This window comes from Aeromonas enterica, assembly GCF_054052465.1.
The window spans coordinates 1-53396 of record NZ_JBSTYL010000014.1 but is presented as its reverse complement, the minus strand read 5'-3'; the positions used below and the strand labels follow the sequence as shown (position 1 = coordinate 53396).

The 53396-nt window shown below is 56.9% G+C and carries 67 protein-coding genes (1 of these 67 running past the window's edge); 52 read left to right on the top strand and 15 right to left on the bottom strand.

The window, feature by feature from the left end; translation table 11 throughout:
- The 4 genes from ACW5XD_RS14995 to gntU all read right to left on the bottom strand — a co-directional run.
- Nucleotides 1-809: the 5' portion of a membrane assembly protein AsmA gene (locus ACW5XD_RS14995; RefSeq protein ID WP_456495531.1), read on the bottom strand. Its footprint begins 1249 nt before the window's first position; the window shows 809 of its 2058 coding nt (coding positions 1-809); its start codon is at nt 807-809; its stop codon lies beyond the left edge, outside the window.
- Nucleotides 810-842: 33 nt separating this feature from the next.
- Entirely contained in the window at nt 843-2912 is a 2070-nt protein-coding gene (gene recG / locus ACW5XD_RS14990; RefSeq protein WP_456495530.1) for an ATP-dependent DNA helicase RecG, read from the bottom strand.
- Between the two features lie 201 nt (nt 2913-3113).
- The gene (gene pssA / locus ACW5XD_RS14985) at nt 3114-4463 is read right to left on the bottom strand and encodes a CDP-diacylglycerol--serine O-phosphatidyltransferase (protein WP_456495529.1); all 1350 of its coding nucleotides are present in this window, start codon (nt 4461-4463) and stop codon (nt 3114-3116) included.
- Nucleotides 4464-4609: 146 nt separating this feature from the next.
- Complete coding sequence (gntU, locus tag ACW5XD_RS14980) at nt 4610-5950, bottom strand: gluconate transporter (protein WP_456495528.1); 1341 nt, start codon at nt 5948-5950, stop codon at nt 4610-4612.
- Between the two features lie 245 nt (nt 5951-6195).
- On the opposite strand from gntU, the gene ACW5XD_RS14975 reads away from it, so the two are divergent.
- From ACW5XD_RS14975 to ACW5XD_RS14965, 3 genes are read left to right on the top strand one after another with little or no spacing between them, the layout of a single operon-like run.
- Nucleotides 6196-6705: a gluconokinase gene (locus ACW5XD_RS14975; protein ID WP_456495527.1), complete on the top strand. Its 510-nt coding sequence runs from the start codon at nt 6196-6198 to the stop codon at nt 6703-6705.
- Nucleotides 6702-8498, top strand: a complete 1797-nt coding sequence (gene edd, locus ACW5XD_RS14970; RefSeq protein WP_456495526.1) for a phosphogluconate dehydratase — start codon at nt 6702-6704, stop codon at nt 8496-8498. The genes ACW5XD_RS14975 and edd overlap by 4 nt, the downstream gene beginning before the upstream one ends.
- A 9-nt stretch (nt 8499-8507) precedes the next feature.
- Entirely contained in the window at nt 8508-9149 is a 642-nt protein-coding gene (locus ACW5XD_RS14965) for a bifunctional 4-hydroxy-2-oxoglutarate aldolase/2-dehydro-3-deoxy-phosphogluconate aldolase (protein ID WP_456495525.1), read from the top strand.
- Between the two features lie 177 nt (nt 9150-9326).
- Here the strand turns inward: ACW5XD_RS14965 and ACW5XD_RS14960 are convergent, their stop codons facing one another.
- On the bottom strand, nt 9327-10334 hold the full coding sequence (locus ACW5XD_RS14960) for a substrate-binding domain-containing protein (RefSeq protein ID WP_456495524.1): 1008 nt from the start codon (nt 10332-10334) through the stop codon (nt 9327-9329).
- 89 nt (nt 10335-10423) lie between these two features.
- Between ACW5XD_RS14960 and ACW5XD_RS14955 the strand changes: the two genes are divergently transcribed.
- The gene (locus ACW5XD_RS14955; RefSeq protein ID WP_456495523.1) at nt 10424-11074 is read left to right on the top strand and encodes a Qnr family pentapeptide repeat protein; all 651 of its coding nucleotides are present in this window, start codon (nt 10424-10426) and stop codon (nt 11072-11074) included.
- 162 nt (nt 11075-11236) lie between these two features.
- Here ACW5XD_RS14955 and ACW5XD_RS14950 read toward each other — a convergent pair whose 3' ends face one another.
- Together ACW5XD_RS14950 and gpmM are read right to left on the bottom strand one after the other, a co-directional pair.
- On the bottom strand, nt 11237-12637 hold the full coding sequence (locus ACW5XD_RS14950; RefSeq protein ID WP_456495522.1) for a peptidoglycan DD-metalloendopeptidase family protein: 1401 nt from the start codon (nt 12635-12637) through the stop codon (nt 11237-11239).
- Between the two features lie 9 nt (nt 12638-12646).
- The gene (gene gpmM, locus ACW5XD_RS14945; protein WP_456495521.1) at nt 12647-14176 is read right to left on the bottom strand and encodes a 2,3-bisphosphoglycerate-independent phosphoglycerate mutase; all 1530 of its coding nucleotides are present in this window, start codon (nt 14174-14176) and stop codon (nt 12647-12649) included.
- Nucleotides 14177-14501: 325 nt separating this feature from the next.
- Here gpmM and ACW5XD_RS14940 point away from each other — a divergent pair, with 325 nt between their 5' ends.
- The 3 genes from ACW5XD_RS14940 to gpsA are packed head-to-tail and all read left to right on the top strand — an operon-like array spanning nt 14502 to nt 16458.
- The gene (locus ACW5XD_RS14940; protein ID WP_456495520.1) at nt 14502-14933 is read left to right on the top strand and encodes a rhodanese-like domain-containing protein; all 432 of its coding nucleotides are present in this window, start codon (nt 14502-14504) and stop codon (nt 14931-14933) included.
- A 47-nt stretch (nt 14934-14980) separates the two neighbouring features.
- Nucleotides 14981-15451 (top strand): protein-export chaperone SecB, encoded by a 471-nt coding sequence (gene secB / locus ACW5XD_RS14935; RefSeq protein WP_005319808.1) that lies wholly within the window; start codon nt 14981-14983, stop codon nt 15449-15451.
- Nucleotides 15452-15453: 2 nt separating this feature from the next.
- Nucleotides 15454-16458, top strand: coding sequence for an NAD(P)H-dependent glycerol-3-phosphate dehydrogenase (gene gpsA, locus ACW5XD_RS14930; RefSeq protein WP_456495519.1), 1005 nt, complete (start codon nt 15454-15456; stop codon nt 16456-16458).
- Nucleotides 16459-16564: 106 nt separating this feature from the next.
- Here the strand turns inward: gpsA and nfuA are convergent, their stop codons facing one another.
- Together nfuA and ACW5XD_RS14920 are read right to left on the bottom strand one after the other, a co-directional pair.
- Nucleotides 16565-17143 (bottom strand): Fe-S biogenesis protein NfuA, encoded by a 579-nt coding sequence (nfuA, locus tag ACW5XD_RS14925; protein ID WP_011704302.1) that lies wholly within the window; start codon nt 17141-17143, stop codon nt 16565-16567.
- 149 nt (nt 17144-17292) lie between these two features.
- Nucleotides 17293-18021: a ComF family protein gene (locus ACW5XD_RS14920; RefSeq protein ID WP_456495518.1), complete on the bottom strand. Its 729-nt coding sequence runs from the start codon at nt 18019-18021 to the stop codon at nt 17293-17295.
- Between the two features lie 38 nt (nt 18022-18059).
- On the opposite strand from ACW5XD_RS14920, the gene bioH reads away from it, so the two are divergent.
- From bioH to ACW5XD_RS14900, 4 genes are all read left to right on the top strand, one after another.
- Nucleotides 18060-18824: a pimeloyl-ACP methyl ester esterase BioH gene (bioH, locus tag ACW5XD_RS14915; RefSeq protein ID WP_456495517.1), complete on the top strand. Its 765-nt coding sequence runs from the start codon at nt 18060-18062 to the stop codon at nt 18822-18824.
- 71 nt (nt 18825-18895) lie between these two features.
- Nucleotides 18896-19129, top strand: a complete 234-nt coding sequence (locus ACW5XD_RS14910) for a hypothetical protein (protein WP_042866965.1) — start codon at nt 18896-18898, stop codon at nt 19127-19129.
- A 1-nt stretch (nt 19130) separates the two neighbouring features.
- Nucleotides 19131-19931, top strand: coding sequence for a putative metalloprotease CJM1_0395 family protein (locus ACW5XD_RS14905; protein ID WP_456495516.1), 801 nt, complete (start codon nt 19131-19133; stop codon nt 19929-19931).
- Between the two features lie 97 nt (nt 19932-20028).
- Nucleotides 20029-20307 carry a hypothetical protein gene (locus ACW5XD_RS14900; RefSeq protein ID WP_456495515.1) on the top strand — a complete coding sequence of 93 codons (279 nt, stop codon included), beginning with the start codon at nt 20029-20031 and terminating at the stop codon, nt 20305-20307.
- 143 nt (nt 20308-20450) lie between these two features.
- Here ACW5XD_RS14900 and ACW5XD_RS14895 read toward each other — a convergent pair whose 3' ends face one another.
- Nucleotides 20451-21437 carry a phage integrase gene (locus tag ACW5XD_RS14895; protein WP_456495514.1) on the bottom strand — a complete coding sequence of 329 codons (987 nt, stop codon included), beginning with the start codon at nt 21435-21437 and terminating at the stop codon, nt 20451-20453.
- Between the two features lie 66 nt (nt 21438-21503).
- The gene (locus ACW5XD_RS14890; RefSeq protein WP_456495513.1) at nt 21504-21803 is read right to left on the bottom strand and encodes a helix-turn-helix domain-containing protein; all 300 of its coding nucleotides are present in this window, start codon (nt 21801-21803) and stop codon (nt 21504-21506) included.
- Between the two features lie 104 nt (nt 21804-21907).
- Between ACW5XD_RS14890 and ACW5XD_RS14885 the strand changes: the two genes are divergently transcribed.
- From ACW5XD_RS14885 to ACW5XD_RS14835, 11 genes are all read left to right on the top strand, one after another.
- On the top strand, nt 21908-22237 hold the full coding sequence (locus tag ACW5XD_RS14885; RefSeq protein WP_456493934.1) for a Cox family DNA-binding protein: 330 nt from the start codon (nt 21908-21910) through the stop codon (nt 22235-22237).
- Nucleotides 22234-22473, top strand: coding sequence for a hypothetical protein (locus ACW5XD_RS14880; protein WP_456495512.1), 240 nt, complete (start codon nt 22234-22236; stop codon nt 22471-22473). Before ACW5XD_RS14885 ends, ACW5XD_RS14880 begins: the two co-directional genes overlap by 4 nt.
- Nucleotides 22473-22685 carry a hypothetical protein gene (locus ACW5XD_RS14875; RefSeq protein ID WP_456495511.1) on the top strand — a complete coding sequence of 71 codons (213 nt, stop codon included), beginning with the start codon at nt 22473-22475 and terminating at the stop codon, nt 22683-22685. Before ACW5XD_RS14880 ends, ACW5XD_RS14875 begins: the two co-directional genes overlap by 1 nt.
- Nucleotides 22667-22996: an ogr/Delta-like zinc finger family protein gene (locus ACW5XD_RS14870; RefSeq protein WP_456495510.1), complete on the top strand. Its 330-nt coding sequence runs from the start codon at nt 22667-22669 to the stop codon at nt 22994-22996. The genes ACW5XD_RS14875 and ACW5XD_RS14870 overlap by 19 nt, the downstream gene beginning before the upstream one ends.
- Nucleotides 22993-23553, top strand: coding sequence for a GPO family capsid scaffolding protein (locus tag ACW5XD_RS14865; RefSeq protein WP_456495509.1), 561 nt, complete (start codon nt 22993-22995; stop codon nt 23551-23553). Before ACW5XD_RS14870 ends, ACW5XD_RS14865 begins: the two co-directional genes overlap by 4 nt.
- 11 nt (nt 23554-23564) lie before the next feature.
- Complete coding sequence (locus ACW5XD_RS14860; protein WP_456495508.1) at nt 23565-24530, top strand: P2 family phage major capsid protein; 966 nt, start codon at nt 23565-23567, stop codon at nt 24528-24530.
- 5 nt (nt 24531-24535) lie between these two features.
- Nucleotides 24536-25252 (top strand): hypothetical protein, encoded by a 717-nt coding sequence (locus ACW5XD_RS14855; protein ID WP_456495507.1) that lies wholly within the window; start codon nt 24536-24538, stop codon nt 25250-25252.
- A 236-nt stretch (nt 25253-25488) separates the two neighbouring features.
- Nucleotides 25489-25770: a hypothetical protein gene (locus ACW5XD_RS14850; protein ID WP_456495506.1), complete on the top strand. Its 282-nt coding sequence runs from the start codon at nt 25489-25491 to the stop codon at nt 25768-25770.
- Nucleotides 25767-27863, top strand: a complete 2097-nt coding sequence (locus ACW5XD_RS14845; RefSeq protein WP_456495505.1) for a replication endonuclease — start codon at nt 25767-25769, stop codon at nt 27861-27863. Before ACW5XD_RS14850 ends, ACW5XD_RS14845 begins: the two co-directional genes overlap by 4 nt.
- Nucleotides 27864-27956: 93 nt before the next feature.
- Nucleotides 27957-28646: a hypothetical protein gene (locus tag ACW5XD_RS14840; protein WP_456495504.1), complete on the top strand. Its 690-nt coding sequence runs from the start codon at nt 27957-27959 to the stop codon at nt 28644-28646.
- A complete protein-coding gene (locus ACW5XD_RS14835; RefSeq protein WP_456495503.1) occupies nt 28643-30967 on the top strand; it encodes a DEAD/DEAH box helicase in 2325 nt (774 codons plus the stop codon). The genes ACW5XD_RS14840 and ACW5XD_RS14835 overlap by 4 nt, the downstream gene beginning before the upstream one ends.
- Nucleotides 30968-31983: 1016 nt before the next feature.
- Here ACW5XD_RS14835 and ACW5XD_RS14830 read toward each other — a convergent pair.
- The 3 genes from ACW5XD_RS14830 to greB all read right to left on the bottom strand — a co-directional run bounded on the left by ACW5XD_RS14830 (nt 31984) and on the right by greB (nt 35871).
- Nucleotides 31984-32394, bottom strand: coding sequence for an H-NS family histone-like protein (locus ACW5XD_RS14830; protein ID WP_456495502.1), 411 nt, complete (start codon nt 32392-32394; stop codon nt 31984-31986).
- 343 nt (nt 32395-32737) lie between these two features.
- Nucleotides 32738-35050, bottom strand: coding sequence for a Tex family protein (locus tag ACW5XD_RS14825; protein WP_456495501.1), 2313 nt, complete (start codon nt 35048-35050; stop codon nt 32738-32740).
- A 347-nt stretch (nt 35051-35397) separates the two neighbouring features.
- Nucleotides 35398-35871, bottom strand: a complete 474-nt coding sequence (greB, locus tag ACW5XD_RS14820; protein ID WP_043136397.1) for a transcription elongation factor GreB — start codon at nt 35869-35871, stop codon at nt 35398-35400.
- Nucleotides 35872-36108: 237 nt separating this feature from the next.
- Here greB and ompR point away from each other — a divergent pair, with 237 nt between their 5' ends.
- On the top strand, nt 36109-36828 hold the full coding sequence (gene ompR / locus ACW5XD_RS14815) for an osmolarity response regulator transcription factor OmpR (RefSeq protein ID WP_456495500.1): 720 nt from the start codon (nt 36109-36111) through the stop codon (nt 36826-36828).
- Nucleotides 36825-38135 carry a two-component system sensor histidine kinase EnvZ gene (gene envZ / locus ACW5XD_RS14810; protein WP_456495499.1) on the top strand — a complete coding sequence of 437 codons (1311 nt, stop codon included), beginning with the start codon at nt 36825-36827 and terminating at the stop codon, nt 38133-38135. Before ompR ends, envZ begins: the two co-directional genes overlap by 4 nt.
- Before the next feature lie 37 nt (nt 38136-38172).
- On the opposite strand, the gene ACW5XD_RS14805 is transcribed toward envZ, so the two are convergent.
- Complete coding sequence (locus ACW5XD_RS14805; protein ID WP_456495498.1) at nt 38173-39087, bottom strand: DMT family transporter; 915 nt, start codon at nt 39085-39087, stop codon at nt 38173-38175.
- A gap of 356 nt (nt 39088-39443) precedes the next feature.
- Between ACW5XD_RS14805 and rpsJ the strand changes: the two genes are divergently transcribed.
- The 28 genes from rpsJ (at nt 39444) to rplQ (ending at nt 53064) form a co-directional block, all read left to right on the top strand.
- Nucleotides 39444-39755: a 30S ribosomal protein S10 gene (gene rpsJ / locus ACW5XD_RS14800; protein WP_005307944.1), complete on the top strand. Its 312-nt coding sequence runs from the start codon at nt 39444-39446 to the stop codon at nt 39753-39755.
- Nucleotides 39756-39777: 22 nt separating this feature from the next.
- On the top strand, nt 39778-40410 hold the full coding sequence (gene rplC / locus ACW5XD_RS14795) for a 50S ribosomal protein L3 (protein WP_005319753.1): 633 nt from the start codon (nt 39778-39780) through the stop codon (nt 40408-40410).
- 17 nt (nt 40411-40427) lie between these two features.
- Nucleotides 40428-41033 carry a 50S ribosomal protein L4 gene (gene rplD, locus ACW5XD_RS14790; RefSeq protein ID WP_005340616.1) on the top strand — a complete coding sequence of 202 codons (606 nt, stop codon included), beginning with the start codon at nt 40428-40430 and terminating at the stop codon, nt 41031-41033.
- Entirely contained in the window at nt 41030-41332 is a 303-nt protein-coding gene (gene rplW / locus ACW5XD_RS14785) for a 50S ribosomal protein L23 (RefSeq protein WP_042019359.1), read from the top strand. Before rplD ends, rplW begins: the two co-directional genes overlap by 4 nt.
- A 15-nt stretch (nt 41333-41347) precedes the next feature.
- Nucleotides 41348-42169, top strand: coding sequence for a 50S ribosomal protein L2 (gene rplB, locus ACW5XD_RS14780; RefSeq protein ID WP_005340614.1), 822 nt, complete (start codon nt 41348-41350; stop codon nt 42167-42169).
- Nucleotides 42170-42191: 22 nt separating this feature from the next.
- On the top strand, nt 42192-42470 hold the full coding sequence (rpsS, locus tag ACW5XD_RS14775) for a 30S ribosomal protein S19 (RefSeq protein ID WP_005307960.1): 279 nt from the start codon (nt 42192-42194) through the stop codon (nt 42468-42470).
- Nucleotides 42471-42480: 10 nt separating this feature from the next.
- On the top strand, nt 42481-42825 hold the full coding sequence (gene rplV, locus ACW5XD_RS14770; protein WP_033130007.1) for a 50S ribosomal protein L22: 345 nt from the start codon (nt 42481-42483) through the stop codon (nt 42823-42825).
- 3 nt (nt 42826-42828) lie between these two features.
- The gene (rpsC, locus tag ACW5XD_RS14765) at nt 42829-43542 is read left to right on the top strand and encodes a 30S ribosomal protein S3 (protein ID WP_033130008.1); all 714 of its coding nucleotides are present in this window, start codon (nt 42829-42831) and stop codon (nt 43540-43542) included.
- A 12-nt stretch (nt 43543-43554) separates the two neighbouring features.
- Nucleotides 43555-43968 carry a 50S ribosomal protein L16 gene (gene rplP, locus ACW5XD_RS14760; RefSeq protein ID WP_005340612.1) on the top strand — a complete coding sequence of 138 codons (414 nt, stop codon included), beginning with the start codon at nt 43555-43557 and terminating at the stop codon, nt 43966-43968.
- Nucleotides 43968-44159 (top strand): 50S ribosomal protein L29, encoded by a 192-nt coding sequence (gene rpmC, locus ACW5XD_RS14755; protein WP_005319733.1) that lies wholly within the window; start codon nt 43968-43970, stop codon nt 44157-44159. Before rplP ends, rpmC begins: the two co-directional genes overlap by 1 nt.
- Complete coding sequence (gene rpsQ / locus ACW5XD_RS14750) at nt 44159-44407, top strand: 30S ribosomal protein S17 (RefSeq protein WP_005319730.1); 249 nt, start codon at nt 44159-44161, stop codon at nt 44405-44407. The genes rpmC and rpsQ overlap by 1 nt, the downstream gene beginning before the upstream one ends.
- A 147-nt stretch (nt 44408-44554) precedes the next feature.
- Nucleotides 44555-44923 (top strand): 50S ribosomal protein L14, encoded by a 369-nt coding sequence (gene rplN, locus ACW5XD_RS14745; protein WP_005307975.1) that lies wholly within the window; start codon nt 44555-44557, stop codon nt 44921-44923.
- 11 nt (nt 44924-44934) lie between these two features.
- Nucleotides 44935-45252 (top strand): 50S ribosomal protein L24, encoded by a 318-nt coding sequence (rplX, locus tag ACW5XD_RS14740; protein ID WP_042033862.1) that lies wholly within the window; start codon nt 44935-44937, stop codon nt 45250-45252.
- A 13-nt stretch (nt 45253-45265) separates the two neighbouring features.
- Nucleotides 45266-45805 carry a 50S ribosomal protein L5 gene (gene rplE / locus ACW5XD_RS14735; protein ID WP_005319725.1) on the top strand — a complete coding sequence of 180 codons (540 nt, stop codon included), beginning with the start codon at nt 45266-45268 and terminating at the stop codon, nt 45803-45805.
- A 10-nt stretch (nt 45806-45815) separates the two neighbouring features.
- Entirely contained in the window at nt 45816-46121 is a 306-nt protein-coding gene (gene rpsN / locus ACW5XD_RS14730) for a 30S ribosomal protein S14 (RefSeq protein ID WP_005319722.1), read from the top strand.
- A gap of 19 nt (nt 46122-46140) precedes the next feature.
- Nucleotides 46141-46533, top strand: a complete 393-nt coding sequence (gene rpsH / locus ACW5XD_RS14725) for a 30S ribosomal protein S8 (RefSeq protein ID WP_005307980.1) — start codon at nt 46141-46143, stop codon at nt 46531-46533.
- Nucleotides 46534-46546: 13 nt separating this feature from the next.
- Complete coding sequence (gene rplF, locus ACW5XD_RS14720) at nt 46547-47080, top strand: 50S ribosomal protein L6 (protein WP_005319720.1); 534 nt, start codon at nt 46547-46549, stop codon at nt 47078-47080.
- Between the two features lie 9 nt (nt 47081-47089).
- Entirely contained in the window at nt 47090-47443 is a 354-nt protein-coding gene (gene rplR, locus ACW5XD_RS14715) for a 50S ribosomal protein L18 (protein ID WP_005319717.1), read from the top strand.
- 14 nt (nt 47444-47457) lie between these two features.
- Nucleotides 47458-47958: a 30S ribosomal protein S5 gene (rpsE, locus tag ACW5XD_RS14710; RefSeq protein ID WP_042010196.1), complete on the top strand. Its 501-nt coding sequence runs from the start codon at nt 47458-47460 to the stop codon at nt 47956-47958.
- Nucleotides 47959-47964: 6 nt separating this feature from the next.
- The gene (rpmD, locus tag ACW5XD_RS14705; protein ID WP_005307985.1) at nt 47965-48144 is read left to right on the top strand and encodes a 50S ribosomal protein L30; all 180 of its coding nucleotides are present in this window, start codon (nt 47965-47967) and stop codon (nt 48142-48144) included.
- Nucleotides 48145-48146: 2 nt separating this feature from the next.
- Complete coding sequence (gene rplO, locus ACW5XD_RS14700) at nt 48147-48584, top strand: 50S ribosomal protein L15 (protein ID WP_005319708.1); 438 nt, start codon at nt 48147-48149, stop codon at nt 48582-48584.
- 8 nt (nt 48585-48592) lie between these two features.
- Nucleotides 48593-49921 carry a preprotein translocase subunit SecY gene (secY, locus tag ACW5XD_RS14695; protein ID WP_010672567.1) on the top strand — a complete coding sequence of 443 codons (1329 nt, stop codon included), beginning with the start codon at nt 48593-48595 and terminating at the stop codon, nt 49919-49921.
- Between the two features lie 27 nt (nt 49922-49948).
- Nucleotides 49949-50062 (top strand): 50S ribosomal protein L36, encoded by a 114-nt coding sequence (gene rpmJ, locus ACW5XD_RS14690; protein ID WP_005319705.1) that lies wholly within the window; start codon nt 49949-49951, stop codon nt 50060-50062.
- 139 nt (nt 50063-50201) lie between these two features.
- Nucleotides 50202-50558 (top strand): 30S ribosomal protein S13, encoded by a 357-nt coding sequence (rpsM, locus tag ACW5XD_RS14685; protein WP_005307991.1) that lies wholly within the window; start codon nt 50202-50204, stop codon nt 50556-50558.
- Nucleotides 50559-50572: 14 nt separating this feature from the next.
- Nucleotides 50573-50962 carry a 30S ribosomal protein S11 gene (gene rpsK, locus ACW5XD_RS14680; protein ID WP_005319702.1) on the top strand — a complete coding sequence of 130 codons (390 nt, stop codon included), beginning with the start codon at nt 50573-50575 and terminating at the stop codon, nt 50960-50962.
- Nucleotides 50963-51001: 39 nt separating this feature from the next.
- Nucleotides 51002-51622, top strand: a complete 621-nt coding sequence (gene rpsD / locus ACW5XD_RS14675) for a 30S ribosomal protein S4 (RefSeq protein WP_005340600.1) — start codon at nt 51002-51004, stop codon at nt 51620-51622.
- 25 nt (nt 51623-51647) lie between these two features.
- A complete protein-coding gene (locus ACW5XD_RS14670) occupies nt 51648-52637 on the top strand; it encodes a DNA-directed RNA polymerase subunit alpha (RefSeq protein ID WP_005307997.1) in 990 nt (329 codons plus the stop codon).
- A gap of 43 nt (nt 52638-52680) precedes the next feature.
- Complete coding sequence (gene rplQ, locus ACW5XD_RS14665; protein ID WP_005307999.1) at nt 52681-53064, top strand: 50S ribosomal protein L17; 384 nt, start codon at nt 52681-52683, stop codon at nt 53062-53064.
- Nucleotides 53065-53396: the final 332 nt, after the last annotated feature.

Sequence of the window (53396 nt, the reverse complement as noted above, 5' to 3'; positions counted from 1 at the left end):
CCGTTGAAGTTGTTGAGGGAGAGCTCCTGCTCGATGTTGTTGAAGCTGAGATCCCGGATCTGGCCTAGATCCAGGCTGACCTGGCGTAGGGGGAGCTCGGTTTTGGCAAGGGGCCCCCACTCGATCCGCATGCCCTGGGTTTTCAGATTGTTCAACCGCAGGCTGCGGGCGGGCCAGTCCAGCACCATGCCGGTTTCGAGCAGGCCGTCGAACAGGTTGGCGGTCAGCTTGTCGGCGCTCAGTACCTGACCTTCCAGCCGCCCCTTGAGGCCGAGGCGAGAGAGGGCAAAGGCGGGGGTTGCCAGCTCATTGATGTTGAGGCTCAGGTTGGCTTGGGGCGGTCGCACCGGATTGAGCAACTGCCAGTCGCTCAGGGTGGCGTTGAGGCCGCGCAGGGTCAGCCCGTCGCTCTCCAGGCTGAGCCGGTCTATGGTGCTGTCGACGATGGTGAGGGAGTGCACCGGCAGGTTCGGCAGCTGGTTGGGCAGCGGCAGCTTGATGGCCGGGCGAATGAGATCGAGATGGGCGATGCGTACATCCCGATTCAGCCAGTCGATGCTTTCTATCTCGAGATAGAGCTTGTCGAGGGTCACGGCGTTGCCGTAACTCACCTGCTCGGCCAGCAGGGTATAGGGGTGCAGCGGGTTGAACACCAGCCGCCCTATGGTGACCGGCACCCCTGTCTGCTGACTGATCCAGCTGGCGATGGGTCCCTTGGCCCGCTCCGCATCGAACAGGCCGAGGCCGATCCAGACAAACAGCAGCAGGAAGGCAAATGTATAGAGCAGGCCGCGTAGCCAAGAATTCATGGGTGCTTTCCTCCTGTGTTCTAGGGATCGTTGTCAGGCGTTGGAGTAGTGGTCTCGCAGACCCAGCCAGCGGCGGATCAAGGGGTCGACATGAGCGGGATGCCGGTCCATCAGGAAGCGGGCCATTCTCTGTACTTGCGGGATGAGCGGTTGATCCCGCACCAGGTCGGCGATCTTGAGATCGGCAAGCCCGGTCTGGCGGGTGCCGAGCAGTTCTCCTGGTCCACGCAGCTCGAGATCGCGCTGGGCAATCAGGAAGCCGTCGTTGGTTTCCCGCAATACCCCAAGCCGGCTCTGGGCCGTCTTCGACAAGGGAGCATGATAAAGCAGCACACAGTGGGAGGCCACCGCCCCGCGACCGACCCGGCCGCGCAACTGGTGCAGCTGGGCAAGCCCGAGCCGCTCCGGGTTTTCGATGATCATCAGGCTGGCGTTGGGCACGTCCACCCCGACTTCAATGACTGTGGTGGCGACCAGCAGCTGCAAAATGCCCGCCTTGAACTCCTCCATCACCCCCTGCTTCTCGATGGGGCGCATCCGGCCATGCACCAGCCCGATATGCAGGCCGGGCAGCTGGTTTTGCAGCTCGGCGGCGGTATCCTCGGCAGCCTGGCACTCCAGTACCTCGGACTCCTCGATCAGTGTGCAGACCCAGTAGGCTTGTTTGCCCTCCTGACACGCGAGCTTGACCCGCTCGATCACGTCGCCGCGACGGCTGTCCGGCAGGGCGACCGTGGTGATGGGGGTACGACCCGGTGGCAGCTCGTCGATGACGGAGGTGTCGAGATCGGCATAGGCGGTCATCGCCAGGGTGCGGGGAATGGGGGTGGCGGTCATGATGAGCTGATGGGGATGCACACCCTCACGCTCGCCTTTTTCGCGCAGGGCGAGCCGCTGGTGCACCCCGAATCTGTGTTGTTCATCGATGATGACCAGCGCCAGACGCTGGAACACCACCTGCTCCTGGAAGATGGCGTGGGTGCCCACCACCATCTTGACGCTGCCGTCGGCGATGGCGGCAAGCTGAGCCTCCCGTGCCTTGCCCTTCTGTTTGCCCGCCAGCCAGCCGACTCCGATACCGAGCGGTGCCAGCCAGTTGCCGAAGTTGATGGCGTGTTGCTCGGCCAGCAGCTCGGTCGGGGCCATCAGCCCCACCTGGCAATCGTTGCCGATGGCTTGCAGCGCCGCCAATGCCGCGACCAGCGTCTTGCCTGAACCCACGTCCCCCTGCACCAGCCGCATCATGGGGTAACTGCGTTGCAGATCCTGGCCGATCTCGGCCACCACCCGGTTCTGGGCGCCGGTGGGGGTGAATGGCAAGGCGCCGAGCAGTTGGCCGACCAGCGTTGGCGCTGGCTTGAGGGCGCGGGCCAGCTGGGTTTGCGCCTGGGCTCGGACTTTCAGCACCGAGAGGTTGTGGGCCAACAGCTCTTCCAGCACCAGTCGCTGCTGGGCCGGGTGCTGGCCGCTTTCGAGCAGCGCCAGCGCCACCGAGGGGGGCGGGCGATGGAGCAGGCGCAGGGCGGCGGCCAGTTCGATCTGCTGGGGATAGAGGCCGGCGGGAAGCAGCTCCTCCACGCCGTAGAGATCGAGCTGAGCCAGCGCCTGATCGGTGAGGTTGCGCAGGGTGAGCTGGCGCAGCCCTTCAGTGGTCGGGTAGACGGGGGTGAGTGCCTCTTCGGTCTGGCCGGCTTGTTCTTCGCCGAGCAGCTTGTACTCGGGGTGGGCCATCTCGAGCCCGTATTTGCCGGGCCGTACCTCGCCGAAGCAGCGGATCAACCGGCCCTGGCCCAGGCTGTTTTTCTGGGCTGCGGTGAAGTTGAAGAAGCGCAGGGTCAGGGTGCCGGTGCCGTCGCTGATGCGACAGACCAGCATGCGGCGACGCCCCATCACCAGCTGAGTGTCCTGGATTTCGCCCTCGACGGCGCCGTGCAGGCCGGGCGGCAGATCGCCGATGGGCCACACCTGGGTACGGTCCTCGTAGCGCAAGGGGAGGTGGAACAGCAGATCCTGTACCGTCGCCAGCCCCAGCCGCTCGAGTTTCTCCTGCATCTTGCTGCCGACACCCTTGAGGCTGTCGAGGGAGATTTTATCCAATTTCATCAATTAGATGCCCGAAAACACTGTAAATATGTCCAGATGATAGGGGTTGTTGATGGCTCGATGCAAGCCGCGTTGCTGTGAGCCGGGCCGGTTGGGTGGCTGAAAAAAGGGGGTGGCCGCATGCGACAAAGGCCTGCCGAAAAACGGGAGGCCTTTGTTGCTGCTGCCTGAGGGCGGAAGCGGGCGCGATGCACCCGGGCGTCAGATGATGCGCTTGAGCAGTATATGGGCCTTGACCCTGTGGATCCGGGCCAGCAGCTTGCGCACCTGTTCCGGGTAGTCCTTGATCTGCTCAATCTGATCGAAGTGGCTGATCCGCTTGGTGTTGGCGAGTATGTTCTCCCGCTCCCCGTGGAACTGGGCACGCAGGTGATGGCGACGATCGTACACCAGCAGGCCGTTCTCCAGGTCCAGCGCCCAGGCGCGGGGGTTCAGGTTGTTGCCGGTGAGCAGCGCCCACTCGTCATCCACGAAGATACCCTTGAGGTGGTAGGAGTTGCGCTCGCAGCACCACAGCATCAGGTTGAGACGGCCGGCATCGATGTGATGCTGGTTGCGCTCGGCAAACTTGCGCAGATTGGTCTCGTACAGATAGGGCAGGCCGCCGATGGTGGAGAATTTCTCCTCCGGCGGGATGAAGAAGTCGTTAGCCGTCTTGTCGCCCACCACGATCGTCACCTTGCAGCCGCGCTTGAGCAGGGTCTCGATGTCCTTGTTCAACTCCTTGGGCGGGTTGAAATAGGGAGTGCAGATGAAGATCTCCCGTTCGGTGGCGCGCACCAGGGTACGGATCATCTTGTTGAGCTGATTACCCCGTTTGCCCAGCCCCGTCATCGGGGTGATGGCGATCTCCTGGCTGTTGACCGGCATGCTGTCGAAGCGGTACTGACCCAGGCGCAGGCTGTGCTTGAAGCGGCGGATAGGCCCCTTCAGCTGCTTGGCGCTGGGAATGTCGCTGCGATCCAGTCGTTGCACCGCCTCGCTCTTGAGGAAGAGATCGTCCACATAGTTGACCATGCAGCGTGTCAGCTCAGGGCTGGTGATCTGGTGGTAACGGTCGAAACGGTAGCGATCCTGCTGATGCAGGTAGATGTCGTTGAGGCTGGCACCCGAGTAGAGCAGGGTGTCATCAAAGATGAAGCCCTTGAGGTGCAGCACCCCGAGCAGCTCGCGCCCCTTCACCGGCACGCCGTAGATGGCGATCTGGTGCTCGTGGCGGGCGGCCATTTCCTGATACATCAGGTGGTTGCCCCCCTGCTTGCCTTTGCCGATCAGGCCGCGCTGGGCGCGGTGGAAGTCCACAAAGACCTTGATGTCGAGGGTCGGGTTGCGCTGCTTGGCGGCGTAGAGGGCGGACAGTATTTCCCGTCCCGCGTCGTCATCCTGCAGATATAGGGCTACCAGATAGATGCGGTGAGTCGCGCTGGCGATGAGCGAAAGGATCCGGCTCTTGAAGTCCCTGGCGCTGTTGAGCACCTGAAACTGATCTGCGGCGACGGCGATCTGGGGCAGACGAGCCAACAGCTGTCGATAATGTGCCGATGAATACATAGAGAAACCTGAAATCACTGCGTTAAGCGTTCCACTCGGAGCGATGGATAGGCGATTCTAGCAACCTCGACCTGTTAGCCAAAGAAAGAATCGTCATAAAGATGAAAAAGGCCTCACATCGGAGGCCTTTTTGACAGCAGTTATGTTCAAAGGAAGCTGTAGATGATCATCGCCATGACGCCGCCCGTGGTGCCAATGATGGTCTCCATCACAGTCCAGGTCTGCAGGGTCTGCTTCTCGGAGAGGCCGAGATAGCGGTTGGCCAGCCAGAAGCCGGAGTCGTTGACGTGGGAGAGGACGATGGCCCCGCCACCGATGGCGATGGTCACGGCGGCCAGCTGGGCACCGTTCAGCCCGAGCGGCTCCAGCATCGGCAGCACCAGGCCGCAGGCGGTCAGCATGGCGACGGTGGCAGAACCCTGAATGACTCGTACTGCAGCCGCCAGGATGAAGGCCAGCGCGACTATGGGCAGCCCGGAATCCGCCAGCATGTTGCCGAGGGCGGCACCCACCCCGGAATCCACCAGTACTTGCTTGAACACGCCACCGGCACCGGTCACCAGTATGATGACGCCGGCGGGCTGGATGGCGCTGTTGCAGACACTCATCACCTCGTCACGGGACATGCCGCGACGCACCCCCAGCAGGTAGAAGGCGGCCAGACAGGCGACCATGATGGCGGTGAAGGGGTGACCGATGAACTCCAGCCAGCCATGCAAGGTAGATCCCGCCTCGACGAAGCGGCCGACGATGGTCTTGAGCCCTATCATCAGCAGCGGCAGACCGATCAGGCCCATGGCCAACCCGAACGAGGGCAGGGTCTTGCAGTCGTCGTGGGCGCTGCTCTGGGCATCGGCAGGCAGCGGCACATCCACCACCTTGCTGATCAGCTCCCCAAACAGCGGGCCAGCCAGGATCAGGGCCGGCACGGCGGCGATCAGGCCGAACAGGATCATGTAGCCAAAATCGGCCCCCAGCTGGGATGCCACCAGAATCGGGCCCGGCGCCGGAATAAGGAACGCCTGGCAGGTGGCGATGCCCGCCAGCAGCGCTATGCCTATCTTCACCACGCTGCCGCCGCCGCGACGGACGATGGCAAAGGCCACCCCGATCAGCAGCACCACGGCCACGTCGAAGAAGAGCGGCAGAGCGCAGATGAAGCCGGTCAGTGACATGGCCCAGTTGGCGCGCTTGACGCCGAAGGTACCGAGCAGGGTATGAGCCACCCGGTCGAGGGCGCCGGTGACCTCCATCACCTTGCCGAACATGGCGCCCAGCGCCACCACCACGGCCACGAAGCCCAGGGTGCCGCCCATCCCTTTCTGGATGGTGGCGGCGATGTCGGCCGGGTTCATGCCGGCGGCGAGACCCGCCACCATGGAGACCAGGATGAGGGAGACGACCGCGTGCAGGCGGGCCTTCATCACCAGAAAGAGCAGCAGCACGATGGAGCCGGCGGCCGTCATGATCAGGGAGAGGTCAGACATTGTTGTGCGTTCCTTGTTCCAGATTCAGTATCGACACCCTGCCGATCCGTCGGCAGACCATATCTTTATGATTTATTTAGATTTATGGCCAGGGTTCAAACTCGATTGCCCAGGTGACTATGAGTGTGCTCAGTCTGTGGCAGACTTCACAATTCTTGTTGTTACCGGTAACATGTTACCGGTAACGTGCTAAGTTAGAACCCATCGGCAGCACGTTTTTTGAAAAATGAGATAGAGGTCAAACAATGGCGGGTAAGAGCATTATCGTGATGGGTGTATGTGGTAGCGGCAAGTCCAGCGTGGGCCTCAAAGTGGCCGACGTGCTGGGCGCCAAGTTCATCGACGGTGATGATCTGCACCCCAGGGCCAACATCCAGAAGATGGCCGGCGGCAACCCGCTCAACGACGAGGATCGCGCCCCCTGGCTGGAGCGGATCCGCGACGCGGCCTACAGCCTGGAACAGAAGAACGAGGTGGGCGTCATCGTCTGCTCGGCCCTCAAGAAGCAGTACCGCGACCAGATCCGCGAAGGCAACGAGTCGGTCAGCTTCCTCTTCCTCGACGGCAGCCAGTCGCTGATCCTCGAGCGGATGCGGGCCCGCAAGGGCCACTTCATGCGCGAAAGCATGGTACAAAGTCAATTCGATACCCTGGAGCGCCCGGACGGCGAAGCCGGTGTATTCCACATCGATATAGACGGCACCTTCGAACAGGTGGTTGATCGCGCCGTCACAGCATTGGAGCAAGCCCAATGATCCATCAGGTAATTTCCAGCGTCACTGCCCGCATTCGCGAGCGCAGTGCCGCCCGTCGCCAGGCCTTTCTGGCCCGCATCCAGCGTCAGGCCGATCAGGGCAAGACCCGCGCCGCGCTGGCCTGCGGCAACCTGGCCCATGCCGTGGCCGCCTCCAGCTGTGACGAGAAGGGGCGCATCCTCGACATGACCCGCGCCAACGTCGGCATCGTCACCGCCTACAACGACATGCTGAGCGCCCATCAGCCCTATCAGGGCTACCCGGACATCATCAAGGCCGCGCTGGCCGAGCTCGGCCACAGCGCCCAGGTGGCGGGCGGTGTACCGGCCATGTGCGACGGCGTGACTCAGGGTCAGCCTGGGATGGACATGTCCCTGTTCTCCCGCGACCTCATCGCCCAGGCGACCGCGCTGTCACTCTCCCACAACACCTTCGACGCCACCCTGCTGCTCGGCATCTGCGACAAGATAGCCCCGGGCCAGATCATGGGGGCACTCTCCCACGCGCACCTGCCCACCGCCTTCGTGCCGGCCGGCCCCATGGCCAGTGGCATCAGCAACGATGACAAGGTGAAGGTGCGCCAGCAGTACGCCGCCGGTGAACTGGGCCGCGATGCCCTGCTGGAGATGGAGTGCGGCGCCTATCATGCGCCGGGCACCTGCACCTTCTACGGCACAGCCAACACCAACCAGCTGGTGTTCGAGGTCATGGGCCTGATGCTGCCGGGTTCCGCCTTCGTACACCCGCACAGCGAGTTGCGCCACGCCCTCACCGAAGAGGCGGCCCGCCGCATCAGCGCCATGATCCCGGGCTCCCCGGCCTATCGCCCCTTGAGCGAGGTACTGGACGAGCGCGCCCTGGTCAACGGTCTGGTGGCCCTGCTTGCCTCCGGCGGCAGCACCAACCACAGCATCCACATGGTGGCGCTGGCCCGCGCCGCCGGCCTGCACCTGACCTGGGACGACATCAGCGATCTCTCGGACGTGGTGCCGCTCTTGGTGCGCATGTATCCGAACGGCCCGGCCGATGTGAACTCCTTCGAACAGGCGGGCGGGGTGCCCGGCCTGATGCGCCGTCTGGCGCAAGAGGGGCTGATCCACATGGATGCCACCCCGGTCTTTGGCGAGATGCAAGATTACCTCAGCCGCCCGGCGCTGGTGGATGGCCAGCTGGTATGGCAGCCGGTGGGTGAAAGTAGCGATGGGAGCGTGTTGTCGCCGACTGGTTCGGTGTTCCAGGCGACCGGCGGCACCAAGCTGCTGACAGGCAATCTGGGCCGCGCCGTGGTCAAGGTCTCCGCCGTGGCGCCCGAATATCGGGTGATTGAAGCCCCGGCCCGGGTCTTCTCCTCCCAGCATGCGGTGGAGGCGGCTTACAAGGCTGGCAGTCTCAATCAGGATGCCGTTATCGTGGTGCGCCACAATGGCCCGGCCGCCAACGGCATGCCGGAGTTGCACAAGCTGATGCCGGTGCTCGGCAACCTGCAAAAGGCGGGTCACAAGGTGGCGCTGGTCACCGATGGTCGTCTCTCCGGCGCCTCCGGCAAGATCCCGGCCGCCATCCACGTCACCCCGGAAGCGCTGCACGGCGGCGCCATCGGCCTGCTTGCCGATGGCGATCTGCTGCGGGTAGACGCGGTGAGTGGCCGTCTCGATTGCCTGACCGATTTGAGCGGCCGTACCCAGGCCGAGATCGACCTCACTCTGGAACAAGAGGGGTGGGGCCGTGAACTGTTCAGCGTGATGCGTCGCGCGGTATCGAGCGCCGAGTGCGGCGCCACCATCTTTGATTAAGGAAGCGTTATGCAAAACTGGAAAGTGACCCCTGCCGAGGTGTTCGCCGCCTCCCCGCTGGTACCCGTAATGGTCATCAACGACCTGGATCAGGCCCTGCCGATGGCCAAGGCGCTGCTGGACGGCGGCATCTCGGTGTTCGAGATCACCCTGCGCACCCCGGTGGCGCTGGACGCCATCGCCCTCATCGCCAAGGCGATGCCGGACGCCATGGTCGGCGCCGGTACAGTCCTCAACTGCGCGCAGTTTGATGCAGCCGTGGCCGCCGGTGCCCGCTTCGTCATCTCCCCGGGGATGACCCCGGCCCTGCTGGCCCACGCGGCCAACAGCACGGCGCCGCTGATACCGGGCGTTGCCACCGCTTCCGAGGTGATGCAGGCGCTGGAAGCGGGCTACGACCACCTGAAGTTCTTCCCGGCCGAAGCGAACGGCGGCACCAAGGCGCTGGCTGCCATCGCCGCGCCGCTTCCCCAGATCAAGTTTTGCCCCACCGGCGGTATCGGCCCGAAAAACGTGGCCGACTATCTGGCGCTGAAATGCGTCGCCACCGTCGGCGGTTCCTGGATGCTGCCGGCCGACGCGGTCAAGAGCGGCAACTGGGAAGAGGTGACCCGCCTCTCCTGCGAAGCGGTAGAGTTGGTGAAGCGCTAAGCTCGTATCGTAAAGAGAGTTGGGTTAATAGAAAAAAAAAGCAGGCCACCCCGGGGTGGCCTGCTTTTTTTTGCCTTTGAATAAGGGGGATAAATCGGCTAGCGTCTCGGATCAGACCGCTTCGTGGCCAATCCGGCCTGCGTGCCCTCAGGCTTTGACCCTCCCTTCGCGAAAGCGTCAGCCCAGGCTTTCCCCTTCATAGAGTGAGAATCCCATGTCCTTGCGGGTGTCGGGCACTGGCTGGCCGCTGAGTCGGGCCAGCAGCATGGTCGCCGCCTCATGGCCTATCTCCTTGCGCGGCGTGACGATACTGGCCAGCTTGGGGGTCATGGCATGGCCTATGTCGAGGGCGTTGCTGCCGGCGATGGCGATCTGCTGGGGCACCGGGATCCACTTGGCCTGACACTGCAGCAGGGCGCCCACCGCCAGATCATCGTTGGTGCAGAACAGGCCATCGAGGTCGGGGTAGCGCACCAGCGCCTGATCCAGCAGTTGACCACCCAGGGTGAAGCTGGAGGACTGCTCGGTCAGCAGGTGCTGGCCGCTCAGGCCGAAGTCGGCCATCGCCTGGTAGTAACCCTCCATCCGCAGCTGGGTGCGCACGTCGAGCCTCGCCCCCAGGTAGACCAGCTTGCGTCGGCCCCGGCGCAGCATCTCTGTTACCATGGCCCGGGCGGCGGCCCTGTGATCCATCCCCACCACCATGTCGATGGGGACTTGCGGCAGATCCATGGTTTCCACCACAGGAATGCCTGCGGTGGCGATCATCTTGCGGGTACGCTCCGTGTGCTGGCTGTCGGAGAGGATCAGACCGTCCACGTGATAGGAGAGCAGGGAGGCCACCTGTTCCTCTTCCCGCTCCGGGCTGTAGCCGTAGTGAGCGAGCAGAGTCTGGTAGCCGGCAGGCCGGGTCACCGACTCTATGCCGTGCACCACGGCGGAGAAGACCTGGTTGGAAAGAGAGGGGATCAGGATGCCGATCGCTTTGCTGGTGGCGTTGGAGAGAATGTCCGGTGCTCGGTTGGGGATGTAGCCCAGCGCCTCCACCGCGGCGGCAATCCGCTCACGCGTGCCCTCGGCCACGGCCTGCGGATCGCGCAGGTAGCGGCTGACGGTCATCTTGGTGACCCCGGTCAGGTCGGCTATGTCCTGCAGGGTGGGGCGGCGCTTTCGGGTGTCGTTCATCTCGGGATCCGGCAAAAATGTTACAGGTAACATTACCGTTTTTGTTTAACAAAGTCAGCATATGACGCCATTGGCAGAGGACTATTCGCATGATCAAGGGCAAGTGCTTCGAGGGGAAGCGTTTCGAACAGCAGGATGTGGCAGAGGAACAGTTTGATGGTTGCCGCTTTATCGACTGCAACTTCTCCTGGCTGGACTTGAGCGAGAGCCGCTTCGTCGACTGCACCTTCTATGAGCGGGAGCGCGAGCTGGGCTGCCAGCTACAGGGCTGCGATCTGCGGGAGGCCAGCTTTCTGCGCTGCGATCTGACCCTGGCGGATCTCAGCCGCAGCCAGTGCCTGGGGCTGGAGATGCGTGACTGTCAGGCCATGGGCATCAACTTCGCCCGCGCCAGCTTCGCCAACCAGATCACCGTCAAGAGCTACTTCTGCGAGGCCCATCTTACGGGCAACAACTTCAGCTACGCCAACTTCGACGGTTGTCTGCTGGAGCGCTGCGAGCTCAGCGGCAATCGCTGGCAGGGAGCCAGCCTGCTGGGGGCTTCACTGGCGGGTTCCGATCTGAGCGGCTCAGAGTTCGGCCAGATAGAGTGGACCAGCTTCAACCTGCAGGGCTGCGATCTGCGCCAGTGCGATCTGCCCGGGCTGGATCTGCGTCGGGTCAAGCTGGACGGGGTGCAGATCAATGAAGAGCAGCAGCAGGGGCTGCTCGAACAGCTCGGCCTCATCGTCTTCCCCTGATCTCTGCGGTCGAAAACGGGGTAAATTTTCGTCATTCGAAGCCACTGACAGGACCATCGGCGACGATCAAAAAAGCCTGCGTCATGCAGGCTTTTTGTCATTGAGTGTGCGGGATCTGCGTCTAACCAGCCGTAACTGACGGGGCGAGGTCATACCGCAGGATCAGCCCTTGGCCAGCCACTTGGTCGGGTTGATGGCTTCACCCTGATAGCGGATCTCGAAGTAGAGGCCGGGTCTGTCCTGGCCGCCACTGTCGCCGACCAGCGCCACGGGTTCACCCTGTTCCACGCTCTGACCTACCTGACGCAACAGCGACTGGTTGTGACCGTAGAGGCTCATGTAGCCACGGCCGTGGTCGATCACCAGCAGCATGCCGAAGCCATCCAGCCAGTCGGCGTACACCACCTGGCCCGGTGCGACCGCCTTGACCTGGGTGCCTTCGCTGGCACCTATCAGGGTGCCCTTCCACTTGAGCTCGGCGGTGCGGGGTGAGCCGTAGGATATGAGGATCGGACCCTGCACCGGCCAGCGCAGGCTGCCGTTGGTGCTGAGACCGCCGTAGCCGCCACTGCTTGGCTTGGTGCTGCGCGCGGCGGCTTGTTGCTCCGCCACCCGGTTCTGTTGCGCGGCGACTTTCTGCTGTTCGGCGGCGAGCCGTTGCTGCTCGCCGACCTTTTGCTGCTGCGCCGCGATCCGCTGCTGTTCTGCAATCCGCTTCTGCTCGGCGGCCAGGCGTTGGGCCTCCAGACGGCGCTGGCGCTCCTGCTCGGCTTTCAGTTTGGCCAGCCGCTCCCGCTCGGCCCGCTCACGGCGCTCCTGCTCTTCCCGCTGGCGACGCAATTCTTCCAGCCGGGCCTTCAGGGCTTTCTCCGCCTTGATCAGCTTGGTCAGCTTCTGTTCGTCATCTTCTACCGACTGTTGCAACTGGTTGCGCACCTTGGCGCGACTCTGCTGGCTGGCCAGCAGGGCCTGATGATGTTCCTGCTGCTCGCTTAGCAGGGCTTGCAGCTTGCTTTCGGTCTCTTTGGTGGCCTGCTGGTTTTTGGCCAGCTTGGTGCGGGTCGCGCGCAGTGCGTCGATGGCCTCGATACGGGCCTTGTTGAGGTAGTCGTAGTAATCGAGAGAGCGGCTCAGTTTGGCCGGATCCTGCTGATTGAGCAGCAGTTTGAGGTAATCGTGGTTGCCTGCCTGGAAGGCGCTTTCCGCCTGCTTGGCCAGCAACTGTTTCTGATGGCTGGCCTGTTGTTCCAGATCCAGCTTGTCCTGTTGCAGGCCCACCAGCTTTTGCTGATTCTGTTTCAGCTGTTGTTTGGTCTGCTCGAGCTTGGCCGCCGCGGCCGAGATGGCCTGCTCATCGGCCTTGAGCTGGGTGTTGAGTTTGGCCAGCTCCTGCTTGCTGAGCTTGATGGTCTTCTGTTGCTCTTTGATCTGGGACTGCATGGTGCCGAGCTGCTGATTGGCAGCCAGGGCCTTGCCCGCGATAAACGACAGGCAAAAAAACAGCGCGCCGGCCAACAGGCCGACGCGACTGGTTTTGTTTGAAATAACTTCGCATCCCCGCATGGGGAAGGATTATTTCAGAATCATCAGGGGCTTGCCAGTCATTTCCGGCGGGACCGGCAGGCCCATCAGGGTCAGCATGGTCGGCGCCAGATCGGACAGTTTGCCACCTTCAACCACCTCGGCCTTGCGACCGAAATAGATGAGGGGAACCGGCAGGTTGGTATGGGCTGTGTGGGCCTGACCCGTCTCTTCGTCCAGCATCTTCTCGGCGTTGCCGTGATCGGCGGTGATCAGGCATTCGCCACCCACTTCAGCCAGGGCCTCGGTGACGCGACCGATGCAGTGGTCAACCGCTTCACAGGCTTTGACGGCCGCATCGAATACACCAGTGTGGCCGACCATGTCGCCGTTCGGGTAGTTGCAGATGATGGTGTCGTACTTGCCGCTCTTGATGGCGGCAACCAGCTTGTCGGTCAGCTCTTCGGAGCTCATTTCCGGCTGCAGATCATAGGTGGCCACTTTCGGGCTGGCGACGATCTCGCGGTCTTCACCGGTGAAGCAGGACTCTTCGCCACCGTTGAAGAAGAAGGTGACGTGGGCGTACTTCTCGGTTTCAGAAATGCGCAGCTGGGTCTTGCCCTGCTTGGCCAGCCACTCACCCAGGGTGTTCATCAGAGCGGTCGGCGGATAGGCGCAGGCAGTTTTGATGTCGGCCGCGTATTCGGTCAGCATCACGAAGTTCAGCGCTGGGGTGGCGGCACGGGCAAAGCCGGTGAAGTCACTGTCGACGAAGGCGCGGGTGATTTCACGGGCGCGGTCAGCACGGAAGTTCATGAAGATCAGCGCATCGCCATCCTGCATGGGGGCAGCAGCACCGATGCGGGTGGCCTTGACGAACTCGTCGTTCTCGTCGCGGGCATAGGCAGCGGCCAGGGCTTCGCTGGCGCTGTCGGCGGTGAACTCGCCCTTGCCCTGAGTCATCAGGTCATAGGCTTGCTGCACGCGATCCCAGCGGTTGTCGCGGTCCATGGCGAAGTAGCGGCCGATCATGGAGGCGAAACGACCCTTGCCCAGACGGGCAAACAGGGCATCGAACTGTTCGATGGAAGACTGGGCGGAGCGCGGCGGTACGTCGCGGCCATCCAGGAAGGCGTGGAAATAGATCTGCTCGGCGCCACGCTTGGCGGCCATCTCGATCATGCCCATGATGTGCTCTTCGTGGCTGTGTACGCCACCCGGGGACATCAGACCCATGATGTGAACGGCTTTGCCCTTGGTCACGGCAGAATCGACAGCCTTGGCCAGTTCGACGTTCTGGAAGAAGTCGCCGTCCTTGATCTCTTTGGAGATGCGGGTCAGTTCCTGATAGACGATGCGACCGGCGCCAATGTTGACGTGACCCACTTCGGAGTTACCCATCTGACCATCCGGCAGACCCACGTCCAGGCCGGAGCCGGAGATAAGGGTGCTGGTGTAGTCACGGGCGAGACGGTCGAGGTTGGGCGTCTTGGCGGCAGCGACGGCGTTGTGCTCTTGCTTGGTGCTGTAGCCCCAACCGTCCATGATGACCAGAACCAAAGGTTTCTTAGCTGTTGACATAAGGCTATGTCCTCTCGGATAGGAATGAATTGCGGGAAGTGAAACTAGCGTAATATTACTACATCTGCCGAAATAGTCACCTGATAGCCAAGCCCCGTCCGGCGGGGGCCGCCTGCTGTTGCTGGCCTGTTTCCTCTTTGTCGCCGGCTTGTCTCCTGGCTCGACGAATTCTCGTCCCAAAGCGTCGGACGCCACTTTTTATTCCGATCCTTTATCGTGCCCCCGCCCGATGGGAGCTCGCTCCCGCTTTGCCGCCAAGATGGCTGATCTTGGTGGGGTCCCCATGTATACTCGGGCCCTTGTCTTGGTCCCTGGATAGTAGAAGATGCAAGAGTATTTGGATTTTGCGGCCCGTAACCCGCTGCTGACCGCAGCCTGGTTCGGCCTGGCAGGCACTCTGGTTTTCACCACGGTGCGTGCTCGTTTTTCTCCGGTTAAGACGGTGAACAACCACACGGCTACCCTGCTGATCAACCGTGAAAATGCCACAGTAGTGGACATTCGCAGTCAGGAAGAGTTTGCCAAGGGCCATCTGGCCGGTGCCCAGCACCTGCCGCTCAGCCAGATCCAGAGCAATAACCTGGGTCCGGTTGAAAAGCATAAAGATGCCCCCATCATAGTGGTGTGCGAGTCGGGGATGACCGCTGGTGGCGCGGGTCGCCAACTGAGCAAGGCCGGTTTCAAGCAGGTGTATGTGCTCAGCGGTGGCATGGCCCAGTGGCGTGCAGATAATCTGCCGGTGACCAAAAAACGCTGATTTAAGGGCCTGCGCCCACATATTTTCTTAAAAAGGAATCAAACGAAATGGCTGACGAAATCAACAACCAGGAAGTACAACCGGAATTCCACATCCAGCGTGTTTACACCAAGGATGTCTCTTTCGAAGCCCCGAATACCCCGCACATCTTCCAGAAAGAGTGGCAGCCGGACGTCAAGCTGGACATGGACACCAAGACCAACATCCTGGCTGACGGCGTGTACGAGGTTGTGCTGACCCTGACCGTGACCTGCAAGCTGGAAACCGAGACCGCCTTCCTGTGTGAAGTGCAGCAAGCCGGTATCTTCACCATCGGCAACCTGCCGGAGCCGCAACTGGCTCACTGCCTGGCTGCCTTCTGCCCGAACATCCTGTTCCCGTATGCCCGCGAAGCCGTGGCCAATATGGTGAGCAAGGGTTCCTTCCCGCAGCTGAACCTGGCACCGGTCAACTTCGATGCCCTGTTTGCCCAGCACATGGCGCAAGCACAGGCCCAGCAGGCGACTGCGGAAGCCTGATAATGGCTGACCAGATCGCTATCTCGGTCTTGGGGGCGGGGTCTTATGGCTCCGCCCTTGCCATTTCTTTGGCGCGCAACGGTCATCCGACCCTGCTGTGGGGTCACGACCCCGCCCATGTCGCCGAGCTGGAACAAGATCGCTGCAACAAGGCTTTTCTGCCCGATGTCCCTTTCCCTGCCGATCTGCAACTGACTGCCGATCTGCAGGCGGCGGTGCAAGCCGCGCCCGTACTGCTGCTGGTGGTGCCAAGCCATGTATTTGGTGATGTGCTAACCCGGATCAAGCCCTTCCTGCGTCCTGATACCCGTATCGCCTGGGCCACCAAGGGGCTGGAGCCGGACAGCGGTCGCTTGCTGCAAGATGTGGCCCGCGAAGTACTGGGTGACGAGATGCCGCTGGCAGTGATCTCCGGCCCCACCTTTGCCAAGGAGCTGGCGGCAGGCTTGCCGACCGCTATCTCGGTGGCTTCGACTCACGATGACTTCGCCGATGATCTCTCCCACCTGCTGCACTGCGGGCGCTCGTTTCGGGTCTATACCAATCCGGACTTCGTCGGCCTGCAGCTGGGCGGTGCGGTCAAGAACGTCATCGCCATCGGCGCCGGTCTCTCCGACGGACTGGGTTTTGGCGCCAATGCCAGAACCGCACTCATCACCCGGGGTCTGGTGGAGATGCAGCGTCTGGGAGCGGCCCTGGGTGCCGACGCCAAAACCTTCATGGGGATGGCGGGGCTCGGGGATCTGGTGCTGACCTGTACCGACAACCAGTCGCGCAACCGTCGCTTCGGTCTGGCCCTCGGGGCCGGCAAGAGCGTGGATACCGCCATGGCCGAGATAGGTCAGGTGGTGGAAGGCTATCGCAACACCAAGGAGGTGCATCTGCTGGCGGCCCGTTGTGGCGTCGAGATGCCCATCTGCGAGCAGATCTTCCAGGTGCTCTATCAGGGCAAGAACCCGAAAGAGGCCGCCATCGCCCTGCTCAGCCGGGACAAGCGCGACGAATAAGCCATCCGCCTATGCCGGATAGCAAAAGGCCCCGTCAGATTGGCGGGGCCTTTTTATGTGCAGCAAGGGGGATCAAACCTGGCGGGTGATCACCACTGGCACGGGATCAATAGTAGGAGTGATCGCCGCGCTGGTGCTCGGTGGCATCTTTGACGCCGTTGAGCTCGCCCGGGAATTTCTCCAGCAACTGCTTCTCGATCCCCTCTTTCAGGGTGTAGTCGACCATGGAGCAACCGTTGCAACCACCGCCAAACTGCAGGATGGCCAGCTTGTCTTCGGTCAGCTCGACCAGGGTGACTTTGCCGCCGTGACCGGCCAGCATGGGGTTCACCTCGGACATCAGCACATATTCGATGCGGTCGATCAGCGGTGCATCATCGGCCACCTTGCGCATCTTGGCGTTTGGCGCTTTGAGGGTGAGCTGGGAGCCCATCTGATCGGTGACGAAGTCGATGGTGGCATCGACCAGGAAGGGGGCGCTCAGAGGATCGACCAGGCAGTCGAAGCCGCTGAAGGGCAGGTGTTGATCTTCCGGATCGACCGCGTCGGGTGGGCAATATGATACGCCGCACTCGGCATTCTGGGTTCCCGGATTGACCACAAACACCCGGATATTGGTGCCATCAGGCTGTTTTTCCAGCAGTTTACGGAAATGGGCCTGGGCGGTGTCGGAAATGCTGATCATCACTATCCTCATAAACCTGAGTGTACGACTAGGGTATTCATGATAACTCGCTTGGCAGTGCTTGGGTAGCATGCAGATGGCGCCGAGCATATGTCAAATATACCTATGGCTGCCTGATGTGCCTGAGCTTGCGGTATCCATATAGAGTGTCATTTGAGGTGTTTTAGCGTACGGCAAATGGCCCACACCTCCACTTTTTCGATGCCACTCTCGTGGAGTAAGCGGGTGAGCCGACCCGCCGTCGCCCCCGTGGTCACTACATCGTCGAGCAGGGCCACATGCCGATAATGGTGGGGCTGGATCTGGAAGGCACCGCGCAGATTTCGTCGCCGTTGAGCGGCACTGAGCCGGGTCTGCTGCGGGGTGGCTCGGGTTCTGCGCAGCAGCCGGGTGTCGCAGGGGATGCCGATGATCTCGCCGAGGGTGATGGCTATCTCCTCTGCCTGATTGAAGCCGCGCCACCAGTGTCGCCACCAGTGCAGGGGTACCGGAATGATGGCCTCGGGGAGAACGTCTTTCTCCAGATGATCGGCCAGCAGACGGGCGAGCAGCGGCGCCAGCAGGATCTGGCCAGAATATTTCAACTGCGGAATAAGCATGGAGTAGGGGGCTTGGTAGTCGCCAATGACCTGCAGCCGCTGCCAGGGCGGTGGCCTGCGCTGACAGCGCCCGCAGACAGGTTTGGTTTCTCCGTCAGGTTCCGGCAAGGGCGCCGCACACAGGCTGCATTTGCGATAGGGCTGGTGGAGGGCCTGCTGGCACCAGCTGCAGAGCAGCGGCTGTGCATCGCAAGGCTGTTGGCAGAGCAGACAGTGGCCCTGCCAGTCGGCATGGTTGCCAAGGATCGGACTTGCTTTGGCGAGCAGCCGCTTTAACATGCTGACCCCAAGAGAATGAACAGGGATCTTGAGTCTAGATGAGCGTATCGGTAGAGCGATTTGGTCAGGGGCCCGATCTGGTGCTGTTGCACGGATGGGGCATGAATGGCGCAGTCTGGCATGGCATTGTCCAACCGTTGGCGGCCCACTATCGGCTGCATCTGGTGGACTTGCCCGGGTTTGGCAACAGCCCGCTGGCCGACGGGAGTGAGTACTCCTTGCCCTGGCTAGCGGAGCAGGTCGCAGCCGTCTTGCCGCAGAAGTGCCATCTGCTCGGCTGGTCCCTCGGTGGTCTGGTGGCGAGCCAGTTGGCGCTGACCCAACCTGAGCGCTGCCATTCGCTCATCACGGTAGCCAGCTCCCCCTGCTTCATGGCCCGTGACGACTGGCCGGGGATAGCTCCCAAAGTACTGACCGGCTTCAATCTGATGCTGGCGGGGGACTTCAAGCAGACCATAGAGCGTTTCCTCGCGATCCAGGCCATGGGCAGCGAACACGCCAGGGATGATATCCGCCAGCTGCGCCACTGGTTGGCAGAGCGTCCGGCTCCCCAACTTGCGGCGCTGGAGGCTGGACTCGGTCTGCTGGCTGACGTTGATCTGCGCGATGCGCTGACAACGCTGAGCCTGCCCTGGCTGCGGGTCTATGGCCGGCTGGATTCCCTGGTGCCCAAGGCGGCCATACCGCTGCTGGACGAACGCTACCCGGCCAGTCACAGCCTGGTGCTGGAAAAGGCCTCGCATGCGCCCTTTATTTCCCATCCACAGCAGTTCGTTGAAATCATTCGACATTTTGTTGGCTGAAAAATAACCTATTTGCTTCATTAATCCTCTGGCGTGACGGATAATTAATCCAGCGTCAGAGGAGTGTCATCATGCGTATAGATTCTGCATTGAACAGCGGAGTACAAGGGTTTCAGCGAGCGGAACAGATTGCCGACAAGGCATCCAGCCAGATCGCCCGGCTTAATACCCCGAGCGGTGATCAGGTGCAACTGCCCGATGAGCTGGTCAACCTCAAGGTGGCCGAAGTACAGGCCGGAGCATCTGCCAAGGTGATCCAGACCGCCAGTGATGTGATGGGTACCCTGATCGATATCCGGGTGTGACATGAACATCAATGTCAGTCTGCCGACCATTATTCCTAATCAGCTGCAACCGCAGACGGAATCGGCACGCACTGACAATCGCCGTGCAGCCCTTATTCCCCAGACCCGTCAGAGCGAGGCATTCAATGCCGAGCCTGAAGTCGGCTCACAGAAAGACAAGTCCAAGGCAAGCCAGGCCAATCCCAACCAGACCTCCCAGCAGACGCGGGAAGCTTCCCAGACCGGCAATCCGCAAACGCCGGTTGATCACCGCTTCGTTGAGGCCACGGCGGAAGACGGGCAGCGCAGCAAGCAACAGCAGGATCCCAGGCAGCAGGAGCAACAGCAGAAGCAGGAGTTGCAGGTCAAGGAGCTGGCCGACAGGGATCAGGAGGTACGTACTCACGAGCAGGCGCATCAGAGCACCGGTGGCCAGTATGCCGGCAGTCCTACCTATGAGTTTGCCATGGGGCCGGATGGCAAGCGTTACGCCACTGGTGGTGGCGTCTCCATCGACATCGGGACCATTCCCGGTGATCCCAGAGCGACCATCTCCAAGATGCAGCAGGTGCGCGCCGCCGCACTGGCGCCTGCCGAGCCCTCTTCTCAAGATCTGAGCGTAGCCAGAAGTGCCGCCGCCAAGGAGGCGCAGGCACGCAAGGCGCTGATCTCATCCGACCCTGATACCGCCCTGGCGGCTGATGGCAGTGCCAAGACGGGTGTGTTGAACGGCTATATGGAGCAGCGCAATCAGGTCATTGCCCAACGTTATCAACAGGCGGTCAGGCCCGCTGCGCAGCAGGGTTTCAGCCTGAACGTCTGAGCGCCGCGCCACTCTTCCTCCCCTGATTTTTCGATCACGCCCCGGGCATTTGCAACTAATCTGAGGGGTAGTCCCATTCATCATCACAGGAATCGCCATGCATTTTGATGAAGTCAAACCGGAAGACTTTGCCACCTTCTCCCGGATTCCCCCTCCTCACCTTCAGATGGAACAGTTTTTGATGCAGCTTGGCGGCGGCGGAACTGAAGGTACTCACTTCAAGAAGAAGATCATGCTGGCGGCCGGTTGGAGCCATACCGGCGTAGTCTCCTATGGCAAGTACCCGCAGGAGGCCTGCAAGGCATTCAATCGACTGCGGGAGGTGCTGGCCCGGCATCAGGATCCAGAAAGTATTTTGGCCACCCTCAGTCAATGAGCCTTGGCGTCTTGTAAAAAAGCCCCTTTCGGGGCTTTAACCTACCCTGTGAAGCCATCGGTCGCACAGGGTATCAATCACTTAGCAGCCATTATGGCCCGATAACATCGGGTAAAATGCCCCCTAATGTGGACACCGTGTGGTCATCCAATGCCAGTACCTCCCCGCAATGGATTGAAGGTGATGGCATCCTGCAAATAATCCGGCGCAAAGTGCGCATAGGACATTGTCTGCTGGATGTTCGCGTGGCCCAAAATCCGCTGTAGCGTGATGATGTTCCCGCCATTGGCCATAAAGTGTGTAGCGAAGGTGTGGCGCAACACATGGGATGCTTGCCCGTGTGGCAAGTCCGGTTTCACCTCTCGCAATACCTGCCGCACTGTCAGGTAATCCACATTCGGAAATAGCCGCCCTATTTTCCCATCAACCAGCTGTGCTGATATATCTGCCGAGATTGGCACCACGCGCGTTTTACCATTCTTGGTGGCCACGAACATGACCCGCTGATTGATGACATGTTCGGCTCTAAGTGCGGCCGCTTCTCCCCACCTTGCACCCGTGCTCAAACACAACATGGCCAGATTACGGTTGTCACCCTCTAATCGAGTCAGTAAGCCGGTAATCTCACCCTGAGATAAATAGCTCATGGCGGTGGGGGCCTCTTTGAGCTTCTTCATTTCCCTCAATGGATGAGGTGCGTGATACATCCCGGCGCCAATCAGGAAACTGAACATCCCCCCCAAGGTGATCAACCGCCGATTCACCGTTGAGGCTTTGATCCCCTGGCTGAGTAGGCGAGATCGAAATACGGCAATAGCACGATCATCAATCTGGAAAGCACAGGGATTACCCATTAACCGCTCAACCAGCCCCAGAGTTTGGCGTGCTGTGACACCCCATTTCATATTCTGCCCGTGGTAGAGCCACCAGAGCTGGATGAGCTCGGACAATGGCCGGGCATCCTTCGGTTTCTCTATCCACGCTTTGTCATGCTGGTTTGCCAGCACATACCGCTCAAAGGCGGTTGCTTCATGCTTCTTGGCAAACTTCCGCCGGATACGCTTTCCGTTGCGCCCCTGCGGTCTCATGTCCACTTCATAACGACCATCATCGAGCTTCTTAATCGACATAAGGAAGCCCTCCGATGTAACCCAAACCTGATGATTCTATGGCGTCGAGAAACGCCTCATGCAGGGTTAGCCAGTTTTCTTGCCTGAGGCTGAACAGTCTGTTTCGTCTTGCCCAGAGTGTGCGAGAACCGGTGCTATCTGCCCGGCTTCTGGAGCGACCTCATCGGTCATAAACCAGAGCGTGTATTTCGTGAATCTGGGATGGTTAAGTATTTTCATAACTACTTGAACATCCGGGGAATTTTTATCTGATTCGTAGTACACCAGAGAGGTGTATGGAATCCCTGTTATATCCGAAAGCTGCTTGCGATTAATCAGTTCAGACTCCCTCATGAGTCTGATTTTTTTTCCTACGTTGTTTGACATGGTGTCATTATCCCGTTAGCTTGTTATCGGGAAGCCGATAACTTGGTTCAAAGCTCCATTGTGGACCATTAAGGCCCATTAGGGCTAACAAGGGAGAATATCAGATGACAGCAGCAACCCATAACCAACCGCCGACCGAAGCCGACCCCCGTGTCGCACTGGTGCTCGAACCGATGATTAACGCCTCTGATGCGGTGCCCGTTGAGGTGTTCGCCAAGATGATTGGCAAAACCAAGGGCGCAGTGCGGGGGATGATTGAAAAGGGCAAGGTGCCGGTGGTGCCGATGCGCAACCCCCTCAACCCGACCGCCCCCGCCGAATACTGGATTTACCTCCCGGCATGGAACGAGGGCATGAAGCTGGCCTTTGAGAGCCGCCCCCGTGAAATTCGTGACGGCTGGTTGTCCTGGCTGGGGCTGGGGTGTCCGGTATGAGCCAGACAGGGGATGAACAACAGGCCATGAACATGGCGGGGGCGCAGTTGCTGCGCGAGACCGTCGAGCAGGTGAGGGAGCGCCAGCAGCGGGCCAGCCATGACAAGGGGGCTCGCTGCCTGTGCCACAAGCTGGCGGTGCTGCGGGACCTGAATGACGGGCAAAGAAAAACCCCGCTTAACGGTGTTGCAGCACCAAGCGGGGTTTCCAAATCAGCTTTAGAGGGCATGATTTGATGAGCATCTTATCTATCCCCTGCGCATTGCGCAACCTGCGGCTCCAACGCCGCAAGCTGGCGGGGACTGCCTGCCAGCGTTTCATTCACCTGCCGGACTACATCGCCGCCGTTGAGCAGCCCAATGCTATCGCGTGGGGCGCCCTCTGGCAGCGCTTACCCCATCCTATCAACCCACATTATCAGGGGGACATATGCGCGCTCAGCGAGTGATGTGTACCGAGTGCGGTGGGCAAGGACGCATCCAAAAAACCTATCGCATGAGCTGGGAGGTGGCGAACCTCTACTGCCAATGCATGGATCCGATTTGTGGGCATACGTGGGTGTCCACCCTGTCCTTTAGCCACACCTTAACCCCCTCTGCCAAGCAGTGCGGAGAAATGGCAGCGGCCTTGTCCCGTGGCCTCTCCCCGGATGAACACCGCAAGCTGCATGAGTCGGTGACCGAGCGCCAAAAAGTGCTCGATGCCGAAGCCGAAATCGCGCGGAACAAGCCCGTTGTGATACGAAGGAGCGCACTATGACTACCCCGGTTAAAACAGGCTGGGTCTGTATCGCCTCGGCGGGGCCGACCGTGGACGACCAGCACATCGCCCCCGAGTGGCTGCACCAGATGGCGGAGAGTTACGACCCCGATTTCTATACCGCCTGCCTGTGGCCCGAGCATGGGCGTAGTCGCCCGGTCGGGCATGTGGAAGCGCTCAAGGCGGACACCGTGCAAGGCGTACTCAAGCTGTTTGCCGTGCTCTGCCCCACGCTGGAGCTGATGGACCTTAACGCCCTTGGCCACCTGCAATTTTGCTCTATCGAGCCCAAGCCCAATTTTGCTGGCACGGGCAAGTGGTATCTGGGGGCGCTGGGCGTCACGGACGAACCCGCCAGCACCGGCTTGACCCGTCTCAAGTTCAGTCAGGCCCGCCCGCTGATTGGCCAATCCCACCGCTGGACAGCGGCCAATACCCAGCAGTTCAGCACCCTGCACGACAGGGCCAAGGCACTGAGTCAGGACCTTGACCGGATGCAACAGACCCTCGACCGCCTCACCTCGCGCAATGAAACGCCCCCGCTTCGTGCTTATTAGGAGTTTGCCCCATGACGTTATCTGACCTGTTGCGCGACATGCGCATGAGCTTTGTCCCCATTACCCAAGCCAGCTTTGGCACCCTGAATCCCACCGTCAGCAGCGCCTTGAGTGCTGCCATTGTGCAAGCATCCCCGTTTTTGAACCTGTTGACCCACTTGAGCGTGGATGACCAAAGCGCCCCACTGTATGACCCCATCAAAGAGACGCTGCGCTCCGGGCGCAAAGCGCAGGCGCGGTTCCTTGTCCCGGCAGACCCCACCAAGCAGAGCCACGTCTATCAGCCGATGGACAGCAGCGTTATCTGGACATGGCAACAGCTGGGGCAAATGTTGGGCGGCATGAACCAGCAGCAGGCCAACAAGGCGCTCGAAGCGCTGGCGCTGGCCGCCTTTGGCGATGACATTTTGCGGGTCGGGTTCTGGGGCCAGTCGGCTGCCATCAACACTGACCCCGAGGCCAACCAGAACGGGGAAGATGTGATGAAGGGCTGGCCTACGCTGGCCAAAGAGGCTGACCCGGACGGGGCGCGGGTGCTGCGCGATGCGGTGGTGTTTGATACCAGCGGCGCGGGGGACTATGCCGACCTCGACAGCATGGTGTATGCCCTGATTGAAAAGATGCCCGAGGCGTACCGCAACGACCCGCGCTTGCGGGTGCTGGTCGGTCATGACCTGCTGCGCGCCCACAAGAAAGCCTATCTCAAGCCCGGCATTGTGCGGGACAAGCAGCAGCGGATGAAGATTGCCGACATGCCCACGCTGTCCAGCCAGCGCATGCCCGGCACCTTTCTGGCGCTGACCTTCACTGAAAACTTGCAGGTGCTGACCGTCAACCATTCCCACCGCCTGAGCGCCGATAGCATAGACGACCTCGCCTCCTGGGGGATCCGCTATATCCGGGGCCAAGCCTACGGGCTGGGCGAGCCGACCGCCTATACCGCCTTTGATGCCATCACCCTTGCCACTGAGGAGTAACCCAGATGCCGCAACCGACTTTGCACACCCTGCCGACCCCGTCCGCCGCCGTGCCACTGCCCGCCAGCCGACTGGATGACCACATCGCCCGGTTTGAGGAGGAGCGCGCCAAGCTGATGGCGCTGGATGACGAGGTGATGACCTTGCGCCAGCAGCGCAAGCAGTTGCAAGAGCGCGTCCCGGCGGCCAAGGCCCGCCTCGAAGAGCTACGCCAAGGGCGGATTAACCAGCTGCTAGGCGGCGCGACCTCGCTCGACTCGGCGCGGGAATACCGCGAACTGGGCGAGCTGGTCGAAGATGCCAAAGAAGCGCTCACCCTGTCCCAGCGTCAAGAGAGACGGCTGGCGCTGCCGCTCTATCAGTCCCTGCTGGCCGTAAATAACGCCCAGAGCATCGTGGCCGGGTGCTACGAAAGCTACCTTGACCACAAGGTGGTGCCCGTCACCCTCAAGCCCCTCAAGCAACATCTGACCGAGCTGGCCGCCCTGACGCATGCCAAGGCCGCCATCATGGGGCCGGAGGGGGCGCAAAAGTGGGCTGTGAACGAACTGGCCCACGCCCTCAAGCAGGCCATGAGTTACACCGCCGCCCCGCTGGAAGGGGACAACCCCACCGCCCGCGCCGCACTGGGCATCCTCACCCGGCCACGGGCAAATGACTTGCTGGCGCTGTGTGACAGTCAGGGCAAGCGGCAGGCACTGCGCCATGAGCTGAAAGAGTAACGGCGACACGAAAAAGGGGCGCCGATAACGGCTCCCCCAGTGCTCACACGCTTATCACAACAGCGCGAGCGGGCGCAGATTAGCAAAGCCAACCACGCCACGCCGGACAAATGGCCGGATGGGAAAGGTAAACAAGGAAGAGGAGAGCAAGAGAGGCAGAACGCCAGAAAAGACAAAGGGAGCCATTGCAGGGCTCCCCTTAGCTAACCCATATCAAGCACGACAAGAGATAGCCAATGAACAGTATCAAATTCAATGCCGCCCAGCAAGCGGAGGGGCTCGCTTTGTCCGCATTCTGGAGCGAGTCTCTGCGCCAAGACCATCGCCGCCTCTATATCCTGCAATCGCGTCTCGCCGTGTTACGCATTCGGCGACGGGTCAGGGGCCTACGTGACAGGGCCCAAACGCGGGTGCTGCTACATATGTGCAGGCTGACCCGCGCCACCTTGCGCCAAGCCCACGCTAAGGCCGCCGCCCACGCCAGGGCGCTGCGGGACTGTGTAGGGGGCCGCGCATGAATAACCCCCTCAGCACCCTCAGCGACAAAGGCCACCCCCGCCGCAACCAGTCCGCCGCCATCCTACGAGCACGGGTCAAGAAGATGACCCACATTTTACAGTTGCAACTGCGGCCACTTTACCCGCTTGACGAAGCCCGCAAACCCGCCCGTCAGCGCAACCGCCACGCTCCCGCCTCAGAGGACACTATCCGCTCCTATTTCAAGGACTGGCTGGGGGTCTATGACCTTGATTGGGCGCTCGACCTGCTGATGTTCTCGGTCAAACGGGGACAGGGCGGGTCGGTGCAACTGGCCGATGAACTGGTCGGCGAGCTGTTCGTTGGCTACTGCGTGCGGCGGGTGCCGGCCATCCTCAAGGGCATCAGCTGCAAGGAGGCCAACCTCTGGCTATGCGACCGGGTAAAGGTGCTGCGGCAAGTACAAGCCGACCTGCCCGAACCACTGGAACAATTGCAGCACAAAGACCGCCGCGACAAGCTGGCGGTGGATTATGCCGAGCGGGTTTGGCGCCTGCTGGATGCAAGCACCAATGGCCAGACCGGCACCATGCCCGCCACCTACCTCTGGCGGGTCTGTGGCCAGCCCCTCAAACCTTGGGGCTTCCTGCCCACTCTGCCACGCTTCAAGAGCACCGAGGCCCGCGATACCTTCATTGCGGCCCAGCTTATCCGCTGGCTTGACCCGCAATGGTGGGCCCGCAAACTGCGTAAGCTTTGGGAGCAATATCGGGAACACTGCGCCATCTTGCTTGGCAAGGTGCGGCGGGGTGTATCGCCTTATGTGTCGAGCTACGCCCTGCGGGCCTTCAATGAGCGCCAGCTGGCCGCCGAGCAGTGGCTCAAGAGCATGGAGGCGCACAACGAAGCGCACGACATTACCATTTCCCTGGCCGATGCCGTGGCCAGCTCAATGGCCAACCCGTCAAACCGCCGTGATGAACTGGTGGTCAGGGCGCGGGGCTTCTCCGATGCAGCGGACGAAATGGGCTATGTGGGCCTGTTCTTCACCTGGACAGCCCCGAGCCAATATCACCCATGGAAGACCACCCCCCAAGGACATGGCCAACCGGCCCGCACCACGGAAAACCCCAAGTATCAGGGCCACACGCCCCGCGACACCAACACCTATCTCGGCACCCTCTGGAAGCGCTGCCGCGCGGCACTCGCCCGCCGTGGTATCGAGTATTTCGGCTTTCGGGTGGTTGAACCCCATCACGACGGCACCCCTCATTGGCATCTGCTGTTGTTCGTGACCCCTGCCCAGCAGCATGAGCTGATAAGCACCATGCAGCGCTACGCCCTGAGCCATGACCAGAGCGACCTTGAGCGCAAACGCCATCCCGTGAGCAAGCGGCCCTATAGCGACATCACCCCGCGCTTTGACTGGAAGGCCATGGATCCAGCCAAAGGCGGGGCCGTGGGCTACATCGTCAAATACATCGCCAAAAATATAGATGGCCACCAGATAGGGGACGAAGGCGACCTTGAGGCCCAAACCGCCGCCAGTGAGGGGGCTAGACGGGTCAGGGCGTGGGCGTCCCTGTGGGGCCTGCGCCAGTTTCAGCAACTGGGCGGGCCGTCTGTGAGCGTGTGGCGAGAGCTGCGGCGATTACCTGGGCGAGTGCAAGAGAAGGAAGGCCGGACGGTGGCCCCGCTGGCGAGTGAGATCATGGAAGAGTGCCGCCGCTATGCGGACACGGCGAACTGGAAGGAGTTTACCTATTCCATGGGCGGCCCTGTATGCCCACGGGATGCCCGGCCGGTGCGGCTGCATCACCTGATAGACCCTGCCAAGAACAAGTACGGGGAAGATGTGATCCGGCTTGTGGGTGTAGCCGCTGGCAACGCCGTTAAGCGAACCCGCCTTGATGGCTGGGTGCTACGCCGCAAGGCGACCGACAAGCCCGCAGAGAGCGCCGAGGAGGTGTTGAGCGAGCAAAGCGAAGCAGGGTTTGACGAGCGTAGCGAGGAGCCCTTAAGCGGCGTCAGCTGCGCTCCTTGGAGCTCTGGCAATAACTGTACGCTATCGAAAATTGAACCAGTAAGTAAACTCAATGAAAAGATTCAATCCACTCTTAGTCAGTGGAATTAAATAGATCTTCATCACATTAATAAATATATTTATCTTTAACTATGTACGAGCGTTGGGGCTCATGTGATACTTTTTTGAAAAATGGAGTATTTCATGAAGATAAAATCGTACTCAGTGTTAAGAGCACCTGGCTCCCAGCCAGTTCATTCCCTTCTGATAGAAATCAATGATGTTAAATCACATGCTGAAAACATGATAGAAACAATAAGCGATAAAACATGGCTAGACAACTTGGGTGCATATGACAAAATATCATTTACTGCTATGGCACAACCTACGATTAATAAATTGGTAGATGATATTTTTAATAAAATTGAAACGGCCATTACCGAAGATTTCGGTGAGTACATGATATCAATGTCAGCTCAAGACGTATTAAAAAAATTCAAAAATCATATAAAACTGCCACTTGCTGAGCTGTTAAAAGAAAAAATAATAGGGAATCCAGGGTTCGATTTCCATACGGAAACTTCCGCAAAGACAGTTTCATTTGGCGAGGCGAAGTATGGTGGAACAACAACCAAATACACTGACGCTTTGACTCAGATTGAAAGTTTCATAACAAAGGAAAAAGATCAAATGGAGTTTAGGGCAATATTGCCATTTTTGTCTGATGATGCAAAAGTGAACTTTTCCAGCTTCAATAACAGAGCGTTTACAGCGGCATTTTCTATTAATGCAAAGAATCCATTTAAAATTATGGAAAATGCAAAAAAACATGCAAGTACGTTAGCTTTATCAAAAAAACATGAAGTGTTCTTGGTCGGGGTTGAGGTTTTATGATTTCAGATCTTATATATGGCGAGAATTTTGATGACACCCTTATCAATGCTATAAGGTCTCTTCACAAGGAAGGATCTGTTGATCCAAAAATCACAGAGGTAATTGCGTACATAAAAAAATTCCATCCTGCTGCACTTCGTCCTTATGAAAGTAAAATAATTTCAGTGCTTGGCCTTTTTTATAAAAAGAAAGAGTCCTCCTCTCTATTGGAGGAGGTCTATTCCATTTTCTCAAAAGCGATTGAACATGATACTGGAAGTTTGCTTACTCCAATCCAAGCCAGTGCATACAGGTTTATCAAAGGACAGCAGTATTTTTCATTCTCAGCACCAACGAGCACAGGGAAATCATTTCTTTTTAGAAAGTTAATATTGGAATGCGAACATGACGTTGTAATTGTTGTACCATCCAGAGCATTAATAACAGAGTATTATCATAATATAATTGGGGAGGTCAATGACAATACCTTAGTGCTGCAATTTGTGGATAATATAAATATTTCAAAAACCAAGAAGAGAATATTTATTCTCACTCCAGAAAGAGCTTCTGAGTTATTTGGTTTTGAGCATGCGTTCAAGATTGATATGTTTCTTCTTGATGAGGCACAAATCTCAGATGAACCAATCCGAGGCTTAACCTTTGACTCATTCGTTAGGCGTGCGAGTGTTGCATTCCCTAATTCAAAAATTATTTTCACGCATCCATTTGTAAGTAATCCACAAGCGCAATTAATCAAGCATAACTTAAATGACAGTAGTAGCGCACAGTCCAAAAATTATGACTACCATGCAGTGGGTAAAATATTTTTATATTTCGATGATGATGCATTTCATTACTTTTCACCGAATGAGTTAGGTGATCCAATACCAGCTGAAAATGACCCGGCTAAGGATGTGCTGACATCAGGAGGGACGCTGCTAATCTATACATCTAAAAATAAAATATATAATGGTGACTATAGAGATATTTTCAATAGATATATGTCTCTTTGTCCGGAAATTAAAAATGAAAATGCTCTTGGTATAATTGAAAAATTACGACATTACATCGGTGCTTCTAAATCATCACGAACGACAAAAGGGTCTAGGTTGGTTGAGATGATGACTCATGGAATTGTGATTCATCATGGTTCTATGCCTTTAAGGGCAAGGCTTTTAATCGAGGATTTTATTAAAGGTGGGCATGCAAAAATATGCTTTGCAACATCCACCTTAAGCCAAGGCATTAATATGCCTTTTGATGTTGTATGGGTTGATAATTTCTCGAATATGAATGAGTTAACGCTAAAAAACTTGATTGGGCGAGCAGGGCGAAGCAGTCTTGATAAAGATAGCTTTGATTATGGATATACAATAGTCAACAAGAGAAATGTCAAAACATTTACAGAAAGATACAGACTAAGCTACTCAATTAATGATGTGTCGTTATTAGACCTGCCATCTGAAAACATTGATCCAAATTTACAAGACATCATTGATGCCACAAAGGATAATACATACAACATAGATTATCATATACCAGAAGTTCAAGTTCAGCGTATGAAGGAAGCTGATATAGAACCTGATATTGAAACTATCCTCAATTTTTTTATTAATTCTGAAAATCGCCCAGTAACCGCAGATGAATACTATGCCCTTAAAGAAAAAGATCGTAAAAGTATAAAGCAGGCATTTAAAAAAATATATTGCTCTCACCTAAAAAGAGACGGTCTTAGTAAGGCTGAAACATCAGTTCTAAGTGCTTCAATCCCCATTCTTTTATGGCATGTACAAGGTCGTTCCTTTAGTGAAATAATCTCATTGCGATACTCATATTTATCCCAACGTAGTGAGCGCTTTCGTTTGAGAAGAATGCTTAGGTCAGGAGAAATTAAATATGTCGAATATCAAGAACTAGTTAAAGGTTTGAAAGTTAGGTCATCACCTAGAGCTAGCTCTATTCCAAACATAGATCTACGAGGCTCTTATCTATTTGAGAATGAAATGTCGGTAAATGACATTGATTACGATACGATCGTTTATGACACATACGACTATCTAGATAAAGTAATATCATTGTGCTTATCTGCGCCATTAAGTGCCGCGTTTGATGTGTACTATAAAAAAACTAATGATCAAAGAGCAATATCACTTAAAAATTATATTGTATATGGAACTAATAAAGCTTTGGAGATATGGCTACTTAGATATGGGTTTAATTTTGAGGACATGGAATGGTTAGTTGAAGTTGTTGATAGTGTGGATGAAAATAAAATTATCTTTAATAGAAAAATAAGTGCATTAAATAATGATCAATATGACCTAATATCTAGGTACATTTGATTTTTATTTAGTAAAAAATCATAAAGCATAAGCCGTCAATATTGACGGTTTATGTTTGTATGAAAATATAAAGTGAAGGCGTTATTATTCATGCCACAATATCTGTATTCTTCCCCTCACTCCAACGTGTTGCATACACACATCGATTTTTTAAAGCTAAGTACGAGTAGTTTTAACAACGAACCAAGAGAGGATGATGTCATCATTAACAAATCCCTGTAGGGCTACTCAGAGCTCCCAAAATAAAGCTCAGAGCATACAGACATCCACACAAGCAGAAAGAGCCACGGATAGAGATGCGTTACGGAATTCGCGCTAATCCGCTCCCGCCTGCGCGCCCCGTATAGAAAATTTTTTGCAAAAATGGATTGCTGTAAAACCATATGTCCAGAGCCCGCCAGCACTGGGCTTTGCGGCGAAAACCCGAACTGAAAACAGTGAACATTTCACCTGAATGCCTCTTCTATCATCGGCCAAGGGTTAGTAGGTTTTCTCCTAGCCATCTTCTTGATGTCACTATCCTGGATGCATCAGATCCAAAGCCCACGGAAATCTCTATCCCACGGAATCCGCACTCCTCCCCACCCACCTCAGGGCTAAAAATGGGGCATTTTTTGCAACTTTTTTGTGATGAAAATTGCCACTCTAACCTGCGCCGTTACTGATGATTTGAGAGGAAATCAGAATTTCACAAAACTTCATTTTGTGATCGTTTTTGAGGGAAATGTTCACAGGAAATTTCATGCTGAAAAACATAAGTAATTGAAAAATATCTATTTACTTGATTTTCCGTGGGGCTTTATCAGCAAACGAGCCGTCTTACACCGCCTCATTACAATTCATGAAATTCTTTATATATCAATGTCTTGATTGTCATTTTTGCTTTGGAAAATAAATTCACACGTGAATTTTAGGCTTCTTGCGCAGTCTATGACGTCTTGCAATGAGTTGGATGTTTAGGTGGTCTGGAGGTATAAAAAAGCCGCCCGTAGGCGGCAGTTAGTAAAGTGCTGATATCAAATCAAGAAGTCATCAAGGTTCTTACCTAGTGCCACTTGCTCGGCAATTGCCTTAGGCATACGGCCTTGGCCAGTCCAGGTTTTCTCTTGGCCATCTTCTTGATACTTGTATTTAGCAGGGCGTGGCGCTCGTTTAGCCTTATTGCTGGCATTAGTCGAAACGGCTGGGGCAGCTTGGCTTACTAAGTCGCGGGGATCTACACCGGCTTGTTTCAGCATCTCAGAGAACTCAGCAAGTTTACGCTGATGCTCTGCTTGCTCGGCTCGTTCTTTTTCGGTGGATTCAAAACGCTCTGTATAAACCAGCTCGAATTTTTCTTTCGCTTCTTGCAGCTGTTCAAATGGCAGCTCGCGCAGGGCCGCACGAAGGCTGCGAACATTCAATAGTGTTTTAAGAAATTCGTTCATGGAGTCCCCATTAAATGGCAGATAAGCGGTTATAAATTTCTTGGGAAACATATCATAGAAAATTGGAAAGGATATAAAGATATTATTCGGATAATGGGGGAATAAGAAGTAATGGCCCCGTGGAATGAGCAAGATAATGTTTGCTCATCTTGCCCATTACACAGGGTGGTAAGCGTAGCGCGGCAGCATTGGTGGCGAAGTTTGCGTTGATGAGAAAAGCCCCGACGATGCGGGGCTTTGGTCATTTTCTCTCAATGTGGTCAACGTGTGGACATTGACTGAAACAAATCCTTTTGTTTCATACAGTTATCAAGCTTATAAAAAAGACCTTTCGGGGCTTTTTTTATTTCTTGGCTTTGGAGAGAGCTGCCGCGAAGGCGCTGCCCATGGCACCACCCACCGGCGTGCTTGGACGCGGCGCCTGTCTCGGCTTGGCACTGCCAGCATTCGCGTTGCGGGATTCTGCAGGCTTGCGGGCCGGTTGTCCGGCTTTTTCGTCCAGTCGCATGGTCAGGCTGATCCGCTTGCGCGGGGCATCCACCTCCAGCACCTTGACTCTCACTATGTCACCCGCCTTGACCACCTCGCGGGGATCCTTGACGAAGCGATCCGTCAGGGAGCTGATGTGTACCAGCCCATCCTGATGGACGCCGATATCGACGAAGGCACCGAAGTTGGTAACGTTGGTGACCACCCCTTCCAGCATCATCTCGGGCACCAGGTCGCCGATCTTCTCCACCCCTTCCTTGAAGGTGGCGGTTTTGAACTCGGGTCGCGGGTCGCGGCCCGGCTTGTCCAGCTCACCTATGATGTCGGTGACAGTGGGCACGCCGAATTGCTCATCCGTGTAGTCGGCCGGCTTCAGGCTGCGCAGCAGGCTGCCGTTGCCGAGCAGGCTCTCAACTTGCTGCTGGAGTTGCGTCAGGATCCTTTCAACCACTGGGTAGGATTCCGGGTGGACCGCCGAGCTGTCGAGTGGATTGCTGCCGCCACGAATGCGCAGGAAGCCGGCACACTGTTCAAAGGCTTTGGGGCCGAGCCGGCTTACCTTGAGCAACTGCTGGCGGCTCTGGAAGGCGCCGTGCTCATTCCGATAAGCGACGATATTCTGGGCCAGGGTCTGGGAGAGGCCGGAAACCCGATTCAGCAGGGCGACCGAGGCGGTATTCACATCGACCCCGACCGCGTTTACGCAATCCTCGACTACCGCATCCAGCCGACGTGCCAACTGACTCTGGCCGACATCGTGCTGGTACTGGCCCACGCCTATGCTCTTGGGATCTATCTTGACCAGCTCGGCCAGTGGATCCTGCAGCCGGCGGGCGATGGAGACGGCGCCGCGAATGGAGACATCGAGATCCGGGAACTCCTGGGAGGCAAGCTCGGAGGCGGAGTAGACGGAGGCCCCTGCTTCGCTCACGACGATTTTCTGCGCCTTGGCGGCGGGGTAGCGCTCGAACAAATCGCTGACCAGCCTGTCTGTCTCTCGCGAGGCGGTGCCGTTGCCTATGCTGATGAGCTCGACCTTGTGCTTCTGGCACAGCTCGCTCAGGGTCTTCAGACTCTGGTCAACCTGGCGCTTGGGTTCGAACGGATAGATGGTCGCGTGATCGACCAGCTTGCCGGTGGCATCTACCACCGCCACCTTGACCCCGGTGCGGATGCCCGGATCCAGCCCCATGGTACAGCGCATGCCGGCCGGCGCTGCCATCAGCAGATCCTGCAGGTTCATGGCGAACACCTTGATGGCCTCGTCTTCTGCCGATTCGCGGATGCGGCCGATCAGCTCGGTTTCCATCTGCAAGGAGAGCTTGATCTTCCAGGTCCAGCTCACCACCCCCTGCAGCCACTTGTCGGCCGGACGGTTTTGCAGGTTCAGCTTGAGGTGGTGGGCTATGATGCCCTCGCAGGGGCTGGAGCCTTCGTCTTCACCTGTGATAAGCGCCAGATTGAGGATGCCCTCGTTGCGACCGCGCAGCATGGCCAGCACCCGGTGAGAGGGAGCCTTGTGCAGCGGCTCGTCGTGCTCGAAGTAATCCTTGAACTTGGCCCCTTCCTGCTCCCTGCCCGCCACCACGCGGGCCCGCAGGGTGGCGTTGTGCCACAGGTAGTCCCGCAGCTTCTCCAGCAGATCGGCCTGCTCGGCGAAACGCTCCATCAGGATGTAGCGGGCACCGTCGAGGGCGGCCTTGCTGTCGTTTATTCCTTGCTCGGTATTGAGGAAGCGGGCTGCTGCCTGCTCGGGATCCTGCATGGGGTCGGTGAACAGCATATTGGCCAGCGGCTCCAGCCCAGCTTCGATGGCCATCTGCCCCTTGGTACGACGTTTGGGCTTGTAGGGGAGATAGAGATCTTCCAGCCGGGTCTTGCTGTCGGCCCCGTTCAGCTCGCGGGCCAGCTCGGGTGTCAGTTTTCCCTGTTCCTCGATGGAGCGAATGATCACCTGGCGGCGATCCTCCAGCTCGCGCAGATAGCCGAGCCGGCTCTCCAGGGTGCGCAGCTGGCTGTCGTCCAGACCACCGGTCACCTCTTTGCGATAACGGGCGATAAAGGGCACGGTCGAACCTTCATCCAGCAGGCGCACGGCCGCCTGCACCTGTTCCGGACGGGCATTCAGCTCACCGGCAATCTGTCTCTCTATTACATGGCTGTGCATCTGGGATCTCTGTGGTCGCTTCTATCCAACTGGCCCGGGGTGGCGTCGATGTGCTGCGGCCGGGTATGCCGCTCGACAGCTCGCCGCCTCTCTTCTACATCATGAGGGGGACCGCATGGTGTGCATTGAGCATCGCCGGGACTGGCCCGCACCCAAGGCGCCAAATGTGAGCACTATATGGGGTCGGGCGGCGCTATGCCACCCTGCTGAAATGACATGCATGGCTGTCGGACCGAATGGCGGGAGAGGGGCTGGCCGCCCAGATACTGGTCATGGGGGCTCGTTGCTTGGGCGGGCAGGGCATCAGCCCTTGCCCATGGCGGGGAGGCGAGCGCCTCCCGCCACCGTCACTTCGGATAACTGATCTCGTTGACATACCAACAGACGTCACCGACTGGCGTAGGCACTATGGCCTCATCCCCGACCTCCTTCTTGAGCAGGGCGCGGGCCATGGGGGAATCGATGGAGATGTAGTCCTTGCGGCCAAAGATCTCGTCATAGCCGACGATGCGAAAGCGCTTGGTCTCGCCTTCGTCGTTCTCCACTTCGACCCAGGCGCCGAAGAACACCTTGCCCTCCTGGGCGGGGGCATAATCGACAATACCCAGCTCCTCGAGGCATTTACGCAGGTAGCGTACCCGCCGGTCGATCTCCCGCAGCCGCTTCTTGTTGTACTGGTAGTCGGCATTCTCGCTGCGATCGCCCAGGCTGGCGGCCCAGGCCACCTTGCGAGTGGTTTCGGGGCGCTCTTCGCGCCACAGGAAATCGAGCTCTTCTTTCAGCTTGTTGTAGCCTTCACGGGTGATCAGCTTGGTTTTCATGAATTTCAACTACCTGCGTCAATGTGGGCTGATGGGCCTCTTGTGGCTCGGCAGATCTTATCTACTGGCACCTCGCTGTCGAGCAAAAACTGGGTGCCGGTGGTGAGGCAAGAGCGATGGAACCTGTGATAAGAGCCGCCAAGCCAGCAACATGGGTAATAACCGGTAACATATTTATGCTTTGCCGTTACGAGCCCGAGCTCTAGTATTGGCAGCATATCGAGAGGAGAGGCAGTAATGAGTCAGCAATACAAGGTTCTGGTCGTCGACGATGATTTGAAATTACGTTCCCTGTTGGAACGCTATCTGACCGAACAGGGATTCATGGTTCGTGGCGTCGCCAATGGAGAACAGGCTGACCGCCTGCTGACCCGTGAAAACTTCAGTCTGATGGTGCTGGACTTGATGTTGCCGGGGGAGGATGGCCTCTCCATCTGTCGCCGCCTGCGCGAGGCCGGCAACCAGATCCCGGTGCTGATGCTCACCGCCAAGGGCGATGAGGTGGATCGCATCGTCGGGCTCGAGATGGGGGCTGATGACTATCTGCCCAAACCGTTCAACCCGCGTGAGCTGCTGGCGCGGATCCGCGCCGTGCTGCGGCGTCATACCGTCGAGTTACCGGGAGCCCCCTCGAGCGCCGAGAAGATGGTGACCTTCGGTAGCTATCAGCTCAACCTGGCGACCCGTGAACTCAGCCGTGATGGCGAGCCGGTGGCCTTGACCAGCGGCGAATTTGCCGTGCTCAAGGTGCTGGTCAGCCACCCTCGCGAACCTCTCTCCCGCGACAAGCTGATGAACCTGGCCAGGGGCCGTGAATACACGGCGACCGAGCGCAGCATTGATGTGCAGGTTTCCCGTTTGCGCCGGCTGCTGGAGCAGGACCCGGCCCAGCCGCGCTACCTGCAGACTGTCTGGGGCCTGGGTTACGTCTTCGTGCCGGACGGTGACGGCGAATGAAGAAAGTGAGCAGCATGTTCTCCCGCATGCTCTGGTTTCTGGCCGCCGTCCTGGTGGTCTATCAGTTTGTATCCTATGCCACTTTTTACAACTATCTGCTGGCGCCGACCGTCAAGCAGATCAGCCACCTGCTGGCCAATCAGGTCAAACTCATCTTTCCGGTCGAAAGCAACCAGCTGGCGCTGAGCGAGGATGCCGAGGCGCTGGTCTATGTGGCGACCGGCAGCGATATCTATACCCAGACAGAAGCGGAACAGCATGGGCTCAATGACTCCAAGCCCTACACCTATCTGGAAGAGAGCATCAGCCGTGAGCTGGGAGGCAAGACCAAGGTGCGGGTCGAGATTCAGGATCACTATATCATCTGGATTCAGCCGCCCCAGGCCAGCAAGGTTTGGGTACGCATCCCGCTGACCGAGATCGAAGATGACGACATAGAGCCGCTGATCCTCTATATGAGCGTACTGCTGGTGGTGACCCTGTTCGCGGCCTGGCGGTTTGCCCGCCAGCTGGTACGGCCGCTGGAGGATCTGGAAGCCGGTGCCGTGGCGGTGGCCCGTGGCAACTTCCCCGATGCGCTGGGGGAGCAGGGCTCGCGGGAGGTACGCCGGCTGACCCGCACCTTCAACCACATGTCAAGCTCGATCAAGAGGTTGATCGAGGAGCGCAACCTGATGATGGCCGGGGTTTCCCACGATCTGCGCACCCCCTTGACCCGTATCCGGCTGGCGACCGAGATGATGTCGTCCGGGGATGAGTACCTTAAGGAGAGCATCAATGCGGATATTGATGAGTCCAACGGCATCATAGATCAGTTCATCGACTACATTCGGCCGGACGAGGGGCTGGATACCCAGCAGATCGACTTGACCCAGCTGATCCACGATGTGCTGTTGGTGCAAACCGATCAGGGGCTGGAGGTGGATCTCGAATTGCCGGAAGAAGCGGTGCGGGTGGCCTGCAATCCCATCAGTATCCGGCGTATCCTCAACAACCTGTCTGGCAATTCGTTGCGCTATGGCGCGAGCCGCTTGCATGCCGAGCTGAAGGATGACGGCCACTGGGTACGGCTGCGTCTGTCAGACAATGGCCCCGGCATCCCGGAGCAGGATTACTACCGGGTGCTCAAGCCGTTTACTCAGGGCAATGAGGCCCGCACCGGCAGCGGCAGTGGTTTGGGGTTGGCCATAGTCGCCAAGATTGTCTCTCAGCACCATGGCACCATACGGCTGGGGCGATCGGAACTGGGGGGCTTGCTGGTGGAGATCCGGCTACCCAAGAATCAGCCACTGGAGTGGATGGATTGAGAGAAGGGCGTATCCGTGGATACGCCCTTCTGCATTGTCAGGCTTGCGGCTCGGCGCTCTTGCGGTAGCGCTTGCCGTATTTAAGCTGCTGGATCAGCAGGGCGGCCACGATCAGCCCAAGCCCTATTGGAGTTGCCGGGTGTATGGCTTCGCCGATCATCAGGTTGAGCAGCACCAGGGAGGCAAACGGCGAGATGAAGATGAGGTTGCTGATGGGGGCCGTGTTGGTGGCGTGACGCAGGGCCATCAGCCAGAGCACGAAGCCGAAACCCATCTCGAACAGGCCCACATAGATGGCGCCGGCCCAGCCCTGCCAGGCGGTCATGGCAAAATCGGAGAGCAGCCAGGTCGCCGCGACGATGAAAGGCAGGCTGATGATGAAGCCGAGCAGCAGGCTGACGATGGGGTCTCCCTGATTGCGGGTGTTGAGGATCCAATAACTGGCCCAGATAAGGGTTGATACCAGCGCCAGGGTCACCCCGAGCGGGTTGTCGAACTGCAGGCCGAATACATCCCCCTTGGTGGCGATCACCAGGGCCCCAAAGTAGCCCAGAACTATGGCGACGCTGTCGCGGCGGCGCAGCTTCTGGCCGAGAAAAGGAACGGCCAGCAGACTGAGGGTGATGGCCCAGGTGTAGTTGAGGGTCTGCGCCTGTTGCGCGGGCAGCAGGTCATAGGCCTTGAAGAGCAGCAGGTAATAGAGGAAGGGATTCAATACCCCCAGCGCCAGATAATAGAAGGGGCGGGCCTTGAGGTAACTCAGCAGCAGTGTCAGCTTGCCCTGCTTGGCAACGATAGCGCCGAGAGTCAGGGTCGAGGTGAAGGCGGCCACAAGCAGCAGCTGCACAGGCTCGAAGTAGGCGAGGGAAATCTTGAAGGCGGTGGCGACCGTCGACCAGAGGGCAACGGCGCAGAGTCCATACTGATAGGCTTTCTTTTGATCTTTGAGCATAGAATGTCGTTCCACTGACGGAGGCAGGCGCACAGTCTACCAGCCTGTTTGTAACATTGTCGTTACCCCCGGTTGGTGGGGAATGGCGCCACCGCCGGCGAGATCCATCTGTCACATAAAACTGCGCACAATCTGTTCGCCCTCCCTTGCGCAAATTTGAAAAATCCGTATAATCCCCTCCGCTTACCCATGAGGTAAGCCAGACGATATGTCTGCCGCTGAGTTGTTCGTTTACGGACAGCCAGCCATACAGTCCTCCCGATATGGGGGGAAACGTGAAAAATCACACCTCTGGCGGGATAATTCCCGGTCGGGCGGTGTTGGTTTATGTTCTTTTATCTATTGGAGCTCTGTCAATGCAGAACCAAAGAATCCGTATTCGCCTGAAGGCTTTTGATCATCGCCTGATTGATCAATCCACAGCGGAAATCGTTGAAACTGCAAAGCGCACCGGCGCGCAGGTTCGCGGTCCTATCCCGCTGCCGACTCGCAAAGAGCGCTTCACCGTCCTGATCTCCCCGCACGTCAACAAAGATGCGCGTGATCAGTACGAGATCCGCACTCACAAGCGTCTGGTAGACATCGTTGAACCGACTGACAAGACCGTTGACGCTCTGATGCGTCTGGATCTGGCAGCTGGTGTAGACGTCCAGATCAGCCTGGGTTAATTACGGAAAGAGGTTGATAACAATGACAATCGGTCTTGTAGGTCGCAAAGTGGGTATGACTCGCATCTTCACTGAAGATGGCGTTTCTATCCCGGTGACTGTTATCGAAGTTGAAGCTAACCGTGTAACTCAGGTCAAATCTGTAGAAACCGACGGCTACAACGCTATTCAGGTTACCACTGGCGCCAAAAAAGCCAGCCGTGTGACCAAGCCGGAAGCTGGCCACTTCGCCAAAGCTGGTGTAGAAGCCGGCCGCGGTCTGTGGGAATTCCGCTTGAACAACGGTGAAACGTTCACTGTTGGTAGCGAGCTGAAAGTAGATCTTCTCGCTGACGTTAAGATGGTAGACGTTACCGGCACATCCAAAGGTAAAGGTTTTGCGGGCACTGTAAAGCGCCACAACTTCCGTACCCAGGATATGACCCACGGTAACTCCTTGTCTCACCGCGCTCCGGGTTCTATCGGTCAGAACCAGACTCCGGGTCGTGTATTCAAGGGCAAAAAGATGGCTGGTCACATGGGTGCTGAGCGTGTAACGACTCAGAACCTAGAACTGGTTCGTGTTGACGCTGAACGTAACCTGCTGCTCATCAAAGGTGCAGTCCCAGGTGCAACCAACGGCAACGTGATCGTCAAACCTGCCGTCAAAGCGTAACGTCTGAGGAGATAGTAATGGAATTGGTAATGAAAGACGCCAAGAGCGCTCTTGAAGTTTCCGAGACTACCTTCGGGCGCGAATTCAACGAAGCTCTGGTTCACCAGGTCGTCGTTGCATATGCCGCAGGTGCCCGTCAGGGTACTCGCGCGCAGCTGACTCGCTCTGAAGTGTCTGGTGGCGGCAAAAAGCCGTGGCGTCAGAAGGGTACTGGTCGTGCCCGTGCTGGCTCCATCCGTTCGCCCATTTGGCGTTCCGGTGGTGTGACTTTTGCTGCTAAGCCGCAAGATCACAGCCAAAAAGTAAACAAGAAGATGTACCGCGGCGCTATCCGTAGCATCCTGTCCGAGCTGGTACGTCAAGAGCGCCTGATCGTTGTCGAGAAATTCGGCATCGAAGCGCCGAAGACCAAAGAACTGATCGCCAAGCTGAAAGAGATGGAACTGACTGACGTTCTGATCGTGACAGCTGAAGTCGATGAGAACCTGTTCCTGGCTGCTCGCAACCTGTACAAAGTTGACGTGCGTGACGTTGCCGGTATCGACCCGGTCAGCCTGATCGCTTTCGACAAGGTTCTGATGACTGCTGATGCAGTTAAGCAAATCGAGGAGATGCTGGCATGATCCGCGAAGAGCGTCTGTTGAAAGTTCTGAAGGCTCCGCATATCTCTGAAAAGAGCACCATGGTCGCCGAGAAGCAGAACACTATCGTGTTCAAAATTGCTGTCGACGCCACCAAGGCGGAAGTCAAAGCTGCAGTTGCGAAACTGTTCGAGGTCGAAGTTGAGACCGTCCGTACCCTGAACATGAAGGGTAAAACCAAGCGCGCAGGTGCACGCGTAGGCCGTCGTTCCGATTGGAAAAAGGCTTATGTGACCCTGAAAGCTGGTCAGGACATCGACTTCATGGGCGCAGCCGAGTAAGAGGAGTTCTGAAAAATGGCAATCGTTAAGTGCAAGCCTACTTCTCCGGGCCGCCGCCACGTCGTTAAGATCGTCAATCAAGAGCTGTACAAGGGTAAGCCCTTTGCCGCTCTGCTGGACAGCAAGAGCAAGTCCGGTGGTCGTAACAACAACGGTCGTATCACTACCCGTCATATCGGTGGTGGTCACAAGCAGCATTACCGTATCGTCGACTTCAAGCGCGACAAAGACGGTATCCCGGCCAAAGTAGAACGCCTGGAATACGATCCTAACCGTACCGCTAACATCGCTCTGGTGTTGTATGCAGACGGTGAGCGTCGTTACATCCTGGCTCCGAAAGGCCTGAAAGCTGGTGACGCTATCGCTTCTGGTGCTGATGCCGCAATCAAGGTAGGTAATGCCCTGCCGATGCGCAACATCCCGGTCGGTTCGACTGTTCACGCCGTTGAGATGAAACCTGGTAAAGGTGCCCAGCTGGCTCGTTCCGCTGGTACTTTCATCCAGATCCTGGCTCGTGAAGGTAACTATGTAACTCTGCGTCTGCGTTCCGGCGAAGTACGTAAAGTTCTGGCCGAGTGCCGCGCCACCATCGGTGAAGTCGGTAACTCCGAGCACATGTTGCGTCAACTGGGTAAAGCCGGTGCCAACCGCTGGCGTGGTATTCGTCCGACCGTTCGCGGTATGGCGATGAACCCGGTCGATCACCCGCACGGTGGTGGTGAGGGTCGTAACAAGGGCATGCAGCCTGTGTCCCCATGGGGCCAGAAGGCTAAAGGCTTCAAGACCCGTAAGAACAAGCGTACCGACAAGTACATCGTACGTCGTCGTAACAAGTAATTGTTAACATAGAGGAATCACCATGCCACGTTCTCTCAAGAAGGGTCCATTTATTGACCTGCACTTGCTGAAGAAGGTAGAGAAAGCGGTGGAAAGCGGGGATAAAAAGCCGGTTAAGACCTGGTCCCGTCGTTCAATGATCATCCCGAACATGATCGGTTTGACCATCGCTGTCCATAATGGTCGTCAGCACGTTCCGGTTTTCGTTACCGAAGAAATGATCGGTCACAAACTGGGTGAATTCGCACCGACTCGTACTTATCGCGGCCATGCTGCTGATAAGAAGGCTAAGAAGCGCTAAGGGATAAATGATGGAAGCTATCGCTAAACACCGTTATGCCCGTACTTCTGCCCAGAAAGCTCGTCTGGTAGCCGATCAAGTACGTGGTCTGTCCGTAGACAAGGCTCTGAATCTCCTGACCTTCAGCCCGAAAAAGGCTGCTGTGCTGGTTAAGAAAGTGCTGGAATCTGCCATTGCAAACGCTGAGCACAACGAAGGCGCCGACATCGACGCCCTGCGTGTTGCTACTATCATGGTCGACGAAGGTCCCTCCATGAAGCGCATCCGTCCGCGTGCCAAAGGTCGTGCGGATCGTATCCTCAAGCGTACCGCTCACATCACTGTAGTGGTATCCGACGCTAAGGCTGGGAGATAAGCAATGGGTCAGAAAGTACATCCTAATGGCATTCGCCTGGGTATTACCAAGCCTTGGAATTCTACCTGGTTCGCGAACACCAAAGACTTCGCTGACAACCTGTACAGCGATTTTCAAGTACGCCAGTTCCTGACCAAGGAGCTGAAAAACGCTTCCTTGTCCAAGATCACCATCGAGCGTCCGGCCAAGAGCATCCGTGTGACCATTCACACCGCTCGTCCGGGTGTCGTGATCGGCAAGAAAGGCGAAGACGTTGAGAAACTGCGCAAAGCCGTCGCCGTAATTGCTGGCGTGCCTGCTCAGATCAACATTTCCGAAGTCCGCAAGCCGGAGCTGGATGGCAAACTCGTTGCCGACAGCATCACTTCCCAGCTGGAACGTCGCGTTATGTTCCGTCGTGCTATGAAGCGCGCCGTACAAAACGCCATGCGCCTGGGTGCCAAGGGCATCAAAGTGGAAGTGTCCGGTCGTCTGGGCGGCGCTGAAATCGCGCGTACCGAATGGTACCGTGAAGGTCGTGTGCCTCTGCACACCCTGCGTGCCGACATCGACTACGCAACTTCTGAAGCCCACACCACTTACGGTGTGATCGGCGTCAAAGTTTGGATCTTCAAGGGCGAAGTTCTGGGCGGTCTGGCTGCAGTCAATGCTGCCGCTGCTCAAGAGCAAGCTCCTGCAAAGCCCAAGCGTGACAACAAGCGCCGCGCTGCTAAGTAAGGAGATCGGTAAATGTTGCAACCTAAGCGTACTAAATTCCGCAAGACCCATAAGGGTCGTAACCGCGGTCTGGCCACCTCTGGTAACGAAGTATCCTTCGGTACCTTTGGCCTGAAGGCGACATCCCGTGGTCAACTGACTGCTCGTCAAATCGAAGCAGCCCGTCGTGCCATGACCCGTCACGTTAAGCGTCAAGGTAAGATCTGGATCCGTGTGTTCCCGGACAAGCCCATCACCGAAAAGCCCCTCGAAGTTCGTATGGGTAAAGGTAAGGGTAACGTGGAATACTGGGTTTGCCCGATCCAGCCTGGCAAGGTTCTGTACGAGATGGACGGTGTACCTGAGGCTCTGGCGCGTGAAGCGTTTGCCCTGGCCGCAGCTAAGCTGTCTGTTCAGACCACTTTCGTAATTAAGACGGTGATGTGATGAAAGCCCAAGATCTGCGTCAAAAGAGCGTCGATGAACTGAACCAGGAGCTGCTGGGCCTGCTGCGTGAGCAATTCAACATGCGCATGCAAGCGTCCACCGGCCAGCTGGCTCAGACTCACACTCTGAAACAAGTGCGTCGTGACGTCGCACGTATCAAGACTGTACTGACTGAGAAGGCAGGTGCGTAATGACTGACAAGATCCGTACTCTGCAAGGTCGTGTAATCAGCGACAAGATGGAGAAATCCATCACTGTTGCTATCGAGCGCAAGGTAAAGCACCCGATCTACGGTAAGATCATCAAGCGCACTACCAAGCTGCACGTACATGATGAGAACAACGAGTGTAAAGCTGGCGATCTCGTGGAAATCCGCGAGTGCCGCCCGCTGTCCAAGACCAAGTCCTGGACCCTGGTTGCTATCTTAGAAAAGGCCTAATCGGTACTTTTTAGCCCAAACGGCCCCTTAGCGGGGCCGTTTGTTTTTTAGGCTACCTTTTCTAAAAATCCTGTGTTATAGTTTCGCGCCTTTTGAAGGCAGCCAGATCCCGAGAGGGATAAGAAGTAAACAAAGCGGAGCACTAAAATGATCCAGATGCAAAGTATGCTGGGCGTAGCCGACAACTCCGGCGCTCGCAGTGTAATGTGTATTAAGGTTCTGGGTGGCTCGCACCGCCGTTACGCCGGCATCGGCGACATCATCAAAGTTTCCATTAAGGAAGCCATTCCTCGCGGTAAAGTGAAGAAAGGTGATGTGTATAACGCGGTGGTCGTACGCACCCGTAAAGGCGTTCGTCGTCCGGACGGCTCAGTCATCCGTTTCGACAACAATGCGGCTGTGTTGCTTAACAACAACCAACAGCCAATCGGTACTCGTATTTTTGGCCCGGTGACCCGTGAACTCCGTAATGAGAAGTTCATGAAGATTGTGTCCCTGGCACCCGAAGTACTGTAAGGAGTCGAACGATGGCAGCTAAAATCCGTCGCGAAGACGAAGTGATTGTTCTTACCGGCAAAGACAAGGGCAAGCGTGGCAAAGTCACTCAAGTCTTGGTAAGCGAAGGTAAGGTATACGTTGAAGGCATCAATCTGGTGAAGAAACACCAAAAGCCGGTACCCGCACTGGGTCAGGCTGGCGGTATCATCAGCAAAGAAGCCCCAATGGACGTTTCTAACGTAGCGCTGTTCAACTCTGCCGCTGGCAAGGCTGATCGCGTTGGTTTCCGGATTGAAGACGGCAAAAAAGTTCGTTTCTTCAAATCCACCGGCGAACTTGTGAAGTAATTGGAGTTTAACGATGGCGAAACTGCATGATTACTACAAATCCGATGTAGTAAATGAACTGGCCAAACAGTTCGGTTACAAGACTATCATGCAAGTCCCTCGGATCGAGAAAATCACCCTGAACATGGGTGTTGGTGAAGCTATCTCTGACAAAAAGCTGTTGGAAAATGCCGCTGCCGATATGGCTGCCATTTCCGGTCAGAAGCCGCTGATCACCAAAGCTCGCAAATCTGTTGCGGGCTTCAAGATTCGTGAAGGCTACCCGATAGGTTGTAAAGTAACCCTGCGTGGCGAGCGTATGTGGGAGTTCCTGGAACGGCTGATTTGCATCTCCGTACCGCGTATCCGTGACTTCCGTGGCCTGAACGCTAAAGCGTTCGACGGTCGTGGTAACTACTCCATGGGCGTGCGTGAGCAAATCATCTTCCCGGAAATCGACTATGACAAAGTCGATCGCGTTCGTGGTCTGGATATCACCATCACCACTTCCGCGAATACCGATGAAGAAGGCCGTGCTCTGCTGGCTGCCTTTAACTTCCCATTCCGCAAGTAAGGTTAGGGTTATGGCTAAAACATCCATGAAAGCACGTGAAGCAAAGCGTGCGAAGCTGGTAGCCAAGTTCGCGACCAAGCGAACCGAGCTGAAAGCTATCATCGTTGATATGAACGCTTCTGAAGAAGCGCGTTGGGATGCTGTCTTGCAACTGCAACAGCTGCCCCGTGATTCCAGTCCGTCCCGCCAGCGTAACCGTTGCAATATTACTGGTCGTCCGCACGGTTTCCTGCGCAAGTTTGGCCTGTCCCGCATCAAGGTGCGTGAGCATGCCATGAAGGGCGAAATTCCAGGCCTCAAAAAGGCCTCTTGGTAAGAATCTCGGGAGTTAGACTATGAGCATGCAAGATCCGATCGCGGATATGCTGACCCGCATCCGTAACGGTCAGGCGGCGAGCAAAGTTGCGGTTTCCATGCCTTCTTCCAAGCTGAAAGTGGCAATTGCCAAAGTGCTGAAAGAAGAAGGTTACATCGCTGGCTACTCCGTAGCAGGTGATGTGAAGCCGGAACTGGAAATTGAACTGAAATATTTCCAGGGCAAGCCGGTTGTAGAACTGATCCAACGCGTGAGCCGTCCCGGCCTGCGTATTTACAAGCGCACTACTGATCTGCCGAAAGTTATGGGCGGTCTCGGTGTTGCTATCGTGTCCACGTCTAAAGGTGTGATGACCGACCGTGCTGCCCGCAAGGCAAGCATGGGCGGTGAGATCATCTGCTACGTCGCTTAATAGGAGGTCGGAAATGTCTCGCGTTGCTAAGGCACCCGTCACTATTCCTGCTGGCGTAGAGGTGACTCTGAACGGTCAGGAACTGTCCATCAAAGGTGGTAAAGGTTCTCTGGTTCGTTCCATCCACGCCGGTGTAGAAGTGACCAAAGAAGACAATGTACTGAAGTTCGCCCCGCGCGACGGCATCGCTGGTGCTGACGCTCAGGCCGGTACTGCACGTGCATTGGCTAACAACATGGTAATCGGTGTTACCCAAGGCTTTGAGCGTAAGCTGCAGCTGGTTGGTGTAGGTTACAAAGCCTCCATCAAGGGCAATGCTGTCGCGCTGGCCCTGGGCTTCTCTCACCCGGTAGAGCATGCGCTGCCGGCTGGCGTCACCGCTGAATGCCCTACCGCTACAGAGATCGTTCTGCGTGGTGTGGACAAGCAGCTGGTTGGCCAAGTCGCCGCCGATATCCGTTCTTACCGCGCTCCGGAGCCCTACAAGGGCAAGGGTGTACGCTATGCCAACGAGCAAGTGCGTACTAAAGAAGCTAAGAAGAAGTAAGGTAACACTATGGACAAGAAAGCAGCTCGTCTCCGTCGTGCTACTCGTGCTCGGAAGAAGATGCAGGAACTGGGAGCTACCCGTCTGGTTGTTCACCGTACCCCGCGTCATATCTACGCGCAGGTTATCGCAGCCAACGGTTCCGAAGTTCTGGCCTCTGCTTCTACAGTAGAGAAAGCCATCAGTGAAGCGCTTAAATACTCCGGTAATGCTGATGCAGCTACCGCAGTAGGTAAAGCAATCGCTGAGCGTGCTATTGCCAAAGGCGTTCAGAACGTATCTTTCGATCGTTCCGGTTTCAAGTATCACGGTCGTGTAGCCGCTCTGGCTACCGCTGCTCGTGACGCTGGTCTTCAGTTCTAAGCTAGGAGTCGAAGATGGCTAAAGTCGAATCTCAAGCCGGCGAACTGCAAGAAAAGCTGATTGCAGTAAACCGTGTTTCGAAAACTGTTAAAGGTGGTCGTATCATGTCCTTCACCGCGTTGACCGTGGTGGGTGATGGTAACGGCCGTGTAGGTTACGGTTACGGTAAGGCCCGTGAAGTTCCGGCCGCTATTCAAAAAGCGATGGAGCAGGCTAAACGTAACCTGAGCAAGGTAGAACTGAACAATGGCACTCTGCACCACCCGGTGCGCGGTGTTCACTCCGGTTCCACCGTGTTCATGAAGCCGGCCTCACAAGGTACTGGTATCATTGCAGGCGGCGCCATGCGTGCTGTTCTGGAAGTTGCTGGTATCCACAACGTGCTGGCCAAGACCTACGGTTCCACCAACCCAATCAACGTTGTTCGCGCAACTGTCGACGCTCTGGTACAGGGTCAATCCCCGGCCCAGATCGCTGCCAAGCGTGGTCTGCGCGTTGAAGAAATTCTGGGGTAATGCGACATGGCTAACACTGTAAAAGTAACTCAAACTCGCAGCTCTATCGGCCGTCTGCCAAAGCACAAGGCGACTCTGCGTGGTCTGGGTCTGCGTCGCATTGGTCACACCGTTGAGCTGGAAGATACTCCCTGCGTACGCGGTATGATCAACCAGGTTTATTACATGGTTAAGGTGGAGGGCTAAGCATGCGTCTGAATACTCTGTCTCCGGCCGCTGGTTCCAAGCCTGAAAAACAACGTCGGGGTCGTGGTATCGGCTCCGGCCTGGGCAAGACTGGTGGTCGTGGTGTGAAAGGTCAAACCTCTCGTTCCGGTGGCGGTAAGGTCCGCGCTGGTTTCGAAGGCGGCCAGATGCCTTTGAAAATCCGTCTGCCGAAGTTCGGTTTCTTCTCTCGCAAATCTTTGGTTTCTGCCGAAGTGCGTCTGAACGAAATCGCCATGGTAGAAGGTGATGTGGTCGATCTGAGCACTCTGAAGCAAGCCGGTGTTGTTACTAAGAACATCGTTTTCGCTAAAGTTGTTCTGTCTGGCAACATTGACCGTGCTGTGACCGTTCGTGGTGTGTCCGTCACCAAAGGTGCACGTGCAGCCATCGAGGCCGCTGGCGGTAAAATCGAGGAATAATCAGTACAATGGCTAAGAAACCAGGATTGGATGTTAAAGCACAGGGTGGTCTGAGTGAGCTGAAGAGCCGTCTGCTCTTCGTTCTCGGGGCGATTATCGTTTTCCGTGCAGGCTCTTATGTGCCGATTCCTGGTATTGACGCCGCCGTACTGGCCGAGTTGTTCCAACAACAGAAGGGCACCATCATTGAGATGTTCAACATGTTCAGTGGTGGTGCACTCTCGCGTGCTTCTATTCTTGCGCTGGGGATCATGCCGTATATTTCGGCATCGATCATTATCCAGCTGCTGACTGTGGTTCACCCCGCTCTTGCTGAACTCAAGAAAGAAGGTGAATCCGGCCGTCGCAAGATTAGCCAATATACCCGTTGGGGCACGCTGGTTTTGGGAACTTTCCAGGCCATTGGTATTGCAACCGGTCTGCCGAATATGATGCAGGGACTCGTGACTCATCCGGGTTTGGGCTTCTATTTCACGGCCGTTGTGAGTCTGGTCACCGGTACCATGTTTTTGATGTGGTTGGGTGAGCAGATTACCGAGCGTGGGATCGGTAATGGTATCTCGTTGATTATTTTCACGGGTATCGTTGCTGGTTTGCCGCATGCCATTGGTGCTACGGCCGAACAGGCACGTCAAGGGGAATTGCACATCCTGCTGTTGTTGTTGCTGGGCTTGATTGTTTTCGCAGTGACTTACTTTGTGGTGTTCGTGGAACGTGGCCAGCGTCGTATCGTCGTTAACTACGCCAAGCGTCAACAAGGCCGCCAGGTATTCGCCGCGCAAAGCACACACCTGCCGTTGAAAGTGAATATGGCCGGTGTGATTCCTGCGATTTTCGCATCCAGCATCATCCTCTTCCCAGGGACCATTACCTCTTGGTTTGGTCAGGGCGAGGGCAAGATCGCTGATATCCTGCAACAGGTCTCTATGGTCCTGCAGCCGGGTCAGCCCTTGTATGAGATGTTGTATGCAGCAGCCATTATCTTCTTCTGTTTCTTCTATACCGCGCTGGTGTTCAACCCCCGCGAGACAGCAGACAACCTGAAGAAGAGTGGAGCCTTTATCCCGGGGATCCGCCCGGGCGAGCAGACAGCACGTTACATCGATAAGGTTATGACTCGCCTGACATTGGCAGGTGCGCTCTATATAACCTTTATCTGTCTGGTACCCCAGTTCTTGATGACTGCCTGGAACGTACAGTTCTACTTCGGTGGCACTTCGCTGCTGATTATCGTGGTAGTTATCATGGACTTCATGGCTCAGGTACAAACCCATATGATGTCTCATCAATATGGTGACGTCCTGAGGAAGGCCAACCTGAAGGGCTACGGCCGCTAAAGGTCGGCGTAGTTACGGAGTTAAGCAATGAAAGTTCGTGCTTCCGTTAAGGCAATCTGCCGTAACTGCAAAATCATCAAGCGTCACGGTGTGGTGCGTGTGATTTGCAGTGAGCCAAAGCATAAACAGCGCCAAGGCTAATTTTTTACGGTTAGTACTTGCAACAAATAGTTGTGCTGGCTAATATAGCCAGCCAACTTTTGTTGTGTATTGGTTGACCGCCACGTATCCGCTCACGGGCTTTGTGGTGGTCGTTATCTACGCTACGTAGGAGTGAACAGTGGCCCGTATCGCTGGCATTAACATTCCTGACCATAAGCATGCAGTCATTGCGTTGACTGCGATTTATGGCGTCGGTCGTACCCGCTCCAAGGCCATCTGTGCCGCAGCCGGTATTGCTGAGAATGTGAAAATTAAAGACTTGGACGAAGCTCAGATCGAGAGTCTGCGCGAGCAAGTAGGTAAATTCACCGTTGAAGGTGACTTGCGTCGTCAGATTTCCATGAACATCAAACGCTTGATGGATCTGGGTTGCTACCGTGGTTTGCGTCACCGTCGTAGCCTGCCTGTTCGTGGTCAACGTACCAAGACCAACGCTCGTACCCGTAAGGGTCCGCGCAAGGCTATCAAGAAGTAACGGGAAGGTAGAAAATGGCTAAAACTCCGACTCGTGCTCGCAAGCGCGTTAAAAAGCAAGTGAGCGACGGTATTGCGCACGTTCATGCATCTTTCAACAACACAATCGTGACCATTACTGACCGTCAGGGCAATGCTCTGTCATGGGCTACCTCCGGTGGTTCAGGTTTCCGTGGTTCCCGTAAGTCCACTCCGTTTGCTGCCCAGGTAGCTGCTGAGCGTGCTGGTGAGATCGCCAAAGAATACGGCGTGAAGAACCTGGAAGTCATGGTCAAAGGTCCGGGTCCCGGTCGTGAGTCTTCCATCCGCGCTCTGAACGCGGCTGGTTTCCGCATCACTAATATTACTGATGTGACTCCGATCCCGCACAACGGTTGTCGTCCTCCCAAGAAGCGCCGCGTATAACGCTGTAGCTACTTGGTCTAGGATTGTTGGAGAAAGAAGATGGCAAGATATATCGGTCCTAAGCTTAAGCTTAGCCGTCGTGAGGGCACCGACCTCTTCCTGAAGTCTGGTGTTCGTGCGATTGATTCTAAGTGCAAGATTGACACCGCCCCTGGTCAGCACGGTGCGCGTAAAGCGCGTCTGTCCGACTACGGTGTTCAGCTGCGCGAGAAACAAAAAGTTCGTCGTATCTACGGCGTATTGGAAAAACAGTTCCGCAACTACTACCGCGACGCTGCCCGTCAAAAGGGTAACACCGGTGAAAACCTGTTGCAGCTGCTGGAAGGTCGTTTGGACAACGTTGTTTACCGTATGGGCTTTGGCGCTACCCGTGCTGAATCTCGTCAGCTGGTGAGCCACAAAGCCATCATGGTAAACGGTCGCGTTGTGAACATTCCTTCTTTCCAGGTTTCCCCTGAGGACGTGATCTGCGTTCGTGAGAAGGCTAAGAAGCAAGCGCGTATCAAAGCTTCCCTGGAAGTTGCTGGTCAGCGCGAGAAGCCGACTTGGGTAGAGGTTGATGCCGCTAAAATGGAAGGTGCTTTCAAGCGTCTGCCAGAGCGTTCCGACCTGTCTGCCGACATTAACGAACAGCTGATCGTCGAGCTTTACTCCAAGTAAAGCTAGCTTCTAAAGAGAGGACACAATGCTGGGTTCTGTAACAGATTTTCTTAAACCGCGGCTAGTTGACATCGAGCAAGTTAGCCCGACTCATGCGAAAGTGACTCTTGAGCCACTCGAGCGTGGCTTTGGTCATACGCTGGGCAACGCCCTGCGTCGTATTTTGCTGTCATCTATGCCCGGTTGTGCAGTTACTGAAGTCGAAATTGACGGGGTACTGCATGAGTACAGCAGCAAAGAAGGTGTACAGGAAGACATTCTTGAAATCCTGCTCAACCTGAAAGGTATCGCTGTAAAGCTGGAAGGCAAGGACGAGGTAACTCTGTCCCTGACCAAGTCTGGAACAGGCCCCGTTACCGCTGGTGATATCACTCACGGTGATGAAGTCGAGATCGTAAACCCGGAGCACGTAATCTGCCACCTGACTGGTGCCAATGCTGAAATCAGCATGCGCCTGAAAGTTCAGCGCGGTCGTGGTTATGTGCCTGCTTCTGCTCGTGTTCACAACGATGATGAAGAGCGTCCGATTGGTCGCTTGCTGCTGGACTCCGCGTTCAGCCCCATCGTTCGTATTGCCTACAATGTTGAGGCAGCACGTGTGGAACAGCGTACCGACTTGGACAAGCTGGTCATCGACATGGAGACCAATGGTACTCTGGATCCTGAAGAAGCCATCCGTCGTTCAGCCACTATTCTGGCCGAGCAACTGGAAGCCTTCGTGGATCTGCGCGATGTCAGCGTGCCCGAGAAGAAAGAAGAGAAACCCGAGTTTGATCCGATTCTGCTGCGTCCTGTCGATGATTTGGAGCTGACAGTTCGTTCTGCGAACTGTCTGAAGGCAGAAGCTATCCACTATATTGGTGATCTGGTACAGCGTACCGAAGTTGAGTTGCTTAAAACTCCTAACCTCGGTAAGAAGTCCCTGACTGAGATCAAGGACGTGTTGGCCTCCCGTGGTCTGTCTCTTGGCATGCGCCTCGAGAATTGGCCGCCCGCCAGCATCGCTGACGAGTAATCCAGATTACGGGTTTCACAGATTTAGTTAGAAGGATAAGGTCATGCGCCATCGTTTGAGTGGTCGTCAACTGAACCGGAACAGCAGCCATCGTCAGGCTATGTTCCGCAACATGGCCAGCTCCCTGGTTCGTCATGAGATCATCAAGACGACTCTGCCTAAGGCAAAAGAGCTGCGTCGTGTCGTTGAACCGCTGATCACCCTTGCCAAGACTGATAGCGTTGCTAATCGTCGCCTGGCATTTGCCCGTACTCGCGATAACGCGATCGTGGCTAAGCTGTTCAATGAACTGGGCCCGCGCTACCTGGAGCGCGCCGGCGGTTATACTCGCATTCTGAAATGCGGTTTCCGTGCAGGCGACAACGCCCCTATGGCTTACATTGAGCTGGTAGACCGCCCAGCTGCTGCTGAAGCAGCTGCTGAGTGATAAAGAAAAAGCCGGGCTTGTCCCGGCTTTTCTTTTAATGGATTCTGATACTGCCTCAACTGCCTCAACTGCCTCAACTGCCTCAACTGCCTCAACTGCCTTGTTACCTGGACTGCACTCTCTCTTATATAGGTAATTTGCCTATATGCGTTGTTACGGCCTTCTCCGTTCCTTGCATCAGTGTATTGGCCCGTGTGGGATGTGTTGCGCGGAAAAACATAGGAAAACAGATGTTCTTAACTGTATGGAGATGGTATTCACCTGACAGTTGCCCACAAAAGGGAGTGGTCATACGGCTTCAAACCGGATAACAAAACGGTACCCCTACCGTG

Coding starts and splice junctions, on each gene's coding strand:
- ACW5XD_RS14865 (WP_456495509.1), top strand. CDS start 22,993: ATGACTACCCCGGTTAAAACAGGCTGGGTCTGTATCGCCTCGGCGGGG.
- ACW5XD_RS14940 (WP_456495520.1), top strand. CDS start 14,502: ATGCAAGAGTATTTGGATTTTGCGGCCCGTAACCCGCTGCTGACCGCA.
- ACW5XD_RS14975 (WP_456495527.1), top strand. CDS start 6,196: ATGGCGGGTAAGAGCATTATCGTGATGGGTGTATGTGGTAGCGGCAAG.
- edd (WP_456495526.1), top strand. CDS start 6,702: ATGATCCATCAGGTAATTTCCAGCGTCACTGCCCGCATTCGCGAGCGC.
- rplX (WP_042033862.1), top strand. CDS start 44,935: ATGGCAGCTAAAATCCGTCGCGAAGACGAAGTGATTGTTCTTACCGGC.
- ACW5XD_RS14845 (WP_456495505.1), top strand. CDS start 25,767: ATGAATAACCCCCTCAGCACCCTCAGCGACAAAGGCCACCCCCGCCGC.
- ACW5XD_RS14900 (WP_456495515.1), top strand. CDS start 20,029: ATGCATTTTGATGAAGTCAAACCGGAAGACTTTGCCACCTTCTCCCGG.
- ACW5XD_RS14895 (WP_456495514.1), bottom strand. CDS start 21,437: ATGTCGATTAAGAAGCTCGATGATGGTCGTTATGAAGTGGACATGAGA.
- gntU (WP_456495528.1), bottom strand. CDS start 5,950: ATGTCTGACCTCTCCCTGATCATGACGGCCGCCGGCTCCATCGTGCTG.
- rplC (WP_005319753.1), top strand. CDS start 39,778: ATGACAATCGGTCTTGTAGGTCGCAAAGTGGGTATGACTCGCATCTTC.
- ompR (WP_456495500.1), top strand. CDS start 36,109: ATGAGTCAGCAATACAAGGTTCTGGTCGTCGACGATGATTTGAAATTA.
- ACW5XD_RS14870 (WP_456495510.1), top strand. CDS start 22,667: ATGCGCGCTCAGCGAGTGATGTGTACCGAGTGCGGTGGGCAAGGACGC.
- rpmD (WP_005307985.1), top strand. CDS start 47,965: ATGGCTAACACTGTAAAAGTAACTCAAACTCGCAGCTCTATCGGCCGT.
- recG (WP_456495530.1), bottom strand. CDS start 2,912: ATGAAATTGGATAAAATCTCCCTCGACAGCCTCAAGGGTGTCGGCAGC.
- rpsC (WP_033130008.1), top strand. CDS start 42,829: ATGGGTCAGAAAGTACATCCTAATGGCATTCGCCTGGGTATTACCAAG.
- rpsQ (WP_005319730.1), top strand. CDS start 44,159: ATGACTGACAAGATCCGTACTCTGCAAGGTCGTGTAATCAGCGACAAG.
- ACW5XD_RS14875 (WP_456495511.1), top strand. CDS start 22,473: ATGAGCATCTTATCTATCCCCTGCGCATTGCGCAACCTGCGGCTCCAA.
- rplB (WP_005340614.1), top strand. CDS start 41,348: ATGGCAATCGTTAAGTGCAAGCCTACTTCTCCGGGCCGCCGCCACGTC.
- rpmJ (WP_005319705.1), top strand. CDS start 49,949: ATGAAAGTTCGTGCTTCCGTTAAGGCAATCTGCCGTAACTGCAAAATC.
- ACW5XD_RS14920 (WP_456495518.1), bottom strand. CDS start 18,021: ATGTTAAAGCGGCTGCTCGCCAAAGCAAGTCCGATCCTTGGCAACCAT.
- nfuA (WP_011704302.1), bottom strand. CDS start 17,143: ATGATCAGCATTTCCGACACCGCCCAGGCCCATTTCCGTAAACTGCTG.
- ACW5XD_RS14860 (WP_456495508.1), top strand. CDS start 23,565: ATGACGTTATCTGACCTGTTGCGCGACATGCGCATGAGCTTTGTCCCC.
- rpsJ (WP_005307944.1), top strand. CDS start 39,444: ATGCAGAACCAAAGAATCCGTATTCGCCTGAAGGCTTTTGATCATCGC.
- ACW5XD_RS14955 (WP_456495523.1), top strand. CDS start 10,424: ATGATCAAGGGCAAGTGCTTCGAGGGGAAGCGTTTCGAACAGCAGGAT.
- rpmC (WP_005319733.1), top strand. CDS start 43,968: ATGAAAGCCCAAGATCTGCGTCAAAAGAGCGTCGATGAACTGAACCAG.
- ACW5XD_RS14890 (WP_456495513.1), bottom strand. CDS start 21,803: ATGTCAAACAACGTAGGAAAAAAAATCAGACTCATGAGGGAGTCTGAA.
- rpsD (WP_005340600.1), top strand. CDS start 51,002: ATGGCAAGATATATCGGTCCTAAGCTTAAGCTTAGCCGTCGTGAGGGC.
- rpsS (WP_005307960.1), top strand. CDS start 42,192: ATGCCACGTTCTCTCAAGAAGGGTCCATTTATTGACCTGCACTTGCTG.
- rplN (WP_005307975.1), top strand. CDS start 44,555: ATGATCCAGATGCAAAGTATGCTGGGCGTAGCCGACAACTCCGGCGCT.
- rplD (WP_005340616.1), top strand. CDS start 40,428: ATGGAATTGGTAATGAAAGACGCCAAGAGCGCTCTTGAAGTTTCCGAG.
- bioH (WP_456495517.1), top strand. CDS start 18,060: ATGAGCGTATCGGTAGAGCGATTTGGTCAGGGGCCCGATCTGGTGCTG.
- ACW5XD_RS14850 (WP_456495506.1), top strand. CDS start 25,489: ATGAACAGTATCAAATTCAATGCCGCCCAGCAAGCGGAGGGGCTCGCT.
- rpsK (WP_005319702.1), top strand. CDS start 50,573: ATGGCTAAAACTCCGACTCGTGCTCGCAAGCGCGTTAAAAAGCAAGTG.
- ACW5XD_RS14835 (WP_456495503.1), top strand. CDS start 28,643: ATGATTTCAGATCTTATATATGGCGAGAATTTTGATGACACCCTTATC.
- secB (WP_005319808.1), top strand. CDS start 14,981: ATGGCTGACGAAATCAACAACCAGGAAGTACAACCGGAATTCCACATC.
- gpsA (WP_456495519.1), top strand. CDS start 15,454: ATGGCTGACCAGATCGCTATCTCGGTCTTGGGGGCGGGGTCTTATGGC.
- rplR (WP_005319717.1), top strand. CDS start 47,090: ATGGACAAGAAAGCAGCTCGTCTCCGTCGTGCTACTCGTGCTCGGAAG.
- ACW5XD_RS14880 (WP_456495512.1), top strand. CDS start 22,234: ATGAGCCAGACAGGGGATGAACAACAGGCCATGAACATGGCGGGGGCG.
- ACW5XD_RS14855 (WP_456495507.1), top strand. CDS start 24,536: ATGCCGCAACCGACTTTGCACACCCTGCCGACCCCGTCCGCCGCCGTG.
- rplV (WP_033130007.1), top strand. CDS start 42,481: ATGGAAGCTATCGCTAAACACCGTTATGCCCGTACTTCTGCCCAGAAA.
- ACW5XD_RS14840 (WP_456495504.1), top strand. CDS start 27,957: ATGAAGATAAAATCGTACTCAGTGTTAAGAGCACCTGGCTCCCAGCCA.
- envZ (WP_456495499.1), top strand. CDS start 36,825: ATGAAGAAAGTGAGCAGCATGTTCTCCCGCATGCTCTGGTTTCTGGCC.
- rplQ (WP_005307999.1), top strand. CDS start 52,681: ATGCGCCATCGTTTGAGTGGTCGTCAACTGAACCGGAACAGCAGCCAT.
- gpmM (WP_456495521.1), bottom strand. CDS start 14,176: ATGTCAACAGCTAAGAAACCTTTGGTTCTGGTCATCATGGACGGTTGG.
- ACW5XD_RS14670 (WP_005307997.1), top strand. CDS start 51,648: ATGCTGGGTTCTGTAACAGATTTTCTTAAACCGCGGCTAGTTGACATC.
- rpsH (WP_005307980.1), top strand. CDS start 46,141: ATGAGCATGCAAGATCCGATCGCGGATATGCTGACCCGCATCCGTAAC.
- greB (WP_043136397.1), bottom strand. CDS start 35,871: ATGAAAACCAAGCTGATCACCCGTGAAGGCTACAACAAGCTGAAAGAA.
- rpsE (WP_042010196.1), top strand. CDS start 47,458: ATGGCTAAAGTCGAATCTCAAGCCGGCGAACTGCAAGAAAAGCTGATT.
- rplP (WP_005340612.1), top strand. CDS start 43,555: ATGTTGCAACCTAAGCGTACTAAATTCCGCAAGACCCATAAGGGTCGT.
- rplW (WP_042019359.1), top strand. CDS start 41,030: ATGATCCGCGAAGAGCGTCTGTTGAAAGTTCTGAAGGCTCCGCATATC.
- ACW5XD_RS14905 (WP_456495516.1), top strand. CDS start 19,131: ATGAACATCAATGTCAGTCTGCCGACCATTATTCCTAATCAGCTGCAA.
- rplF (WP_005319720.1), top strand. CDS start 46,547: ATGTCTCGCGTTGCTAAGGCACCCGTCACTATTCCTGCTGGCGTAGAG.
- rplE (WP_005319725.1), top strand. CDS start 45,266: ATGGCGAAACTGCATGATTACTACAAATCCGATGTAGTAAATGAACTG.
- ACW5XD_RS14805 (WP_456495498.1), bottom strand. CDS start 39,087: ATGCTCAAAGATCAAAAGAAAGCCTATCAGTATGGACTCTGCGCCGTT.
- ACW5XD_RS14830 (WP_456495502.1), bottom strand. CDS start 32,394: ATGAACGAATTTCTTAAAACACTATTGAATGTTCGCAGCCTTCGTGCG.
- ACW5XD_RS14965 (WP_456495525.1), top strand. CDS start 8,508: ATGCAAAACTGGAAAGTGACCCCTGCCGAGGTGTTCGCCGCCTCCCCG.
- ACW5XD_RS14950 (WP_456495522.1), bottom strand. CDS start 12,637: ATGCGGGGATGCGAAGTTATTTCAAACAAAACCAGTCGCGTCGGCCTG.
- ACW5XD_RS14910 (WP_042866965.1), top strand. CDS start 18,896: ATGCGTATAGATTCTGCATTGAACAGCGGAGTACAAGGGTTTCAGCGA.
- ACW5XD_RS14960 (WP_456495524.1), bottom strand. CDS start 10,334: ATGAACGACACCCGAAAGCGCCGCCCCACCCTGCAGGACATAGCCGAC.
- secY (WP_010672567.1), top strand. CDS start 48,593: ATGGCTAAGAAACCAGGATTGGATGTTAAAGCACAGGGTGGTCTGAGT.
- rplO (WP_005319708.1), top strand. CDS start 48,147: ATGCGTCTGAATACTCTGTCTCCGGCCGCTGGTTCCAAGCCTGAAAAA.
- rpsN (WP_005319722.1), top strand. CDS start 45,816: ATGGCTAAAACATCCATGAAAGCACGTGAAGCAAAGCGTGCGAAGCTG.
- ACW5XD_RS14825 (WP_456495501.1), bottom strand. CDS start 35,050: ATGCACAGCCATGTAATAGAGAGACAGATTGCCGGTGAGCTGAATGCC.
- pssA (WP_456495529.1), bottom strand. CDS start 4,463: ATGTATTCATCGGCACATTATCGACAGCTGTTGGCTCGTCTGCCCCAG.
- ACW5XD_RS14885 (WP_456493934.1), top strand. CDS start 21,908: ATGACAGCAGCAACCCATAACCAACCGCCGACCGAAGCCGACCCCCGT.